This window comes from Variovorax sp. GW531-E2 (assembly GCF_059423125.1).
Genome location: NZ_JBWKXQ010000063.1, coordinates 1 through 42,295 on the forward strand (window position 1 = coordinate 1; position 42,295 = coordinate 42,295).

Below are 42,295 nucleotides of genomic sequence, written 5' to 3' on the forward strand. Positions count from 1 at the left end.
GGCGTGGGCAGGTTCATGGCAACACTCCTGGCGATGGCTGGGCGGGGCGGGCGGATCAGAGGGAATACTCGGTGAAGCGGTGCGCCTTGAAGGGCGCCGGCGCGATGCGCATCTTTCGTGCCGCCGGGTCCATGACGATGGTCGCCACGGTGGCCGACGAGGCTCCGCCGGGGCCCGCGCTCGGGCTGCGGCACACGGCGCGCGGCGCGCCGAAGCGGTCCTGCAACGCGTCGAGCACGTCCTGCTCGGTGAGCAAACCTGCCGCGCGCTTGTTGTGCAGCGCCTCGGTCACGCGGCGGTCGCGGTAGAGCGAATCGGGCGTGGTCTCCAGGCTGCGGTCGACCACGCGCGCCAGCGCGGCCGGGGTCTTGAAGTGGTTGGCGTGCACCAGGATGCCGCCTTCGGGCTGCTGCCAGAACACCTGCTCGGGGCAGGTCTCCAGGCTCACGGCCTCGCCCTCGGTGTGCGTGATGATCATGTTGTTGGAGATCGAGCGCGCGCTGCGGCACACCACACCCAGCGCGTTGGCGTACAGCGTCGACTGCAGGATGCCGCGGCGGATCAGCGCCAGCGGCACGCCCTGCTGCTTGCCGTCGTTGTCGGCCTTGATGAAGTTGCCGGTGACGGCGATGCCCGCGCTGTTGAGCCCCGCGCGTGCCAGCGTGCCGGCCTCGGCGAAGGTGAGCATGGCCGGGCCTTCGTCCGGCTGGATGCGCAGCACCACGCCGAGTTCGAGGCTCTCGACACGCCAGTCCCAGTTCTGCGCATGGATGAGCTTGCCGTCGCGCGCGGCCGAGGGCATGACGACCACGCCGGTGCAGCCGTCGGGCGGCTCGGTGGCTTCGAGCTGCTGGAAGGCGTAGAGCATTTCGCTGCGCGCGTTGAGCGCCACGATGTCCTCGGCCGGCACGCCCGCGCCTTCGCCCACGCCCTCGATCTCGCGCAGCATGCCGGCGTCGAAGGCCTCGACCAGCGGCATGAAGCGGCGCGCCAGCGCGCGCGTGCGCTCCCAGCTCAGGCCCACGCGCTCGAAGGCGGCGCGGTAGGTGCGCAGGCTCAGGTCGATGCGGTCGCCGGCGGCGCGGCCGTACTGACGCCCGCGCTGCTGCGCGTCGCCTTCGATGTCGTACAGAGGGAACGATTCGATGTCCATGGTGTGTCTTGTCTCCGGGGCTTGTCTTGTCGGTGCAGCGTGAGGTGCTCAGGCTGCCGTGTCGGTGGCTTGTGCGGTCTGCGCGATGGCGGCGCGCAGGCTGTCGATGATCTGGTCGATGTGTCGGCGCTCCAGCGTGAACGGCGGCGACAGCGCAATGGTGTCGCCCACCGAGCGCACCAGCACGCCGCTTTCGTCCAGGCAATGTTGCGCCACGGCCTGCGCATGCGTGCCGGGGCCCGAGGCCCAGCCTTGCAGCTCGATGCCGGCCAGCAGGCCGACGTTGCGCACGTCGATCACGCCCGGCAGGCCGCGCAGGCTGTGCAGGCCGTCTTCGAAGTAGGGCGACAACTCGGCGGCGCGGGCGATCAGGCCGTCTTCGGTGTAGGCGTCGAGCGTGGCCATGGCGGCGGCGCAGGCCAGCGGATGGCCCGAGTAGGTGTAGCCGTGCGACAGCTCGACCGCGCTCACGCTGCCGTGCATGAAGGCGTCGTGCACCGCTCCGCGCATGAGCACCGCGCCCATCGGCACGGCGCCGTTGGTCAGGCCCTTGGCGGTGCTGATGAGGTCGGGCGTCACGCCGAACAGGTCGGAGGCGAAGTTGCTGCCCACGCGCCCGAAGCCGGTGATGACCTCGTCGAAGATCAGCAGGATGCCGTGCTTGTCGCAAATGTCGCGCAGGCGCTTCAGGTAGCCGCGCGGCGGCGGCAGCACGCCGGTGGAGCCGGCCACGGGCTCGACGATCACGGCGGCGATGGTCGAGGCGTCGTGCAGCGAGACCAGCGCCTCGAGCGCGTCGGCCTTGTCGATGCCGTGCGGCGGCTCGCCGCGCGAGAAGGCGTTGCGCGCCAGGTCGAGCGTGTGCGGCAGGTGGTCCACGCCGTTGAGCAGCGGCCCGAAGGTGCTGCGCTGGCGCCCGATGCCACCCACCGAGATGCCGCCGAAGCCCACGCCGTGGTACGAGCGCTCGCGACCGATGAGCCGGTAGCGGCCCGCGTCGCCGCGCGCCCGGTGGTAGGCCACGGCGATCTTCAGCGCGGTGTCGACCGACTCCGAGCCCGAGTTGGTGAAGAACACGTGGTCCATGCCGGCCGGCGCCATCTGCGTGAGGCGCTGCGCCAGCGTGAAGGCGGCGGGGTGGCCGATCTGGAAGTTGGAGGCGTAGTCGAGCACGTCGATCTGCGCCTTCATCGCCGCGCTGACCCTCGGGTTGCGGTGCCCCGCGTTCACGCACCACAGGCCGGCGATGGCGTCGAGCACGCGGCGGCCGTCGGCCAGGTCGTAGTGCAGGCCCTCGCTGCCGACGATGAGGCGCGGCGCTTGCTTGAACTTGCGGTTGGGCGTGAAGGGCATCCAGAACGCGTCGAGCGAACCGGGTGGCGTTGTCAGGGTATCGGCGGAAGCCACGGTGTTTTTCTCCTTGGGAAACGACCCGTCGTCCGGGTCGGCGTGGGGCCGATCTTGAAATCCAAATTGTATTTTTGGCGTGAGATGTACATGGTTTTTTGGGGCCAAAAATACAAAGAACCCGCGATGATCGGCACCCAGCCCGTGTTTCCGGAGACCCATGGATGGCCCCGCAGCAGCAGATGCAGACGCAGATGGACAACAAGTCGGTCCCGCCGCTCACCCAGCGCGTGAGCCGCTACATCCTCGACCAGGCCCTGGCCGGCGGCTACGAGAACGGTCGCCACATGACCGAGACCGACCTCGCGGGCCGGCTTGGCATTTCGCGCACGCCGGTGCGCGCCGCGCTGCGCCTCTTGCACGAGCGTGCGCTGCTGGCGCATGTGCCCAACCGCGGCTACACGCTGGTGGCCGACCGCGAGGCGCTCGACCGCGCACGCCGCGAGATGCCGGAAGACGAGGAGAAGACGCTCTACTACCGCGTGCTGCGCGACCGCCTCGCGGGCAAGCTGCCGACGCGCGTCAACGAACTCGAGCTGGCCCAGACCTACGGCGTGCCGCGCCCGCTGCTGCGCAACGTGATGACCACGCTGCTGCAGGACGGCGTGCTGCGCGGTCGCCACTACCAGCGCTGGGAGTTCACCGAAACCCTCGACTCGGTCGAGAGCGAGCGCGAGAGCTACCGCTTTCGCCTGGTGGTCGAATGCGCGGCGCTGCGCGAGCCGGGCTTCAAGGTCGAGCACGAGCGGCTGCTGGCCTGCCGCGAACAGCAGCAGACCTTGCTCACGCACGCCTCGCGCCATTCGTGGATGGAGTTCTTCGAGGCCAACGCGCAGTTCCACGAACTGCTGGCCAGCGCCTCGGGCAACCGCTTCATCCTCGATGCGGTGAAGCAGCAGAACCGGCTGCGCCGCATCTCCGACTTGTCGGACTACCCGCTCGTGAATATCGACTTGTTGCGCAAGTCGTGTCGCGAGCATTTGCAGATCCTCGACGCGGTCGAGGAGAACAAGCTCGAAGTCGCCGCCAAGCACATGCACGCCCACCTGAGCCGTGCCAGCGACATCCTGGAGCGCCGCGTGATGGGCGACTTGGATGCGCTCGGCGAATGAGACACCGCACCCTTATGACCACCCAAGAAACGACGGCTCCCGATGCCGCGCTGGCCGACGGCTGGCGCGATGGTTTTCCCACGGCTGGCACGGCCGTGCAGCGCCCGCGTGAGCGCCCGATCTTCCAGGCGCCCGAGAACCGCTGGGCCTTCTCGCACCTGCGCGAGCTGCAGCCGACGCGCAACGTGTCGCGCGGCACCGGCCCGGTGTCGGTGCTGCCGCGCGCCGAGCGGCCGGAGCTCGACACGCTGGCCTTCACCTTGCCCGCCGACGGCTCGTGCACCGACTGGCACAGCGCGCTCACAACGATCTGCGCCGACGGTGCGGTGGTGCTGCACCGCGGGCGCATCGTGTACGAGCGCTACTTCGGCGCGCTCGACGAGCACGGGCAGCACATGGCGATGTCGGTCACCAAGTCGGTCGTCGGCACGGTCGGCGCGATGCTCGCGGCCGAGGGCGCGCTCGATGAGCATGCGCAGGTGCGGCACTACATCCCCGAGCTGGCGACGAGCGCCTTCGGCCACGCCACCGTGCGCCAGGTGATGGACATGACGACGGGCATCGACTACTCGGAGGACTACACCGACCCCGATGCCGGCGTGTGGAAGCACGCACGCGCCGGCCAGCTGTTGCCGCGTCCTGCGGGCTACGCGGGTGCCGAGGGCTACCGCCAGTTCCTGCAGACCGTGCAGGGGCAGGGCACGCACGGCGAGGCCTTTGCCTACCGCACCGTCAACACCGACGTGCTGGGCTGGCTCATCAGCCGCGTGGTGGGCCAGCCGCTGGCGCGGGTGCTGAGCGAGCGCATCTGGTCGCGCCTGGGTGCCGAGCAGGACGCGGCCTTTGCCGTGGACGGGCAGGGCGCCGAGTTCGCGGGCGGCGGCCTGTGCACCGGCCTGCGCGACCTTGCGCGGCTGGGCGAAATGATGCGGCTGGGCGGTGCTTTCAACGGCACGCAGATCGTGCCCGAGGCCGTGGTGGCCGACATCCGCCGCGGCGCCGATCCGGCGCGCTTCGCGCTCGCGGGCTACACGCGGCTGGCCGGCTGGAGCTACAGAAACATGTGGTGGGTGGCGCACGACGCGCGCCGTACTTTCACCGCACAAGGCATCCACGGCCAGGCGCTGCACATCGACCCCGAGGCCGAGATGGTGGTGGCGCGTTTCGCCTCGCACCCGCTGGCCGCCAACGCGCACCTGCCGACCTCGATGCCCGCCTTTCGCGCGCTGGCCGAGCACTTGATGCGCGGCTGATTTCCTTCGCTTCTCTTTTCTTTTTTCTTTCTTCATGCTCACCCAAGTCACGACCAACGCGAGCCTGCAGGCCCGCAAGAACGCCGCCTGCGCGCAGGGCATCGGCACGCTCACGCCGCACTTCACCGCCCGCGCCGACAACGCCGAGCTGTGGGACGTGGAAGGCCGGCGCTTTGTCGACTTTGCCAGCGGCATCGCCACGCTCGCCACCGGCCACCGCCACCCGCGCATCGTGGCCGCCGTGCGCGCGCAGCTCGACGACTTTCACCACACCTGCTTCCACGTCACGCCCTACGAGGAATACGTGGCGCTGTGCGAGCAGCTGAACCGCGTGGTGCCCGGCCCCAGCGCGAAGAAGAGTGCGCTCTTCACGACCGGCGCCGAGGCCATCGAGAACGCGATGAAGGTGGCGCGCGCTGCCACCGGCCGCAGCGGCGTGGTGGCGTTCTCGGGCGCCTTCCACGGCCGCACCTTCATGGGCATGGCGCTCACCGGCAAGGTCGCGCCGTACAAGGCGGGCTTCGGCCCGATGCCGGGCGACGTGTGGCATGTGCCGTTCCCCGCCGCGCCGCTGGGCGTGACGGTGGACGACAGCATCGCGGCGCTCGACAGGCTGTTCAAGACCGACGTCGATCCGCAGCGCGTGGCGGCGATCGTCATCGAGCTGGTGCAGGGCGAGGGCGGCTTCTACGTGGCGCCGCCCGCGCTCATGGAACACCTGCGCGCGGAGTGCGACCGCCACGGTATCCTGCTGGTCGTCGACGAAATCCAGACCGGCTTCGGGCGCACGGGCAAGCTGTTCGCGCTGGAGCACTACGGCATCGAGGCCGACCTGGTCACGACCGCCAAGAGCCTGGCCGGCGGCTTTCCGCTGTCGGCGCTCACGGGACGCGCCGAACTCATGGACGCCACGCGCGTCGGCAGCCTCGGCGGCACCTACGCGGGCAACCCGCTGGCAGTGGCCGCGGCGCTGGAGACGATGCGCGTGATCGAGGACGAAGGGCTGGTCGCCCGCGCCCGCATGCTGGGCGAACGGCTGACCGCGTGCCTGTCGGCCCTGCGCACCGAGGTGCCACGCATCTGCGACGTGCGCGGCCTGGGCGCGATGGTGGCCGTGGAGTTTCGCGATCCGCACAGCGGCGAGCCCGATGCCGAGTTCACGAAGCGCGTGCATGCGGCGGGGCTCGAGCGCGGGCTGCTGCTGCTGACCTGCGGGGTGCACGGCAACGTGGTGCGCTTCCTGTTTCCGCTCACCATTCCGGAGGCGATTTTTGAAGAAGGGCTGGGGCTGCTGGCCGAATCGATTCGGGCGGCCAACGTCTGAACGACTAACGGCGCGGCGCAATGCCGAGCGTGCGGCAGAAGTCGTAGAAGTCTTCGAGCTGCAGCGACTTGTCGAACACCGCATCGACGCCCGCCGACAGCGCGCCTTCACGCACCTCGGAGGTCGCGTGGTTCATGAACACCACGGTGCGCTGCGCGGGCGACTTGCGTTCCCTCAGGTGGTTGGCCACGGTCAGGCCGTTGCCTTGCGCAAGGAACACGTCGATCACGGCGGCGTCCCAGGCGTCGGGGTTCGCGTCGAGCCAGTCGATGGCTTCGTCGCTGCTGCTGGCGGTGGCGACGACTTCGCATCCGGAGAATTCCCTCAGTCCATCGGTCAGGGTGGTGGCGATCAGGGGGTTGTCTTCTATGAGGTAGATGCGGGTCATCGGTGCGTAGCCTGGAAATGAAATGCAACGGCTCGTCTGCGCTTGTGGCGCGGGTCTGCCGGGCCGGTCCATTGTCACGAGGCGAGGGCGGGGCGGAGTCGGACAACGCCGCCACATGGCGTCCCCCGCGCACGCGAAAGCGCTGTTTGTGCATTGCATCACTGGCGTACAAGACGCGGAGGCGGGGCGTGCCTATCTTGCGGGGCTTCTTTGACTCCGTCACGACAGGTTCTTCGATGCCGCGTTCTTCTTCGTCTTCCTTCGCTCCACCCTTCACCGCTTCGGGCCGCAGCGCGCTCGTGCAGGCGCCGCCGTGGCACTACGCCGGGTGGCTGGTCAATGTGGGCTTCTCGTTCGATGCCGCACGCGGCGCCGCGCTGGTGCCGCCGGAGGTCGGCGTGGCCACGGGCAACGGCTGCGTGCATTTCGCCGACTGGCAATCGTGCGGCGACGACGGGCGCGAAATGCTCGACCCCGTGTACGCGCAATACCGCGAGACCATCGTGGTGCTCGAGATCGAACCGGCGCGCGGCGACACGTCGCGCCGCTGCTTCTACTGCCCGCTCATCTACGTCGACCAGGATATCTCGATGCTGCGCGGCTGGCTGCAGGGCTGGCCCAAGAAGATCGGCCAGACCTGGCTCACGCGCAGCCTGCCGCTGATCCATCCGGCCGCCGCGCCGATGGCGGCCGGCAGCCGGCTTGGCGCGAGCCTCAGCGTGAAGGAGCGGCGGCTGGTGGATGCCACGGTCACGTTGTCGGGCGAGGCGAGCGGGCCACTCGGCTTCCTGGCCGCGCCCACCATCGGCGCCATCGGCTGGCCTGACCTGACGCAAGCCGGCAGCGTGGCGGTGCCGCGCTACCTGCGTGCCGACATCGTCGACCGTGTCGAAACGGGCTGGGTTCACGGCGAGGCCACGCTGCGCTTTCACGAGCACCCGGTGGAGGAGCTCGCGCTGCTCGGCCCCGTGCAGGCGACGCAGGCCAGCGCGGGCTGGATGGGCCTCACGGTGCGCGGCGCGATCGCGGTGTGAGGAGGGCGCTGCCTCCGGCGGGTGGCTGCGCTACCCTCGGCGGGCCATGACGCTTCCCGCCCCGACGACCTCGCACGTGATCGGCATGCCGCTGGCCGACGGCACGCCGGTCGAGGTGATGTTCGCGGGCGATCCCAAGGCGCACTTCGCGCTGCATTGGCATGCGGAGTGGAGCGTGGGCGCGATCGTCGAAGGCCGCTGCGAGTTCGTCTGCGCGGGCGCGCCGTGTACGGCACAGGCCGGCGAGCTGGTGCTGATGCCGCCGTTCGCGCTGCACACCGCCGGCGTGAGCGCGCAGGGCTTTCGCATGGTGATGCTGTACGTGCCGCACGCCTGGGTGGCGGCGCGAATGGGCTGGCCGGCGGATCGGCGCGGGACGCTGCGGCAGGAGGTCTGGTGCGACGAGGCGAGCGTCGATGCGCTCGCGCAGGCGGCATCGGCGAAGGACGGTGCGCGCATCGGCGCGCTGCTCGACGGCATCTTCCGCACGCAGACGACCGACCCGCTCGTGGCGGTCGCGCGGGCGACGGGGGATGCGCGCGTCGAGGCGGTGTGCGACCTGCTCGCGACCGAGGACGCCTGCCGCATCGAACCCACGTCGCTCGCCGAACGGCTCGGCGTGTCGCGCGAGCATTTCCATCGCCTGTTCCGCGCGGCGGTCGGCATGGCGCCGGCGCAGTACGCACGGCTGGCGCGCATCGCTCGCGCCAAGGTGCTGCTGCGCGAGGGCCATGCACCCGCCGAGGTGGCCGCGCAATGCGGCTTTGCCGACCAGGCGCATTTCTCGCGCTGGTTCCGCCGCTGCTTCGGCGTGACGCCGGGGAACTACCGGGCAGGCGGCTCGCCAAAAACCGGCGCGTGAGAAACTACGCCCCCGAGCGAGCGCCCCGCGTATGAACGACAAGTCCTTGAATCTGAAAGAAAAAATCATCTCCGTCGCGCCCATGATGGATTGGATGGGACCTTCAGAAAAACTGTAGGCCTATCAGTCACTTACGCTACAACGGCCTCTGGCCTGTGCCAGGAATGTGGCATTCGGGTACCGCTTGGGCCGCTTTCGACCATGTGGGCGCTGCCTCCGTCGAAGCCGACTACCTGCAGATATGGGACGCCCGTGCGATGTGGGTCAGCGAGTGCGGCCGCTATCGCTACGACCACGATCTGCACGTTTGGACTGACGCGCAAGGCGTTGTCATCCGCGCGCCGCGCCATGTGGCCTTCGTGGAGATGTGGAGCGGCTACAGCCCGCAGCGTGCATGGTCCGACATCGTGCGCGAATTCCTCGAAGCCACGATCAAGGCGAAGGCAGGGGACACGGCGCCGCTCGAAGGCTTCGTGAACGAAACCCTTGCCCAGTATTGGGAGGCTGTGGTGGAGCGCGCCGACGAGCACGCACCCTCACGTCGCGCCGAGAAATATCGTCACTTCACGGTGCCGTATGGCGGCCTCGTGCTGGTCACCGGTGTGGACGTTCAAGACAACCGCTTCGAGGTGGTGACCTGGGCCATTGGCCGCGGCGAGGAAATGTGGTGCATCGATTACAGCGTGATCTACGCGACCCCCGCCGACGAGCGCGATTGGTCGCACCTCGACACCTACCGCAAGACGATCTTTCAACATGCCAGCGGGCAGGCAATGAAGATCGAAGCGATGGCCGTGGACACCGGCGGTCACTTCACGCACCAGGCCTACAACTACTGCCGCCAGCGCGAGCGTGAACGGGTCTTTGCGGTGCGCGGCGACCCGCAGCCGTCGAAGATGGTGAAGAGCAAGGCCACCGTCCAGGACGTGAACTGGGGCGGGAAGATCATCAAGCGCGGCGTGCGCCTCTGGTACGTCGGCGCCGACACCGTCAAGGATTTGCTTTACGGCCGCCTGTGCGTCGAGAAGAAGGGCGTTGGCTTCGTTCACTTCTGCGTGGACCTGCCGCGCGAGTTCTACACGCAGTTGACCTCTGAGGCGCGCGTGCCGCAGCGCGTTGCTGGTGGCGAGGCCTACAAGTGGATGAAGTCGCCTGGCGTGCGCAATGAGGCGTTGGATTGCTCGGTCTATGCGATCTCTGCACGCACATGCTCGGTCTGCACCTATACACCGGAAAGATGTGGGAACGGCTGGAGTCCATCGTGCAGCCGGCGAACGGTGATCTGTTTCGTGTGGAACAAGCGCAAGAGGTTTCACCAGCGGACGTTCCACGCGAAACGCAATCGGTTGAGCAGCCCTCCGACCAGGCAGATGCCGAGCCGAGCACGACGAGCGCGCCGCTAGCGCCTCCCGCACCGCCAATACCGCGCCGCCGTTAGTTGCGCCCCCTAAGCCGGCTCCGCCGCGCCGAAGCGTTCAACGTCCCTCCCGTCAATCCTTCCCCGCTAGATCATGGTGAACATCACGAATCAAAACGACATCGTTCTCGACATCCTCGGGCGAGTGCAGGAAGCACTTGCCGAAGCCAAAGGCGAGCTGACGCCTGAGTTGGTGAAGGGCGTCGAGGCTGGCATCCGTGCGGACTGGGGTGGTGACCGTGTGTTCATCGCGAAGCGCCCCGGGGAGGGGCATGGCAATCGCAATAGCCGGATCTTCCGTGACTACCTTGCCGGCGAGCGCATAAAGCTGCTTTCGCGGCGCTATGAGCTTTCTGAGCGTCAGGTTCTCCGTATCGTCAAAGCGCCCGGGCGTTGAGCCGGTCCAAGACGCCTGCAACTATCGGTCGATAGTGTTGAGGCCGCGGCGAGAAGAATTAATTGCGAACTACTCAGTTGACTCGCAGCGGAAACCAAAGGCTCAAAGGATGACGGCCGATGTCATCTATGGCGCGTGGGGAAGCGTTGAGCTGGCATAAGCTGTTGCGTTAAAACAGGAATGGATTCGCGCCGCGTCGTGCTTGCTATTTGACGATTGGATCGGGAGGTGACCTGCATTCTGCGCATTGTCTGGAAACCATTGACTGGTTATAAGAAGACTGAGATATCTGTTGCATTTCCTGGGGAGCCCACCGACTTAAACTTATAGCCAAAAGCTAGGCTTTTGGCATAGACGACATCCGCCACCGGAAAAGGCTCCCACTGAGTGGCGTTTATAAGTAAGGATGCTACATTTAAGGTTGGAGACCTGATGATGCCAAGTTTTACAAGATCTTCTCGAAAATCAAGCGTTTGAACGAGCGCCAAAAATGTTGCTTGCATAGCATGCATTACTGTTCCTAGTTTGGCTTGGGCGACGTTGCCAAATCTGTCATGTTTGACGTTGTTATAGCTTTTCCACCAAGATGGATTTTTTGCCGCTTGCTGCCATGCATGCCATGGAAATGACGAATCACTTCTTTGTATATACCAAACCTTTTTGCCGTAAAACTGATCAGGGCGAAACACCTTTCGCGAGTCATTGATGTTGTAAAACGGCGCAACTCCGGCATATCGTTTTGCCCGGATCGCTGCAATTCCAAGGATGCTGTTATACCTGGCGTTATCCATTGCACTCTTGAATATGGATTCGCTTAAACTTCCACAATCCAGAAGGAGACTTGCAAGGACAGGGGAATGGACCTTTTGGTGGGCAGGAATAAATGTCACGACATTGCAAAAGGCTACAAATCTCTTTTCGATTTCCAAGAAGCTTTCGATTGCATCCAGTGCGTGATTTTGAGACATTGATTTTTCAATTGTTAAATTGCCCAGAGCGTGAGGCCGTGACGAAGTATCGTCGGCCTGAGAATGGTCCTGTTATGTTCTGTAATTGGTTTCTCTTCCGCTGACTTCAATTTGTTTGGCTGTAACCTTTGCTTGGCTTTCATGCCAAGCAGAAGTCATTTTTGCTTGATTGTCATTCCAATTTTTCTGTACATCTGATGTTTGAGAAAAATACGCGATGTCAAATTTGGTTTTCTGTTCAATGAGCGCAATATAGGCTTTTACAAGCTCCGAATTTTCTGGCAGCTCTTGGATCTTTTGTTCGAGAAAATATTTGCATTGATAGAATGCGTTGTCATTCATAATGGCCTTTGAGTTTTTGCGAAGGTAAATGGTTTGACGCCAACACGATAGTCAGGCTGTGCGTGCATTCGTTACAAACACTATAGCGAGTTTGAACGGCGAGGCCCGCTTGCTGGCGGCCCAGCCTTCATTTGCCTCCGCCGCCATTGAGATGCGGTTGGTTCGTGCGAAGCCCATTTCGGGAGTCGATTGGCGTAGATCGCTATTGCCGGGGCAGTGTTGAAGTAGCCTTGCTTTTTTCTGATCCTCGGGGATGGACTGCAGCTTCTGGCCGGCTGAGCTGAAGGGCGTGCGCCGGTTCATGCGCCATCAGACCTTGGCGCGCCGTCACAGTGCGCGTAGCGACGAGGGGAGGTGTCACCTTGCGCCTTGTCGATGTCACTTGTTGCCTTTGATAGTCCGGTCAACTCTGACCAGAGGCCCGACCGTGGCTATCGACACACCTAACACCGAACCCATCTCCTTCATCCCCGGCGATACCGTCAAATGGACGCGAGCGCTAGCGGACCATCCGGCCTCGGCCGGTTGGGCGTTGAGCTACGAACTGCTCAATGCGATGCATCGCTACGAGATTTCTGCGAACGCAGACGGCGATGCGTTTCGCGTCGTTGTTGCTGCACAGGCTACGCAGGCCTATGGCTCTGCGCGACTCGTCGATGTATTTCTGGATGGCTTCGGCGAAGGTCGGATCGGGCGCCCTGAGCTTTTTCCAGGGCCCCAGGCTTGGAGAGTTCGGCCTCTCGGTTTTTCATCCAGAGCTTCGAGGCCGGCTCGCGGTCGAAGGTTTCCGTTTCAATGTGGACGACGACGCCTTCCTCCTGAATCCGGATTCGAGCCATGTGCGCTACGCTTCCGTCCGCGCGTTTGCGTTTGGTAATGCTGCCCAAGGGGGCCCTCTCGTTGGTACATGCCGAACTTGTGGCAAGAATGTACCAGCGACACCCGAAAAATAGCGATAAACAAGATCGAATGACAGCGAATGAGATTAGCGGTAACCCCGCGCCAGTACTTGATTTTCCTCGAAAGGCCCGTGCCGCCGAAGCCATGCGCTTGTCCGTGGCCCCGATGATGGACTGGACCGACAGGCATTGCCGCGTCTTCCATCGCCTCATGACACGCCACGCGCTGCTCTACACGGAGATGGTGACCACCGGCGCGCTGATCCACGGCGACGTGCCGCGCCACCTGCGCTTTCACGAAGAAGAACATCCCGTCGCGCTGCAGCTCGGCGGCAGCGAGCCGCACGACCTCGCGCATTGCGCGAAGCTCGGCGAAGAATGGGGCTACGACGAGATCAACCTGAACTGCGGCTGCCCGAGCGAGCGCGTGCAGCGCGGCGCGTTCGGGGCCTGCCTCATGAACGAGCCGCAGCTGGTGGCCGATTGCGTGAAGGCGATGGTCGACGTGGTCGATGTGCCGGTCACGGTGAAGCACCGCATCGGCATCGACAAGATCGAGAGCTACGAGTTCGTGCGCGACTTCGTCGGTGCGGTGAGCGAGGCCGGTTGCGGCACCTTCATCGTGCATGCGCGCAACGCCTGGCTGCAGGGCCTGAGCCCGAAGCAGAACCGCGAGATTCCGCCGCTGCGCTATGCGCTGGTGCACCGCCTGAAGCACGACTTTCCGGCGCTGCAGTTTTCGATCAACGGCGGCATCGCCACCAACGCCCAGGTGCACGAGCACCTGCGGCTGCTCGACGGCGCCATGATCGGCCGCGAGGCGTACCACAACCCCTGGTGGCTGGCCGAATGGGACGCCGAGTTCTACGGCGACACCCCGCAGACGCTCACGCGCGAGGACATCGAGGCGCAGATGTGCGACTACATGGTCCGCGAGGCGGCCGAACACGGCACCAACTGGTGGTCGATCGCGCGCCACATGCTGGGCCTGCGCAACGGCCTGCCCGGCGCGCGCCGCTGGCGCCAGGTCTGGAGCGACCACCGCCTGAAGACGCGTCCGCCGCACGAAGTGATGGCGCTGGCGCACGAACCTGCCGCCCAGGCCGCCTGAATTCCGGCATCGCCGCCCCGACTTTGTAGACAGTCAACACAATTGAGCGAAGTTGACGCTTGATGGAACACAGTTTCATGACAATGCAACAACAAGTGTGAGCGAAGCACCTGTTTTTGCTCAAGAATAAGGCGGTCAGGGAAACAAGAAAAAGGTTCTGTCTTATGAGTGAAGCTGCAGGCAGCAAGGAAGAAGTCAGTGCGCTTGCCAGGGGGTTGTCGCTGCTGAAGGTCATCGGGATGGCGGCAGCGCCCGTCGGAAACCGGGAGCTGGCCGACACCACCGGCATTCCGAAGGCCACGGTGTCGCGCCTCACGGCGACGTTGGTGGGGGCGGGGTATCTGCGGCAGTCGCAAGACAGCGAGCGTTTCAGCCTGGGGCCGGTGTTGCTCGACATGAGCAGCCGCTACCTGCGCAATTTCGACCTGAGGGCGCTGGCGCGTCCCCATCTGAGCAACCTGGCCGAACTGTCGGGCGCCAGCATCCACATGGCGGTGCGCGACGACCTGGACATGCTGGTCATCGATTCGCTGCGCCCGCGCTCGGCGCTGATCAGCTCCCGCATCGACGTCGGCTCGCGCATGTCCATCGCCACCTCCGCCTCCGGCCGCGCCTACATCGGCGCCTTGCCCGGGCCCGAACAGTCGGCATTGCTGGAGCAGATCCGGCTCGAAACCGGCGAGAACTGGCACGCCATCGAGCCGCGCCTCATCGCCAGCCTCGAAGAGCACGCCCGCCTGGGCTACTGCACCTCCTTCGGCGAATGGAACCCCCAGATCCACGCCCTGGGCTTCGCACTCGAAGGCCCGCGCGGCGAACGCTACGGCGTGAGCTGCGGCGGCCCAGCCTACCTGCTGCCGAGGGAAGCCATGCTGAGCCGTGTCGCCCCGCGCATGCTGGAAATCGCCCAGCGCATCGCGACAGAGGCCGGCACCCTCACGCTAGGCTGAAAAAGGAATAGACCGCGCCCGAAGGGCGCCGGTCACCTTCGTGAGACGCCGCGGAACCGGCTTCGCCGGGCCGCAGGCGTCGCCCCCGGAAGGGGGTTGGCGAAGCGACACGAAGTGCGCGCAGCCTGGGGGAGAGCCCTATACAGCGGCTTCCAGGCCGTTGAGGAAGTGCTCGCGCATGCGCGCCATGGCCGTGGCGGCGTCGCGCGCCTCGATGGCCGCCATCACCGCGCGGTGCTCCGCCAGCGACTCGCCAATGCGCCCCGCCTTCAGCAGCGAGTTGTGGCGATTCAACTTCATCACCTTGCGCAGGTCGGCCACCATCTGGTCGCGCCACTTGTTGTTGGCAATGGCCAGCAGGCTCATGTGGAAGCGCTCGTTCACCGCAAAGAAGTGCTCGCGATCTTCCTTGCCGGGGGCGGCGGCGGCTTCCAACTCGGCGTGCAGCGCCTTCAGCTCGGCGCGCTGGGCGTCGGTGGCGCGCTCGGCCACCACCCCGGCGGCGTCGCTCTCGAGCAGCGAGAGCAGGTGGTACACGTCGGCCAGATCCTGCTCCGACACCTCGGTGACGTACGCGCCGCGGCGCACCTTCATCGTCACCAGCCCTTCGGCGGCCAGCACTTTCAGCGCCTCGCGCAGGGGCGTGCGGCTGATGCCGTATTCCTCGGCCAGCTTGAGCTCGTCGATCCAGCTGCCCGGCTCCAGCTCGCGGCGGAAGATCCGCTGGCGCAGGAGCTCGGCCACCTCTTCATAGAGGGCGCGGGGGGTCAGGGTGACGGCGGACATGGGCTGAACTGTACTTCAAAATTGCGTTTGAATTAATAATTACAGATGGGTTAGACTTGTGAACGGCTTGCAAATCCGTGCAAGCGACCTTGCGAATCCCGTCAGACCACCGCCTGGAGCGGCGCCTTCCATGAGCAGCAGCACACCCGAACCCACCTACAAGCCGGCCGACCTCGACGCCTGGGCCAAGTCCGCCGCCAAGTCGGCGCCCGGCGGCGACGTGAATGCGCTGAACTGGATCACGCCCGACGGCATCAGCGTGAAGCCGCTGTACACCGCGGCCGACCTGCAGGGTCTGAAGTACACCGACACGCTGCCCGGCTTCGAGCCCTACCTGCGCGGCCCGCAGGCCACCATGTACGCGGTGCGCCCCTGGACCATCCGCCAGTACGCCGGCTTCTCCACGGCCGAAGAGTCGAACGCGTTCTACCGCAAGGCGCTGGCCGCCGGCGGGCAGGGCGTGAGCGTGGCCTTCGACTTGGCCACCCACCGCGGCTACGACAGCGACCATCCGCGCGTGACCGGCGACGTCGGCAAGGCCGGCGTGGCGATCGATTCGGTCGAGGACATGAAGATCCTGTTCGACCAAATCCCGCTCGACAAGGTGAGCGTGTCCATGACGATGAACGGCGCCGTGCTGCCGGTGCTCGCGGGCTACGTGGTCGCGGCCGAAGAGCAGGGCGTGGCGCAAGACCAGCTCAGCGGAACCATCCAGAACGACATCCTCAAGGAGTTCATGGTCCGCAACACGTACATCTTTCCGCCGGCGCCGAGCATGCGGATCATTGGCGACATCATCGAGTACACGGCGCAGAAGATGCCCAAGTTCAACTCGATCTCGATCAGCGGCTATCACATGCAGGAAGCCGGCGCCAACCAGGCGCTGGAGCTCGCCTTCACGCTGGCCGACGGCAAGGAGTACGTGAAGACCGCGCTGGCCAAGGGCCTGGACGTCGACGGCTTTGCCGGGCGCCTGAGCTTCTTCTGGGCCATCGGCATGAACTTCTATCTGGAAGTGGCCAAGATGCGCGCGGCGCGCCTGCTGTGGTGCCGCATCATGAAGGAGTTCAACCCCAAGAACCCCAAGAGCCTGATGCTGCGCACGCACTGCCAAACGTCCGGCTGGTCGCTCACCGAGCAGGACCCGTACAACAACGTGGTGCGCACCACCATCGAGGCGATGGCCGCGGTGTTCGGCGGCACGCAGTCGCTGCACACCAACGCGCTCGACGAAGCCATTGCGCTGCCCACCGAGTTCAGCGCCCGCATCGCGCGCAACACGCAGCTCATCATCCAGGAAGAGACGCACATCACGAACGTGATCGACCCCTGGGCCGGCAGCTACATGATGGAGAAGCTCACGCAGGACATGGCCGACGCCGCCTGGACCATCATCGAAGAGGTTGAAGCCATGGGCGGCATGACCAAGGCCGTGGACAGCGGCTGGGCCAAGCTCAAGATCGAGGCCGCCGCCGCCGAGAAGCAGGCGCGCATCGACTCGGGCAAAGACGTGATCGTCGGCGTCAACAAGTACAAGCTCAAGAACGAAGACGCGATCGACAGCCTGTCGATCGACAACGTGAAGGTGCGCGAGCAGCAGGTGGCGCGCCTGCAGAGCATCCGCGCCTCGCGCGACAACGCCAAGGTGCAGGCCGCGCTGGACGCGCTCACCGATGCCGCCGAGAACAACACCGGCAACCTGTTGGCGCTGAGCATCGACGCGGTGCGCGCCCGCGCCACCGTCGGCGAGATTTCCGACGCCCTCGAAAAATCATTCGGCCGCCATCGCGCCGACACGCAGAAGGTGACCGGTGTGTACGCTGCCGCCTATGACTCGGCCGAAGGCTGGGAAAACCTCAAGACCGAGATCAACGCGTTCGCCGAAGCGCAGGGCCGCCGCCCGCGCGTGATGATTTCCAAGCTGGGACAGGACGGGCACGACCGCGGCGCGAAGGTCGTCGCCACGGCGTTCGCCGACCTGGGCTTCGACGTCGACATGGGCCCGCTGTTCCAGACGCCCGAAGAGTGCGCGCGCCAGGCCATCGAGAACGACGTGCATGCCGTGGGCGTGAGCACGCTCGCCGCCGGCCACAAGACGCTGGTGCCGGCCATCATCGAAGAGCTGCGCAAGCAAGGCGCGGACGACATCATCGTCTTCGTCGGCGGCGTGATTCCGCGCCAGGACTACGACTTCCTGTACGAAGCCGGCGTCAAGGGCATCTACGGCCCGGGCACGCCCATCCCGGCCAGCGCCAAGGACGTGCTGGAGCAGATCCGCGCGGCCGTCGCAGTCTGAGACGAAGCGACGTGGGCGATCTCTTGTCGCGGCTGTCGCTGCAGCCCGTGGATTCCAGCGATTTCGAAGACATGCTGGCCGTGCGCATCGATGCGATGCGTCCGAGCCTGGAGCGCGTCGGCCGTTTCGACCTCACGCGCTCGCGCGAGCGCCTGTCGGCCGGTTTCGTGGTGCCGTACATGCACCACATCGTGCTCGACGGTGAGCAGCGCCTGGGCTTCATCACGCTCAAGCCCGAGGACGCGGATGCGCTGCGCCTCGATCACCTGTACCTGCGCACCGGCTTCCAGGGGCGCGGCATCGGCGAATGGGCGCTGCGCTGGGCCAAGGCTCAGGCGCGCGAACAGAAGTTGGACATCAAGCTCACCGCGCTCGTGCAGAGCGACGCCAACCGCTTCTACCAGCGGCACGGCTTCGTGCTGGAAGGCGAGGAGGGTGTCGACCTGCACTACCGCTGGCGCGTGGCGTCGGAGGCCGCGTGCTGAACACCGTCGGCGCGCTCGAACGCGCGCTCGCCGATGCGCCGGGCATGGCACAGCGCCGTGCCATCGCCAAGGCGATCACGCTGCTCGAATCGACGCGCGCCGACCACCGCGCGCAGGCCGACGAACTGCTCACGGCATTGCTGCCGCGTACCGGCGCCTCGTTTCGCCTCGGCATCTCGGGCGTGCCCGGCGTGGGCAAGTCGACCTTCATCGAAACGCTGGGCCTGCTGCTGATCGGCAAGGGCCACCGCGTGGCCGTGCTCACCATCGACCCGTCGTCCACCGTGTCGGGCGGCTCCATCCTCGGCGACAAGACGCGGATGGAGCGCCTGTCGGTGCACGAGCGCGCCTACATCCGGCCCAGCCCCTCGAGCGGCACGCTCGGCGGCGTGGCCGAGAAGACGCGCGAAGCCATGCTGGTCTGCGAGGCCGCGGGCTACGACATCGTCATCGTCGAGACCGTGGGCGTGGGCCAGAGCGAAACGGCCGTGGCCGGCATGACCGACATGTTCGTGCTGCTGCAGCTGCCCAACGCGGGTGACGACCTGCAGGCGATCAAGAAGGGCGTGATGGAGCTGGCCGACCTGGTCGCCATCAACAAGGCCGACATCGACCGCGACGCCGCCACGCGCGCGCAGGCCCAGATCACTTCGGCGCTGCGCCTGTTCGGCCACCAGGGCAACCCCGACCACGCGCACGCGGTGCACGACGCCCACAGCGGCGTGGAGCGCCGCTTCTGGCTGCCCAAGGTGCTGCAGCTGAGCGCGCTCGCCGGCACCGGCGTCGACGCCTTTTGGGACGCCGTGCTCGAATTCAAGGCGCTGCAGACCGCCAACGGCAAGCTCGCCAAGCGCCGCGAAAAACAGGCCACCGCGTGGATGTGGGAACGCATCGACGCCGGGCTCAAGCAGGCGTTCCGCCAGCATGCGCAGGTGCGCGAACTGCTGCCGCAGCTCACGCAGCAGGTGGCCCAAGGCAGCCTGCCGGCCTCGACGGCGGCGCGCCAGCTGCTCGCCGCGGCCGCCATCACCGCCCGGGTGTGATACCCCGGCCCCCACAAGACTCTCCCAGCAATCCAGAACCACAGCTTCGGAAGCACACCATGCAAGAACTGATCGAACAACTCGAGAAGAAGCGCGCCCAGGCGCGACTCGGCGGCGGGCAGAAGCGCATCGACGCGCAGCACGCCAAGGGCAAGCTCACGGCGCGCGAGCGCATCGAGCTGCTGCTCGACGACGGCACGTTTGAAGAGTGGGACATGTTCGTCGAGCACCGCTCGGTCGACTTCGGCATGGCCGAGCAGAAGATCCCCGGCGACGGCGTGGTCACGGGCTACGGCATGATCAACGGCCGCCTCGTGTTCGTGTTCAGCCAGGACTTCACGGTCTTCGGCGGCGCGCTCAGCGAAGCCCACGCCGAGAAGATCTGCAAGGTGATGGACCAGGCCATGAAGGTCGGCGCACCGGTCATCGGCCTGAACGATTCGGGCGGCGCCCGCATCCAGGAAGGCGTGGCCTCGCTGGGCGGCTATGCCGACGTGTTCCAGCGCAACGTGATGGCTTCGGGCGTGGTGCCGCAGATCAGCATGATCATGGGCCCGTGCGCCGGTGGCGCCGTGTATTCGCCCGCCATGACCGACTTCATCTTCATGGTGAAGGACAGCAGCTACATGTTCGTCACCGGCCCCGAGGTGGTGAAGACCGTGACGCACGAGAGCGTGACGGCCGAAGAACTCGGCGGCGCCATCACCCACACCACGCGCAGCGGCGTGGCCGACATGGCGTTCGAGAACGACGTCGAGGCGCTGATGATGCTGCGCCGCCTGTACAACTACCTGCCGCTGAACAACCGCGAGAAGCCGCCGGTGCGCCTGGGCAACGACGGTCAGGGCGACCCGGCCGACCGGCCCGACTACTCGCTGGACACGCTGGTGCCCGACAACCCGAACAAGCCCTACGACATCAAGGAACTGATCCTGAAGGTGGTGGACGACGGCGACTTCTTCGAGCTGCAGCCCGACTACGCGAAGAACATCGTGATCGGCTTCGCGCGCATGGAAGGCCAGACGGTCGGCATCGTGGCCAACCAGCCGCTGGTGCTGGCAGGCTGCCTGGACATCAAGAGCAGCATCAAGGCGGCACGCTTCGTGCGTTTTTGCGATGCCTTCAACATCCCCGTCATCACCTTCGTCGACGTGCCCGGCTTCATGCCCGGCACCGGCCAGGAGTACGGCGGCATCATCAAGCACGGCGCCAAGCTGCTGTACGCGTATGCCGAGTGCACGGTGCCCAAGATCACCGTCATCACGCGCAAGGCCTACGGCGGCGCGTACGACGTGATGGCCTCCAAGCACCTGCGCGGCGACGTCAACCTGGCTTGGCCGCGCGCCGAGATCGCGGTGATGGGTGCCAAGGGCGCGGTGGAAATCATCTTCCGCGAAGACAAGAACGACCCCGAGAAGCTCGCCGCCCGCGAGGCCGAATACAAGGCCCGCTTCGCCAACCCGTACGTGGCCGGCGCGCGCGGCTACATCGACGACGTGATCCTGCCGCACGAGACGCGCAAGCGCATCTGCCGCTCGCTCGTGATGTTGCGCGAGAAGAAGCTCGAGAACCCGTGGCGCAAGCACGGAAACATTCCGCTCTGAGCCGCACGGAGAAAGAAGAACATGTTCAAGAAGATCCTGATTGCCAACCGCGGTGAAATCGCCTGCCGCGTGATTCAAACGGCCAAGAAGATGGGCATCCTGACCGTCGCCGTCTACTCCGACGCCGACAAGGAAGCCCGCCACGTCGAGCTGGCCGACGAGGCCGTGCACATCGGTGCCGCGCCCAGCCGTGAGAGCTACCTGCAGGCCGACCGCATCATCGCGGCCTGCAAGAAGACCGGCGCCGAGGCTGTGCACCCGGGCTACGGCTTCCTGTCGGAGAACGAAGCCTTCGCGCGCAAGGTCGAGGAAGAGGGCATTGCCTTCATCGGCCCGAAGCACTATTCGATCGCGGCCATGGGCGACAAGATCGCCTCGAAGAAGCTCGCGAACGAAGCCCAGGTCAACACCATCCCCGGCTGGAACGACGCCATCGAGACGGCCGAGCGCGCCGTCGAGATCGCCAAGGACATCGGCTACCCGGTGATGATCAAGGCCTCGGCCGGCGGCGGCGGCAAGGGCCTGCGCGTGGCCTTCAACGACAAGGAGGCCTTCGAGGGGTTCACTTCTTGCCGCAATGAAGCGCGCAATTCCTTCGGCGACGACCGCGTGTTCATCGAGAAGTTCGTCGAGGAGCCGCGCCACATCGAGATCCAGGTGCTGGGCGACTCGCACGGCAACGTCATCTACCTGAACGAGCGCGAGTGCTCCATCCAGCGCCGCCACCAGAAGGTGATCGAGGAGGCGCCGTCGCCCTTCATCACCGACGCCACGCGCAAGGCGATGGGCGAGCAGGCCGTGGCACTGGCCAAGGCCGTGAAGTACCAGAGCGCAGGCACGGTGGAGTTCGTGGTCGGCAAGGACCAGAGCTTCTACTTCCTGGAGATGAACACGCGCCTGCAGGTGGAGCACCCGGTGACGGAGTGCATCACCGGCCTGGACCTGGTCGAGCTGATGATCCGCGTGGCGGCCGGCGAGAAGCTGCCGCTGGCGCAGGCCGACGTGAAGCGCGACGGCTGGGCCATCGAGTGCCGCATCAACGCCGAAGACCCGTTCCGCAACTTCCTGCCGTCGACGGGCCGGCTGGTGAAGTTCCAGCCGCCGGCCGAGAGCATGTTCGCGAGCGACACCGGCCACCTGCACGGCGTGCGCGTGGACACCGGCGTGTACGACGGCGGCGAGATCCCGATGTACTACGACTCGATGATTGCCAAGCTCATCGTGCACGGCAAGGACCGCAACGAGGCCATCGCGCTCATGCGCGAGGCGCTCAACGGCTTCGTGATCCGCGGCATCAGCAGCAACATCCCGTTCCAGGCCGCACTGCTCGCGCACCCGAAGTTCGTGGCCGGCGATTTCAACACCGGCTTCATCGCCGAGCACTACGGCAAGGGCTTCCACGCGGAAGACGTGCCGCACGCCGATCCGGCGTTCCTGGTGGCGCTGGCCGCCTTCGTCAACCGCCGCTACCGCGCGCGCGCCTCGGGCATCAGCGGGCAGCTCGCGGGCCACGGCGTGAAGGTGGGCGAGCAGTTCGTGGTGGTCGAGCTGGGCCCCGAGGGCAAGCACGTGCACCACGCGGTGTCGGTGAGCGACTTCCAGGACAAGACCGGCGCCAGCAGCGTCACGGTGGGCGACAAGCGCTACCAGATCGAGAGCGACTTCGCGCTCGGCGCGGTGCGTGTGCAGGGCACGGCCAACGGCAAGCCCTTCACGGCGCAGGTGGAGCGCGGCGCGGGCAAGAACCCGCTGGCGCTGCGTGTGTCGCACGACGGCACGCAGATCGAGACCATGGTGCTGTCGCCGCTGGGTGCGCGCCTGCTCGAGCTGATGCCCTACAAGGCACCGCCCGACCTGAGCAAGTTCCTGATGTCGCCGATGCCCGGCCTGCTGGTCGAGGTGTCGGTGCAGCCGGGGCAGCAGGTCCAGGCCGGCGAGAAGCTGGCCGTGATCGAGGCCATGAAGATGGAAAACGTGCTGTTCGCCACGCAGGACGGCGTGGTGGGCAAGATCTCGGCGGCCAAGGGCGAATCGCTCGCCGTCGACCAAATCATTCTGGAGTTCAACTGATGGGTGCCAACGACCTGCAACAAGCGGCAATCACGCTGCACCGCCCGGCCAAGGCCGTGGCGACGCCCCAGGGCCCCTGGTCCGTGGAGGCCATCCAGGCGCTGCTCGACAAGCCTTTCATGGAACTGCTGTTCGAGGCGCAGACCGTGCACCGCCGGCATTTCCCCGAGGGCGACATCGAGCTGGCCACGCTGCTGTCGGTGAAGACCGGCGGCTGCCCCGAGAACTGCGGCTACTGCCCGCAGTCGGCCGAGTTCGACACCGGCGTGAAGGCGCAAAAGCTCATGGAGGTCGACGAGGTGGTGCGCGCCGCGCAGGCCGCCAAGGACGCCGGCGCCACGCGCTTCTGCATGGGCGCCGCCTGGCGCGCGCCCAAGGACCGCGACGTCGAGAAGGTGGCGGTGCTGGTCGAGGCCGTGAAGGGCCTGGGCCTGCAGACCTGCGCCACGCTGGGTATGCTGGAGCCGCACCACGCGCAGCAGCTCAAGGCCGCAGGCCTGGACTACTACAACCACAACCTGGACACCGCGCCCGAGTACTACACCGACGTGGTCGACACGCGCACCTACCAGGACCGCCTGGACACGCTGGCAGCCGTGCGCAGCGCCGGCATCAGCGTGTGCTGCGGCGGCATCGTGGGCATGGGCGAGCAGCCGGTGCACCGCGCCGGGCTGATCGCGCAGCTTGCCAACATGGACCCGTACCCCGAGTCGGTGCCGATCAACAGCCTGGTGCGCGTGCCCGGCACGCCGCTGGCCGACTCGGAGCCGGTCGATCCCTTCGACTTCGTGCGCATGATCGCCGTGGCGCGCATCACCATGCCGACCGCGCGCGTGCGCCTGTCGGCCGGCCGCCAGCAGATGGGCGAGGCGGTGCAGGCCCTGTGCTTCATGGCCGGCGCCAACTCGATCTTCTACGGCGACAAGCTGTTGGTCACCGGCAACCCCGACGTCGATGCCGACGTGCAGCTGCTGCGCAAGCTCGGCCTGCGCTCGCACCGCACGCAGGAGCAGGCCGAAGAAGGCGGCTGCGCATGACCACGCCGCGTCCCTTCAAGGTGCTGGGCATCCAGCAGATCGCCATCGGCGGCCCCGACAAGCTGCGCCTGCAGAAGCTGTGGGTCGACATGCTGGGGCTCGAGGTGACGGGCACCTTCCGCAGCGAGCGCGAGAACGTCGACGAAGACATCTGTTCGATGGGCAGCGGCCCGTTCAAGGTCGAGGTCGACCTGATGCAGCCGCTGGACCCCGAGAAGAAGCCGGCGGTGCACACCACGCCGCTGAACCACGTCGGCCTGTGGATCGACGACCTGCCCAAGGCCGTCGAATGGCTCACGGCGCAGGGCGTGCGCTTTGCGCCGGGCGGCATCCGCAAGGGCGCGGCCGGTTTCGACATCTGCTTTCTGCACCCCAAGGCCAACGACGAGTTCCCGATCTCGGGCGAGGGCGTGCTGGTCGAGATGGTGCAGGCGCCGCCCGAGGTGGTGACGGCCTTCAACGCGCTCGCCGCTACGCGCTGAGCGCCTTGCGCACCGGCGGCCTCACGTCGGCGCGCTGCGGCGGCAGCATCGGCTGGTGCTCGCGCGCCGGGTTCAAAATGATCGAGGTCGCGGTCTCGGTCAGGATGCAGAACTTGGCGAGCACCGCATCGAGGTGCGGCACGTCGATCACGGCGATCTCGAGGATCCAGCTGTCCTCGCCGGTCACGTTGTAGGCATTGACGCATTCGGGCGTCTCCTGCACCAGTTTCACCACGAGGTCGTAGTCGGCCCGCCCGACGCGGATGATCCCGCGAATGCCGTAGCCCAGCCGCGTGAGGTTCACGGTGGCGCGGTAGCCGGTGATGACGCCGGCGGCTTCCAGCTTTTTCACGCGCTCGGTCACGGCCGGCTGGCTCAGGTGCACGCGCCGGCCCAGCTCGGCCATGCTCAGGCGGGCGTCGGCCTGCAGCTCGGCCAGGATGCGGGTGTCGTGGGCGTCCAGCGTGGGGGTCAAGGTGAAGTCCATGGAAGTCCTTTAATTCGACGGTGCGGTGCGAGCAGAACCATGAATTTCGCATGGCTGCCGCCCAATGGCTTTCATACCATGACGGGCATTCCATACCAAGAAGAGACACCCTCGATATGTCGACACTCGCCACGCCCGCGCAGGCCGCGCCTGCCACTTCCTCCTCGCGCCCCCGGCTGACGCCGCTGCTGTGGCTGTGCCTGGCCGCCACCTGGGTGGTCTGGGGCTCGACCTACCTGGCCATCAAGTACGCGCTGATCAGCTTTCCGCCGTTCCTGCAGATGGGCTCGCGCTTCCTGGTCGCGGGCGTGCTGCTGGCGGCGTGGATGCGCTGGCGCGGCACGCCCTGGCCGACGCGCCTGCAGTGGCGCAATGCGCTGGTCGTCGGCGCGCTGATGCTCGGCGGCGGCATGGGCGGCACGGCGCTGGCCGAGGTGTCGATCGGCTCGGGGCTGGTGGTGGCGTTCATCGCCGTCATTCCGTTGCTGATTGCGCTCTTGAACCTGATCTGGGGCGTGAAGCCGGCGCGGCTCGAAGCGGCGGGCATTGCGCTGGGGCTCGTCGGCGTGCTGATGCTCACGCAGGGCAGCGGCTTCAAGGCCTCGCCCGAGGGGCTGGTCGCGATCTGCGTGGCCTGCATCTGCTGGTCGCTCGGCAGCGTGCTGAGCCAGCGCAAGCTGCCGCTGGCGCCCGGCGCGATGGGCTTCGCGAGCGAGATGCTGTGCGGCGGCGTGGTGCTGATGGTGCTGGCCGCGGTGTCGGGCGAAACGATGACCTGGCCGCCGCAGCCGGTGGCGCTGGGGGCGTGGGTCTACCTCGTGGTGTTCGGCTCGCTGATCGCGTTCAACGCCTACATGGTGCTGCTCGCGCAGGCGCCGGCCGGGCTGGCGGCGAGCTACACCTTCGTCAACCCGGTGATCGCGATGCTGCTGGGCGTGTGGATCGCCCACGAGACGGTCACGCGCTTCGAGTGGTACGCCGTGGGCGTGGTGCTGGCGGGCGTGCTGCTGTTGCTCTTCAAGCGCCCGCAGAAGGGCTGATCGAGCAGCTCAGGCCGGGCGGCGCCAGAAGGCGAGGGTGGCCGCGAGCAGCCACATGCCGACGGCGCAGCTGCGGTTGAGCACCTTGAGGCCGCGGCGCGAGAGCCAGCGCACGGCCTGCGTGCCGGCGCCGGCATAGGCCAGCATCACGCAGGTGTCGAGCGCCACGAAGATCGCGCCCAGCACCAGGTACTGCATGCCCTGCGGCTTGGCGGTGTCGATGAACTGGGGCAGGAAGGCGGCGAAGAACAGCACCGTCTTCGGGTTCGACAGCGCCACCATCAGGCTGCGCACGAGGGCGATGCGCCCGTGCGGACGGACCTCGACGGCCGACTTGGCCAGCGCCGTGCCCAGGTCGGTCGCCTCGCTGCGCCACAGCTTGATGCCGAGCCACACCAGATAGGCCACGCCCGCGACGCGGATCGCGTTGAAGAGCCATTCCGAGGCCGCGAGCAGCGAGCCCAGCCCGAGCGCCACGACCGCGATCAGCGAGACGCTGCCCAGCGAGGCGCCCGCGATGCCCCAGCTGGCGCGGCGCATGCCGCCGTCGATGCCGTTGGACAGCGCCAGCAGCATGGTCGGGCCGGGGATCACCGCCAGGGCAAGCGAGGCGACGGCGTAGATCAGCAAGGTGTCGAGGGTCATGGTTTCGTTGCTCCTTGGCGCTGTTCGGCGGCGGCGCGGGCACGCGCCAGGGCGGCTTCGACGATGGAGCGCTTGCGCGTGTCGGCGGCCTGCGGTTCGGCGGCGGCAGGCGCGGGTTCGGCCTCACGCTTCGCGGTGTCGCGATGTTGGGCGTGCAGCTTGTAGCGCTGCAGTGCGGCCTCGGCCTGAGCCTGCGACCACGCCTGCCAGCCGCTGCGGCCGGGCGTTTCGACTTCGAGCGAGATGCAATCGACCGGGCACACCGGAATGCACAGCTCGCAGCCCGTGCAGTGCGCCTCGATCACCGTGTGCATGCGCTTGTGGATGCCGATGATCGCGTCGGTCGGGCAGGCGTCGAGGCACAGCGTGCAGCCGATGCACCAGGCCTCGTCGATGACCGCCATGGCGCGTGGGCCCTCGGTGCCGAACTGCGGATCGAGCGGCCGCGCGGCGCGGCCCGTGAGCAGTGCGAGGCGCTCGATGCCCTCGGCACCGCCGGGCGGGCACTGGTTGATGTCGGCCTCGCCGTCGGCGATGGCCTGCGCGTAGCCCGCGCAATCGGGGTAGCCGCACCGTGTGCACTGCGTTTGAGGCAGTGCGTCGTTGATGCGTGCGGCCAGCCCGTTCACGGTGGGTGATGCGCGCGGCTCAGCGCGCGGCGCTGGCGCGCGGCTTCTTTGCCGCTGCGGCCGGCTTCTTGACGGCCGGCGCAGCCTTCACGGCGACCGCTTTCTTGGCGGCGACCGGCGTCTTGCGGGCCGCGGCGGTTGCCACGGCCTTCAGCTTCTGGCCCGGCTTGATGCGGTCTTCGGCCGGCAGCTCTTCGCGCGCACCGGCGCGGCGCTGGGGCTCGTCGCTGGCCGCGATGAAGTTGCGCACCTTCGGATAGACCAGATCGCGCCAGCGGCGGCCGCTGAAGATGCCGTAGTGGCCCGCGCCCTTGACCTCGTAGTGCTCGCGCTTGGCGTCGGCGATGCCGGTGCACAGGCTGTGCGCGGCCTGGGTCTGGCCCGAGCCGGAGATGTCGTCGAGTTCGCCTTCGACGGTGAGCAGGGCGGTGGCGTGGATGTCCTGCGGACGCACGCGCTCCACCTGGCCGGCGGGGCTCTTCACGTCCCAGGTGCCGTTGACCAGGTCGAAGTCCTGGAACACGGTGCGGATGGTCTCCAGGTAGTAGTCCGCGTCCATGTCGAGCACGGCGTTGTACTCGTCGTAGAACTTGCGATGGGCTTCGGCGCTGGCGTCGTCACCCTTGATCAGGTCCTTGAAGTAGTCGTAGTGGCTGCTGGCGTGGCGGTCGGGGTTCATGGCCACGAAGCCCGTGTGCTGCAGGAAGCCCGGGTAGACCTTGCGGCCCGCGCCCGGGAAGCCTTGCGGCACGCGGTAGATCACGTTGTTCTCGAACCACTCGAAGCTCTTGTTGGTCGCGAGGTTGTTCACGGCCGTGGGCGACTTGCGCGCGTCGATCGGGCCGCCCATCATGGTCATCGTGAGGGGCAGCGGCTCGCCGCGGCTGGCCATGAGCGACACGGCCGCCAGCACCGGCACGGTGGGCTGGCACACGCTCACGACGTGGCAGTTGCCGTACTCGGCCTGCAGGCGGCGGATGAACTCCTGCACGTAGTTGATGTAGTCGTCCAGGTGGAACTCGCCGTCCGACAGCGGCACCAGGCGCGCGTTCTTCCAGTCGGTGATGTAGACCTTGTGGTCCTGCAGCATGGTGCGCACGGTGTCGCGCAAGAGCGTGGCGTAGTGGCCCGACAGCGGCGCCACGATCAGCACCACGGGCTGGCTCTTGAGCGTCTTGAGGATATGCGGTTCGTCGGTGAAGCGCTTGAAGCGGCGCAGTTCGCAGAAGGGCTTGTCGAGCTCGACGGCCTCCTGGATCACGACCTCTTCGCCGTCGACCTTGACGGACTTGATGTTGAACTCGGGCTTCTCGTAGTCCTTGCCCAGCCGGTACAGCAGGTCATAGCCGGCGGCCATGCGCTGTGCCATCGGCAGTTGGCTCCAGACGGCGCCGGGGCCGTAGAGCTTGGAGGCGGCCTGGGCGAAGTCCGAAAAGGGCTCCATCAGGGAACGCTGGGCTTCGTAGAGTTGATAGAGCATCGCGGGTCTTTGAGTGGATGTTGCAGTGCAATATATCAGTGCATTTGCCGCGGCGCAGGGGGCCGAACCCTAGCTCGAAGCGGGCTGGATTCGCCTTCTGTGGCCGAATGTGAACGAATCGTCAAAAAGTCGATTCACTCACACCCGGTTGTCACCTAGATGACCTTCGCAATCGACGCGCAGACGTAGTCGATGTTCTTGCTGTTGAGCGCGGCGACGCACATGCGGCCGGTGTCGGTGCCGTACACGCCGAACTCGTTGCGCAGGCGAACCATCTGGTCCTTGCTCAGGCCCGAGTAGCTGAACATGCCGATCTGGGTGGTGATGAAGCTCATGTCTTCCTTCACGCCGGCGGCCTTCAGGCCGTCGACCAGCTTCTGGCGCATGGCCTTGATGCGCACGCGCATCTCGCCCAGTTCTTTTTCCCACAGGGCGCGCAGCTCGGGGGTGCCGAGCACCGCGGCCACCACGGCGCCGCCGTGGATCGGCGGGTTGCTGTAGTTGGTGCGGATGGCGATCTTGAGTTGCGACAGCACGCGGCCGGCTTCTTCCTTGTTCTCGCACAGCACCGACAGGGCGCCGACGCGTTCGCCGTACAGGCTGAAGCTCTTGGAGAATGAGGTCGAGACGAAGAAGGTCAGGCCGGCGTCGACGAACTTGGCGACAGCCGCGCCGTCTTCCTTCAGGCCGTAGCCGAAGCCCTGGTAGGCCATGTCGAGGAAGGGCACGAGGCCCTTGGCCTTCACGGCCGCAACAACCAGGTCCCACTGCGCGGGGGTGATGTCGTAGCCGGTCGGGTTGTGGCAGCAGGCGTGCAGCACGACGATGGTGCCGGCCGGTGCCGCGTTCAGGGCGGCCAGCATGCCGTCGAAGTTGATGCCGCGCTGGGCGGCGTCGTAGTAGGGGTAGCTTTCGACCGTGAAGCCGGCGTTGGTGAACAGCGCGCGGTGGTTTTCCCAGCTCGGGTCGCTGATCAGCACGGTGGCGTTGGGGTTGAGCTTCTTGAGGAAGTCGGCGCCGACCTTCAGGCCGCCGGTGCCGCCGATGGCCTGGATGGTGGCCACGCGGCCCGAGGTGACGGGCTCGCTCTCGGGGCCGAAGACCAGGCCCTTGACGGCGTTGTCGTAGGCCACGATGCCGTCGATCGGCAGGTAGCCGCGGGCCGAGGGGGCCTTCATCATGTTCTGCTCTGCGGCCTGCACGCACTGGAGCAGGGGCAGCTTGCCGTTGTCGTCGTAATACACGCCGACGCCGAGATTGACCTTGTGGGGGTTGGTGTCGGCTGCAAATTGCTCGTTGAGGCCGAGGATCGGGTCGCGCGGCGCCATTTCGACCGCGGTGAACATAGACATGGAAAGGTCCTTTGGGATGAAAGCTTCGCTGGCAACCGGAGGAGGCTTTATCCTTTCCGGTTGCCTTGAATTTTACCGGCGCCACGCCACCTGTCGGGAACAGCCATGCCAGAGAACACCGAAGCCATAGCAGACCTGAAGAAAGTCGACCCGATCGGGCCGGCGAAACAGGGCGAATTCATCCGCTATCCCGACTCGCCGTTCGAGCTGTTCCAGCCCTATCCGCCGGCAGGCGACCAGCCCACGGCCATCGACGGCCTGGTGGCCGGGGTGCTCGACGGCGAGGTGTACCAGACGCTGCTGGGCGTGACCGGCTCGGGCAAGACCTTCACCATGGCCAACGTGATCGCCCGGCTGGGCCGTCCGGCCATCGTGTTCGCACCCAACAAGACGCTGGCGGCGCAGCTCTACAGCGAATTCCGCGAGTTCTTCCCGAAGAACGCCGTCGAGTACTTCGTGAGCTACTACGACTACTACCAGCCCGAGGCCTACGTGCCGCAGCGCGACCTGTTCATCGAGAAGGACTCCTCGATCAACGAGCACATCGAGCAGATGCGGCTGTCGGCCACCAAGAGCGTGCTGGAGCGGCGCGACACGGTCATCGTGGCCACGGTGAGCGCCATCTACGGCATCGGCACGCCCGAGGACTACATGGAGATGCGGCTGATTGCCCGCGTGGGCGACAAGGTCGGCCAGCGCGACCTGATCTCGCGGCTCATCCGCATGCAGTACACGCGCAACGAGCAGGACTTTGCGCGCGGCACGTTCCGCGTGCGCGGCGACACCATCGACGTGTTCCCGGCCGAGCACAGCGAGCTGGCGATCCGCTTCGAGCTGTTCGACGACGAGATCGAGTCGCTGCAGCTGTTCGACCCGCTCACCGGACGCATCCGCCAGAAGGTGCCGCGCTTCACGGTGTACCCGTCGAGCCACTACGTGACGCCGCGCGACAAGGTGCTGGCGGCGGTCGAAACCATCAAGATCGAGCTGGCCGGCCGGCTCAAGGAACTCACCGGCGCAGGCAAGCTGGTCGAGGCGCAGCGGCTGGAGCAGCGCACGCGCTTCGACCTGGAAATGCTGGCCGAGATCGGCCACTGCAAGGGCATCGAGAACTACACGCGGCACCTCTCGGGCGCGGAGCCTGGCGACCCGCCGGCGACGCTCACCGACTACATGCCGAAGGACTCATTGATGTTCCTCGACGAGAGCCACCAGATGATGGGCCAGCTCAGCGCCATGTACAACGGGGACCGGGCGCGCAAGGTCACGCTGGTCGAGTACGGCTTTCGCCTGCCGAGCGCGCTGGACAACCGGCCGCTCAAGCTCGAGGAGTTCGAAAAGCGGGTGCGCCAGTGCATCTTCGTGTCGGCCACGCCCGCGCAGTACGAGAAGGACCACGCCGGCAACGTCGTCGAGCAGCTGGTGCGGCCCACCGGGCTGATCGACCCCGAGGTCGAGGTGCGTCCCGCCACGCACCAGGTGGACGACGTGCTGGGCGAGATCCGCATCCGCGTCGAGAAGAACGAACGCGTGCTGATCACCACGCTGACCAAGCGCATGGCCGAGCAGCTCACCGACTACCTGAGCGACAACGGCGTGAAGGTGCGCTACCTGCACAGCGACGTCGACACGGTCGAGCGGGTGGAAATTCTTCGCGACCTGCGACTGGGCTCGTTCGATGTGCTGGTGGGCATCAACCTGTTGCGCGAAGGACTGGACATTCCCGAGGTGTCGCTGGTCGCGATCCTCGATGCCGACAAGGAAGGCTTCCTGCGCGCCGAGCGCTCGCTGATCCAGACCATCGGCCGGGCGGCGCGCAACCTGAACGGCAAGGCCATTCTTTATGCCGACCGGATGACCGAGTCGATGAAGAAGGCCATCGGTGAAACCGAGCGCCGCCGCACCCGGCAGATTGCCCACAACGAGGCGAACGGCATCACGCCGCGCAGCATCGTGAAGCAGGTGCGCGACCTGATCGACGGCGTCTACAGCGAGAAGACCGGCAAGGAAATGGCCAAGCTCGACCTGGAACGCGCCAAGGTCGAGGACATGAGCGAGAAGGACATCGCCCGGGAAATCAAGCGGCTCGAAAAGCAGATGCTGGAGCACGCCCGCAACCTCGAGTTCGAAAAGGCGGCCCGGGTGCGCGACCAGCTGGCGCTGCTGCGCGAGCAGGCGTTCGGGGCGTCGGGCGGCGACAACATCGCCGGTTTGGCGTCCTGATTTCGGCTAGGTCATAAGTTCGCTTTCTTCAAGCGAGCCGCGCTGGGGTTTACCCGAGCAGATCTCAGGGGCTTCTGCTATACTTGACCGAAATACTCAACAACAAAGAACTTCGCGATGAAGGACCGACTCCTACCGGCTGGTTCACCAGCGTCGGGGTCGGGCAGGGCGGAGACGAAGTCACCGCGGCCCAAGGCTGTGGTGTCATTTCAACGGTAAGCACTTGAAGGAGCTTGCGATGCGTCTCACTACCAAAGGCCGTTTTGCGGTCACAGCAATGATCGATCTGGCGTTGCGTCAGAACACCGGTCCGGTCACGCTGGCTGCGATCAGCCAGCGGCAGCAGATTTCGTTGTCGTACCTCGAACAGCTGTTCGGCAAACTGCGCCGCCACGAGCTGGTCGAGTCGACCCGCGGCCCCGGCGGCGGCTACAGCCTCGGACGCAAGGCGGCGGACATCACGGTCGCCGACATCATCGTGTCCGTCGACGAGCCGATCGATGCCACGCAGTGCGGCGGCAAGGAAAACTGCCTCGGTGAGCAGGGTCGCTGCATGACGCACGAGCTCTGGGCCTCGCTGAACCAGCGCATGGTCGAGTTCCTCGACTCCGTCACGCTGCAGAAGCTGGTCGACGACCAGATCGCCAAGGGCGTGCAGATCGAGAACAAGCCGGTCGTCAAGCGCGCCATCTCGGCCCAGCCGGTGGTCAAGCCCATCCGCGTGAACGCACCGAATTCGGTCTTCGCCCTCGGCAACGTCTTCGCGAAGTCCTGACCCCGATGAGTCCGGCGATGCCTGCGGGCATCGCCCTGAGTTTGCCCTGATCCCAGAACACAACCCCCCACGCCAGCCCGAGCCAGCCATGGACGTCACTCCTCATTTTCCGATCTATCTCGATTACGGCGCCACCACGCCGGTCGACCCGCGTGTGGTCGACGCCATGATTCCCTGGTTGCGCGAACACTTCGGCAACCCGGCATCGCGCAGCCACGCCTGGGGCTGGGAAGCCGAAGAAGCGGTCGAGAAGGCGCGCGGCCAGGTGGCCGACCTGATCAACGCCGACCCGCGTGAGATCGTCTGGTCGTCGGGCGCCACCGAGTCGATCAACTTGGCGCTCAAGGGCGCGGCCCACTTCTACAAGGGCAAGGGCAAGCACCTGATCACCCTGAAGACCGAGCACAAGGCTGTGCTCGACACCATGCGCGAACTCGAGCGCCAGGGCTTCGAAGTGACCTACCTCGACGTCGAGGAAAACGGCCTCGTCGATCTCGAGAAGTTCAAGGCGGCCATCCGCCCCGACACCATCCTGGCCAGCGTGCTGTTCGTGAACAACGAAATCGGCGTGATCCAGGACGTGGTCGCGCTGGGCAACGCCTGCCGCGAAAAGGGCGTGATCTTCCACGTCGACTCGGCCCAGGCCACCGGCAAGATCGACATCGACATCACGAAGCTGCCCATCGACCTGATGAGCCTGGCTTCGCACAAGACCTATGGCCCCAAGGGCATCGGCGCGCTGTACGTGCGCCGCAAGCCGCGCATCCGCCTCGAAGCGCAGATGCACGGCGGTGGCCATGAGCGCGGCATGCGCTCGGGCACGCTGCCCACGCACCAGATCGTCGGCATGGGCGAGGCCTACCGCATCGCCAAGCTCGAGATGAAGGACGACATCGCCCATGCGGCGCGCCTGCAGAAGCGCCTGCTCGACGGCCTGAAGGATGTCGAACAGGTCTTCATCAACGGCGACCTCGAGCGCCGCGTGCCGCACAACCTGAACATGAGCTTCAACTACGTCGAAGGCGAGTCGCTGATCATGGGCATCAAGGGCCTGGCGGTGTCGTCGGGTTCGGCCTGCACCTCGGCCAGCCTGGAGCCCAGCTATGTGCTGCGCGCCCTGGGCCGCAGCGACGAGCTGGCCCACAGCAGCCTGCGCATGACCATCGGCCGTTTCACGACCGAAGAAGAAATCGACTACGCCATCTCGACCATCAAGCACAACGTCGCCAAGCTGCGCGAGCTGAGCCCCCTGTGGGAGATGTTCCAGGACGGCGTCGACATCAGCACGATCCAGTGGTCGGCCCACTGACCCAGGCCAGCCCAAGGCTCCACGATTGAACAAAGTTTGAGAGGTACACCATGGCATATTCTTCCAAGGTCATCGACCACTACGAAAATCCCCGCAACGTCGGTTCCTTCGAAAAGGGCGACGACTCGGTAGGCACCGGCATGGTCGGCGCCCCGGCTTGCGGCGACGTGATGAAGCTGCAGATCAAGGTCAACCCCGAAACCGGCGTGATCGAAGACGCGCGCTTCAAGACCTACGGCTGCGGCTCGGCCATCGCTTCCTCGTCGCTCGTGACCGAATGGGTCAAGGGCAAGACGCTCGACGAAGCGGCGGCCCTCAAGAACGCGCAAATTGCCGAAGAACTGGCGCTGCCGCCGGTCAAGATCCACTGCTCGATCCTCGCGGAAGACGCCATCAAGGCGGCCGTGAGCGACTACAAGGCCAAGCACGGCGCCAAGACCCCCGAGTCGACCGCCGAAGCTGCTGTTCACTGAGATGGCCGTCACGCTGACCGAAGCCGCTGCGCGCCACGTCACCCGCTACCTCGGCAAACGAGGCAAGGGCGTGGGCGTGCGGCTGGGCGTGAAGACCACCGGCTGCTCGGGCCTGGCCTACAAGCTCGAGTACGTCGACGAGTTCACGCCTGAAGACGTGGTGTTCGAAGACCATGGCGTGAAGGTGCTGGTCGACCCGAAGAGCCTGGCCTACATCGACGGCACGCAGCTCGACTTCGTGCGCGAAGGCCTGAACGAGGGCTTCAAGTTCATCAACCCGAACGAACGTGATCGCTGCGGCTGCGGCGAAAGTTTTCGCATCTGATGCGTCGTCGCTGACCGCGACCACAGCCGCCACCATGTCATGTGCTGGCGGTTTTTTCTTGCCATGAACCTCAACGACACCGACTTCCAACTGTTCGCCGTCCCGGCGACCTTCGCGCAGGACCGCGCCGTGCTCGACGCGCGCTGGAAGGAACTGCAGCGCGAGGCGCACCCGGACCGCTTCGCCGCGCAGGGCGCCGCGGCGCAGCGCGTGGCCATGCAGTGGTCGGTGCGCATCAACGAGGCCTACCAGCGGCTCAAGGACCCGATCCGTCGCGCGAGCTACATCTGCGAACTCAACGGCGCGCCGCTGAATGCCGAGAACAACACGGCGATGCCCGGCGCCTTTCTGATGCAGCAGATGGAATGGCGCGAAGCGCTCGACGACGCCCGCGACATCGCCGCCGTCGAGGTGCTGCAGGAGGACGTCGAAACCACGCGCGCCCGCGCACTCTCGTCACTCGACTGGCTGATCGACGAGAAGGGTGACTACCCCGGTGCCGTTCAGCAAGTGAGAGCCCTCATGTTCATTGAGCGCTTCGGCGAGGACGTCGAGAAAAAACTCGATCAGTTGGGACAATAAGCCCTTATGGCTCTTCTTCAGATTTCCGAACCCGGCCAGGCGCCTGACCCGCACCAGCGCCGCATCGCCGTGGGCATCGACTTGGGCACCACGCATTCGCTGGTGGCCTCGGTGCGCAACGGCGTGGCCGAATGCCTGCCCGACGACCAGGGCCGCGTGCTGCTGCCCTCGGCCGTGCGCTACCTGGACGGCGATCGCCGCCAGATCGGCTTCGACGCCGTGGCCGCGCGCGCGCAGGACCCCGCCAACACCATCACCTCGGTCAAGCGGCTCATGGGCCGCGGCCTGGCCGACATTGCGAACCGCGACGCCATGTCGTACCGCATCGGCGGCGACGACGGCGGCATGGTCAAGGTGCAGACCTCGGCCGGCGAGAAGTCGCCCGTCGAGATCAGCGCCGAGATCCTGGCCACGCTGCGCTACCGCGCCGAAGACACCTTCGACGACGAGCTCTACGGCGCCGTCATCACCGTGCCGGCCTACTTCGACGAAGGCCAGCGCCAGGCGACCAAGGACGCGGCGCAGCTCGCGGGCCTGAACGTGCTGCGTCTCATCAGCGAGCCGACCGCCGCAGCCATCGCCTACGGCCTGGACAACGCGAGCGAAGGCGTCTATGCGGTCTATGACCTGGGCGGCGGCACCTTCGACATCTCGATCCTGCGGCTCACGCAAGGCGTGTTCGAAGTGATCGCCACGGGTGGCGACTCGGCCCTCGGCGGCGACGACTACGACCACGCGATCGCCGACTTCGTGCTCGCGCAGACCGGCCGTCAGGCCGGCAGCGACAACGACCGCGCCGCACTGCTCGTGGCCGCGCGCGCCGCCAAGGAAGCGCTGACCGATGCCGAGTCGACCCTCTTCAGCGCCGCGCTGGCGGGCGGCAATGCCGAGTTCACGCTGACGCGCGCGCAGTTCTTCGCCGCCACGCAGGCGCTCACCGACCGCACCCTCGCGGCCGTGCGCAAGGCACTGCGCGACGCGAAGCTCAAGCCCGAAGAGTTGCAGGGCATCGTGCTCGTCGGCGGCTCCACGCGCATGCCGCAGATCCGCAGCGCAGTGGCTGCGTATTTCGGCCGCGAGCCGCTGATCAACCTGAACCCCGACGAGGTCGTGGCGCTCGGCGCCGCGATCCAGGCCAACCAGCTGGCCGGCAACAACGGCGCGGGCGAGCTGCTGCTGCTCGACGTGATCCCGCTGTCGCTCGGCATCGAGACCATGGGCGGCCTGGTCGAGCGCATCGTGCCGCGCAACCAGACCATCCCGACCGCGATGGCGCAGGACTTCACGACCTACCAGGACGGCCAGACCGCGCTGGCGCTGCACGTGGTGCAGGGCGAGCGCGACCTCGTGTCCGACTGCCGCAGCCTCGCGCGCTTCACGCTGCGCGGCATCCCGCCGATGGCGGCCGGCGCGGCGCGCATCCGCGTGACCTTCACCGTCGACGCCGACGGCCTGCTGAGCGTGAGCGCCAAGGAGCAGGGCAGCGGCGTCGAGGCCAGCGTGGCGGTCAAGCCCTCGTACGGCCTGTCGGACGACCAGATCGCGACCATGCTGCAGGAAAGCTTCTCCACCGCCCAGCAGGACATGCAGACCCGCGCGCTGGTGGAATCGCGCGTCGATGCCGACCGCATGCTGCTGGCCACGCAGAGCGCGCTCGATGCCGACGGCGATCTGCTGAGCGCCGAAGAGCGCGCCGCCATCGACGCCTCGATGGCGCAGCTGCGCGACGTTGCCAAGAGCAGCAACGAAGCCGCCGCGATCGAAGCCGCCACGAAGGCGCTGGCCAACGACACCGAAGCCTTCGCCGCCCAGCGCATGAACGCGGGCATTGCACGCGCGCTCGCGGGCCGCAAGGTCGAATCCCTGTAGACAGAACAATTTCATGCCCACGATCAAGATCTACCCGCATCCCGAGTACTGCCCGCAAGGCGCCGAGATCACCGCGCCCGCCGGCACCTCGATCTGCGAGGCGCTGCTCGACCACGACATCAACATCGAGCACGCCTGCGAGATGAGCTGCGCCTGCACCACCTGCCACGTGATCGTGCGCGCGGGCTTCGACTCGCTGAACGAAGCGGAAGAGGGCGAAGAAGATTTGCTCGACCGCGCCTGGGGCCTGGAGCCGCAATCGCGCCTGAGTTGCCAGTCGATCCTGGCGCAGGAGAATGTGACGATCGAGATTCCGAAGTACTCGATCAACCACGCCAAGGAAAACCACTGATGTCGCGCCAGATCGTTCTCGATACCGAAACCACCGGGCTCTCTGCGGAGAACGGCGACCGCATCATCGAGCTGGGCTGCGTGGAGCTGTTCGCGCGCAAGCTCACCGGCAACGACCTGCACATCTACTTCAACCCGGAGCGCGAGAGCCACGAGGACGCGCTCAAGGTCCACGGCCTGACCACCGACTTCCTGCGCGACAAGCCGAAGTTCGCCACGCTGGGCAAGGACATCATCGAGTACCTGCGCGACGCCGAGCTGATCATTCACAACGCGGCCTTCGACGTCGGCTTTCTCAACAAGGAATTCGAGCGCGCCGGCCTGCCGCCGCTCAAGACCTTCGTGAGCGAAGTGACCGACACGCTGGCCATGGCCAAGCTGGTCTACCCGGGCAAGCGCAATTCGCTCGACGCGCTGTGCGACCGCTTCGGTGTCGACCGCTCGAACCGCACCTTCCACGGCGCCAAGCTCGACGCGCAGCTGCTCGCCGACGTCTACATCAACCTCACGCGCGGGCAGGACGCGCTGCTGATCGACGTGGCCTCGAACGAGCCCGCGCAGGGCACCACGATCGTAGCCATCGACCTGAGCCAGTTCGAGCTGCCGGTGATCGCGGCGGCCGAGCATGAACTCAGCGCGCACGAGGCCGTGTTGTCGCAACTCGACAAATCCAGCGGCGGAAAAACTTTATTTCGCCAAAACGGCTGAAAAGCTATGGCATAATCTGAGGCTTCGCACAACGCGATACGTGTTCAAGACACTGAACTCAAAAGCAGTGTCTCAGGGCGGTTAGCTCAGGGGTAGAGCACAGCATTCACACTGCTGGGGTCGGAGGTTCGAAGCCTCCACCGCCCACCATTTCAGACCTACGACAGACGGCACCATCAGGTGCCGTTTTCGTTTCAGGCGGCACCTTCGGGTGCCGTTTTTGTTGGTCCCGCGCAAATCCCGATGCCATTCAGGACGGGTCTGCCGCGCTCAGAAGGAGCGGCCCTCGCGGTTGCGCCGCAGGTCGGCCTCCACCATCATCGCGCACAGCTCTTCCAGCGTCGTGCGGGGCTCCCAGCCCAGCGTCTTCCTGGCATGCGACGCATCGCCGATGAGCAGTTCCACTTCCGCGGGCCGATAGAACTTCGGGTCGATTCTCACGAGGACCTTGCCGCTCTCGCGGTCGATGGCGACCTCTTCCTGCGCCGCCCCTTCGAACCGGAGCTCATAGCCCGCGGCCCTGAACGCCATGTCGACGAAATCCCGCACGGTTTCCGTGCGGTTGGTGGCGAGCACATAGTTGTCCGGCTTGTCGGCCTGCAGCATGCGCCACATGCCATCGACGTATTCCTTCGCATAGCCCCAGTCGCGCTTGGCATCCATGTTGCCCAGCGTGAGCACATCGAGCTTGCCGAGCCTGATCTTGGCCGCCGCGTCGGTGACCTTGCGCGTCACGAATTCGCGGCCGCGCAACGGGCTCTCGTGGTTGAAGAGGATGCCGCAGCAAGCGAAGAGCCCGTAGCTCTCGCGGTAGTTCATCGTCATCCAGTGGGCGAAGAGCTTGGAGACGCCGTACGGGCTGCGGGGATAGAAGGGCGTGTCTTCCTTCTGCGGAATGGCCTGGACGTTGCCGAACATCTCCGACGTCGAGGCCTGGTAGTACCTGATGCCGCGGTCCGTCAGGCGGATCGCGTCGAGCAGGTGGAGGGTGCCCAGCCCGTTGATGTTCGTGGTGGCTTCGGGCTGGTTGAAGCTCGCGCCCACGTAGCTCTGTGCTGCCAGGTTGTAGACCTCGTCGGGCTGCGCATCGCGAATGAGCGTGATCGAACTGCCCAGGTCCGTCAGGTCGTACTCCACGAGATGAAGCTCTGGATGGTCCTGGATGCCGAGCGACTCGATGCGCCAGAAGTTCACCGAACTGGTTCGGCGGAAGGTTCCGTAGACGGTGTAGCCCTTGCTCAGCAGCAGCTCGGCCAGGTACGCCCCGTCCTGTCCGGTAATGCCAGTGACGACAGCACGTTTTTTCATGGCTTCAATGAGGTGAGAGAAAGGGAAGGGACGGGTCAGGCCGGCGCATCGACGCCACGTTCAGCCGTGGGCTGCAGGGCCGCTTGCAACGCGAGCGCCTCGCGCTTCTCGGCCGCGGGGCAGCGGCCGTAGGTGTCGTCGAAGCGCACGATGTCGTCTTCGCCGAGGTAGCTGCCGGTCTGCACCTCGATCACTTCCAGCATCGTCTTGCCTGGGTTTTCCAGCCGGTGGATGGTGCCCGAGGGCAGGTAGATCGACTCGTTCTCCCGCACCAGCAGCACTTCGCCGCCGCGCGTGGCCTTGGCCGTGCCCTTGACGACGATCCAGTGCTCGGCGCGGTGGTGGTGCATCTGCAGCGACAGCTTGCCGCCGGGCTTGACGGTCAGGTGCTTCACCTGGAAGCGCTCGCCGGTGTCGATGCTGTCGTAGGCGCCCCAGGGCCGCACCACGCGGCGATGCTCGGTGGCTTCGACCGTGCCTTCGCGCGCCAGCATGCGCACCACCTCGGCCACCTGTTCGGCGCAGTCCGCGCCCGCGACCAGCACCGCGTCCGGCGTGTCCACGATGATCAGGTCCTCGGTGCCGAGCGCCACCACGGGCCGGTGCGGCGCATGCACGAAGGTGTTGCGCGAGTTCAGCACGCTGCCCGCGCCGCTCACGCGGTTGCCCGCCTCGTCGGCCGGGTGCAGCTGGGCCACGGCGTTCCAGCTGCCCACGTCGCTCCAGGCACCCTCGAAGCGCACCACCGCGACGTCGGCGTGCTTTTCGAGCACCGCGTAGTCGATGCTGTCGCTGCGGCAGCCTTCGAAGGCCTCGCGGTCCAGGCGCACGAAGCTGCCGTCGACTGACACCGCGGCGGTCGCGCGTTCGCAGGTGGCGAGGATGTCGGGCGCATGCGTGCGCAGGGCCGCGACCAGCGTGCGCGCCTGGACCAGGAAGATGCCCGCGTTCCAGCAGTAGTTGCCCTGCAGGATCAGCGTTTGCGCCACCGCCGCCGTCGGCTTCTCGACGAAGCGCGCCACCGCGTGGCTGGGGCCATGGCCCGTGGCCCCGGCCGCCTCGATGTACCCGTAGGCCGTGCTCGGAAAGCTGGGCGCGATGCCGAAGGTGACGATCTTGCCCGCCAGGGCTGCTTCGACGCCGCTGCGCATCGTGGCCTCGAACAGCGCCACGTCGGGAATGTGGTGGTCCGCGGGCGCAAAGAGCAGCAGGTCGTCGGGCTCGGCCAGCAGCGCTGCCGCGGCCATCGCGGCGGCCGTGTTGCGGGGCACGGGCTCGAGGATCTGGCGGCCCTGCGCGTGCGCGTTCTCGATCGTCTCGCGCACCAGGAAGCGATGCTCTTCCGACGCGACGCAGGTGATCGTCCGGTTCAGCGTCGCGAGCCGTTCGAGCGTGAGGTGCAGCAGGCTCTTGTTGCCCACGATCGGTGCGAACTGCTTGGGAAAGGCCTTGCGCGACAGCGGCCACAACCGCGTGCCGCTGCCGCCGCACAGGACCACGGGATGAATGGTGGGGGTGTTCATGGTGACCAGCCTTTGTGTGTGCAGTGGGTGATGAACCGGATCGCTTCGAGGGCGTGCCGCTCAGATCAGGCCCGTGTGAACGGCGAGGTTCACCGCCTGGGCGCGCGAATGCACATGCAGCTTCTTGTAGATGCTCTTGATGTGCACGTTGACCGTCTGGCCGGTGATGCCGAGCTTGGCGCCGATCTCCGCCGAGACGTAGCCCGACGCCACGTGGCGAAGGACCTGGCTTTCGCGCGGTGTCAGCGTCGTGTCGCGCGGCGGCGATGCATCGTCGGCGGGCTGCGGCTCGCGGGGCTGGTGGTTCAGGCGGTGCAGCAGGCGCCGCGCGAGCCGCGGCGTGATGACGGCGCCGCCGTTCACCACGTGCAGCACCGCGTCGGCAAAGCTCTGCAGCCAGGCGTTCTTCAGCAGATAGCCCGTGGCGCCCAGCTCGAAGGCGCGCAGCACGTGGGCATCGTCCTCGAGCGCGGAGATCACGATGATCTCGCCGTTGCCATGGTGGCGGCGCGCCTCGGCGATCAGCTCGAAGCCCATGCCGTCGCTGAGCCGCAGGTCGACCATCAGCACATCGAACGCATGCGTGGCCAAGAGCTTGCGCCCCTCGCGGATGCTGTCGGCCTGGCCTTCGAGCTGGATGCGCAGGTCCGACAGCAACTCCTGCGCGATCACCCGGCGCATGTACTCGTCGTCGTCGATGAGCAGCACGCGCACCGGCGATTTTTCCTGGCCCGTCATGAAGTCCGGCCACAGCCTCGCGGCGGGCGCGCACACGGGGGCGGACGGGCCCGGGCGG

Annotated in this window: 41 protein-coding genes and 1 tRNA gene; 27 read left to right on the plus strand and 15 right to left on the minus strand. The window is 66.3% G+C overall.

The window, feature by feature from the left end; genetic code table 11:
* Nucleotides 1–55: 55 nt before the first annotated feature.
* Complete coding sequence (locus AC07XP_RS26520) at nucleotides 56–1,153, minus strand: C45 family autoproteolytic acyltransferase/hydrolase (RefSeq protein ID WP_495266358.1); 1,098 nt, start codon at nucleotides 1,151–1,153, stop codon at nucleotides 56–58.
* A gap of 48 nt (nucleotides 1,154–1,201) precedes the next feature.
* Nucleotides 1,202–2,560 (minus strand): omega-aminotransferase AptA, encoded by a 1,359-nt coding sequence (gene aptA / locus AC07XP_RS26525; RefSeq protein WP_495266359.1) that lies wholly within the window; start codon nucleotides 2,558–2,560, stop codon nucleotides 1,202–1,204.
* Nucleotides 2,561–2,724: 164 nt separating this feature from the next.
* On the opposite strand from aptA, the gene AC07XP_RS26530 reads away from it, so the two are divergent.
* Genes AC07XP_RS26530 through gabT form a run of 3 tightly spaced genes read left to right on the plus strand, consistent with a single transcriptional unit; the run spans nucleotide 2,725 to nucleotide 6,249 of the window.
* A complete protein-coding gene (locus AC07XP_RS26530) occupies nucleotides 2,725–3,672 on the plus strand; it encodes a GntR family transcriptional regulator (RefSeq protein ID WP_487849427.1) in 948 nt (315 codons plus the stop codon).
* A 14-nt stretch (nucleotides 3,673–3,686) separates the two neighbouring features.
* The gene (locus tag AC07XP_RS26535) at nucleotides 3,687–4,925 is read left to right on the plus strand and encodes a serine hydrolase domain-containing protein (protein WP_495266360.1); all 1,239 of its coding nucleotides are present in this window, start codon (nucleotides 3,687–3,689) and stop codon (nucleotides 4,923–4,925) included.
* Nucleotides 4,926–4,959: 34 nt separating this feature from the next.
* Nucleotides 4,960–6,249, plus strand: a complete 1,290-nt coding sequence (gene gabT / locus AC07XP_RS26540) for a 4-aminobutyrate--2-oxoglutarate transaminase (protein ID WP_495266361.1) — start codon at nucleotides 4,960–4,962, stop codon at nucleotides 6,247–6,249.
* Nucleotides 6,250–6,253: 4 nt separating this feature from the next.
* Here the strand turns inward: gabT and AC07XP_RS26545 are convergent, their stop codons facing one another.
* Nucleotides 6,254–6,637 (minus strand): response regulator, encoded by a 384-nt coding sequence (locus AC07XP_RS26545; RefSeq protein WP_062473196.1) that lies wholly within the window; start codon nucleotides 6,635–6,637, stop codon nucleotides 6,254–6,256.
* Nucleotides 6,638–6,873: 236 nt separating this feature from the next.
* Between AC07XP_RS26545 and AC07XP_RS26550 the strand changes: the two genes are divergently transcribed.
* From AC07XP_RS26550 to AC07XP_RS26565, 4 genes are all read left to right on the plus strand, one after another.
* Nucleotides 6,874–7,671, plus strand: coding sequence for an acetoacetate decarboxylase family protein (locus AC07XP_RS26550; protein WP_495266362.1), 798 nt, complete (start codon nucleotides 6,874–6,876; stop codon nucleotides 7,669–7,671).
* 46 nt (nucleotides 7,672–7,717) lie between these two features.
* A complete protein-coding gene (locus AC07XP_RS26555) occupies nucleotides 7,718–8,533 on the plus strand; it encodes a helix-turn-helix transcriptional regulator (RefSeq protein WP_495266363.1) in 816 nt (271 codons plus the stop codon).
* A 203-nt stretch (nucleotides 8,534–8,736) separates the two neighbouring features.
* The gene (locus AC07XP_RS26560; protein WP_495266364.1) at nucleotides 8,737–9,936 is read left to right on the plus strand and encodes a terminase gpA endonuclease subunit; all 1,200 of its coding nucleotides are present in this window, start codon (nucleotides 8,737–8,739) and stop codon (nucleotides 9,934–9,936) included.
* A gap of 108 nt (nucleotides 9,937–10,044) precedes the next feature.
* A complete protein-coding gene (locus tag AC07XP_RS26565) occupies nucleotides 10,045–10,347 on the plus strand; it encodes a Mor transcription activator family protein (protein ID WP_495259863.1) in 303 nt (100 codons plus the stop codon).
* 269 nt (nucleotides 10,348–10,616) lie between these two features.
* Here AC07XP_RS26565 and AC07XP_RS26570 read toward each other — a convergent pair whose 3' ends face one another.
* The 3 genes from AC07XP_RS26570 to AC07XP_RS26580 all read right to left on the minus strand — a co-directional run bounded on the left by AC07XP_RS26570 (nucleotide 10,617) and on the right by AC07XP_RS26580 (nucleotide 11,960).
* On the minus strand, nucleotides 10,617–11,315 hold the full coding sequence (locus tag AC07XP_RS26570) for a hypothetical protein (RefSeq protein ID WP_495259861.1): 699 nt from the start codon (nucleotides 11,313–11,315) through the stop codon (nucleotides 10,617–10,619).
* Nucleotides 11,316–11,387: 72 nt separating this feature from the next.
* The gene (locus AC07XP_RS26575; protein ID WP_495259860.1) at nucleotides 11,388–11,657 is read right to left on the minus strand and encodes a hypothetical protein; all 270 of its coding nucleotides are present in this window, start codon (nucleotides 11,655–11,657) and stop codon (nucleotides 11,388–11,390) included.
* 51 nt (nucleotides 11,658–11,708) lie between these two features.
* Complete coding sequence (locus AC07XP_RS26580) at nucleotides 11,709–11,960, minus strand: hypothetical protein (RefSeq protein WP_495259859.1); 252 nt, start codon at nucleotides 11,958–11,960, stop codon at nucleotides 11,709–11,711.
* Between the two features lie 741 nt (nucleotides 11,961–12,701).
* Here AC07XP_RS26580 and dusA point away from each other — a divergent pair.
* Both dusA and AC07XP_RS26590 read left to right on the plus strand, forming a co-directional pair.
* Nucleotides 12,702–13,667, plus strand: a complete 966-nt coding sequence (gene dusA, locus AC07XP_RS26585) for a tRNA dihydrouridine(20/20a) synthase DusA (protein ID WP_495266365.1) — start codon at nucleotides 12,702–12,704, stop codon at nucleotides 13,665–13,667.
* Between the two features lie 164 nt (nucleotides 13,668–13,831).
* A complete protein-coding gene (locus tag AC07XP_RS26590) occupies nucleotides 13,832–14,617 on the plus strand; it encodes an IclR family transcriptional regulator (RefSeq protein WP_062473201.1) in 786 nt (261 codons plus the stop codon).
* 138 nt (nucleotides 14,618–14,755) lie between these two features.
* Here AC07XP_RS26590 and AC07XP_RS26595 read toward each other — a convergent pair whose 3' ends face one another.
* Nucleotides 14,756–15,403, minus strand: a complete 648-nt coding sequence (locus AC07XP_RS26595) for a GntR family transcriptional regulator (RefSeq protein WP_062473203.1) — start codon at nucleotides 15,401–15,403, stop codon at nucleotides 14,756–14,758.
* A gap of 130 nt (nucleotides 15,404–15,533) precedes the next feature.
* On the opposite strand from AC07XP_RS26595, the gene scpA reads away from it, so the two are divergent.
* Genes scpA through AC07XP_RS26630 form a run of 7 tightly spaced genes read left to right on the plus strand, consistent with a single transcriptional unit; the run spans nucleotide 15,534 to nucleotide 24,420 of the window.
* Nucleotides 15,534–17,699, plus strand: a complete 2,166-nt coding sequence (scpA, locus tag AC07XP_RS26600; RefSeq protein WP_307693159.1) for a methylmalonyl-CoA mutase — start codon at nucleotides 15,534–15,536, stop codon at nucleotides 17,697–17,699.
* 11 nt (nucleotides 17,700–17,710) lie between these two features.
* A complete protein-coding gene (locus AC07XP_RS26605; protein ID WP_062473207.1) occupies nucleotides 17,711–18,184 on the plus strand; it encodes a GNAT family N-acetyltransferase in 474 nt (157 codons plus the stop codon).
* Nucleotides 18,178–19,227 carry a methylmalonyl Co-A mutase-associated GTPase MeaB gene (gene meaB / locus AC07XP_RS26610; RefSeq protein WP_307693158.1) on the plus strand — a complete coding sequence of 350 codons (1,050 nt, stop codon included), beginning with the start codon at nucleotides 18,178–18,180 and terminating at the stop codon, nucleotides 19,225–19,227. The genes AC07XP_RS26605 and meaB overlap by 7 nt, the downstream gene beginning before the upstream one ends.
* Before the next feature lie 59 nt (nucleotides 19,228–19,286).
* Nucleotides 19,287–20,831 (plus strand): acyl-CoA carboxylase subunit beta, encoded by a 1,545-nt coding sequence (locus AC07XP_RS26615; RefSeq protein WP_062473211.1) that lies wholly within the window; start codon nucleotides 19,287–19,289, stop codon nucleotides 20,829–20,831.
* Between the two features lie 21 nt (nucleotides 20,832–20,852).
* A complete protein-coding gene (accC, locus tag AC07XP_RS26620) occupies nucleotides 20,853–22,901 on the plus strand; it encodes an acetyl-CoA carboxylase biotin carboxylase subunit (RefSeq protein ID WP_495266366.1) in 2,049 nt (682 codons plus the stop codon).
* The gene (bioB, locus tag AC07XP_RS26625; protein WP_062473215.1) at nucleotides 22,901–23,938 is read left to right on the plus strand and encodes a biotin synthase BioB; all 1,038 of its coding nucleotides are present in this window, start codon (nucleotides 22,901–22,903) and stop codon (nucleotides 23,936–23,938) included. The genes accC and bioB overlap by 1 nt, the downstream gene beginning before the upstream one ends.
* Nucleotides 23,935–24,420: a VOC family protein gene (locus AC07XP_RS26630; RefSeq protein WP_056580047.1), complete on the plus strand. Its 486-nt coding sequence runs from the start codon at nucleotides 23,935–23,937 to the stop codon at nucleotides 24,418–24,420. Before bioB ends, AC07XP_RS26630 begins: the two co-directional genes overlap by 4 nt.
* Here AC07XP_RS26630 and AC07XP_RS26635 read toward each other — a convergent pair.
* Nucleotides 24,410–24,907, minus strand: coding sequence for an Lrp/AsnC family transcriptional regulator (locus AC07XP_RS26635; RefSeq protein WP_495266367.1), 498 nt, complete (start codon nucleotides 24,905–24,907; stop codon nucleotides 24,410–24,412). The two genes, AC07XP_RS26630 and AC07XP_RS26635, sit on opposite strands and share 11 nt — an antisense overlap.
* A 116-nt stretch (nucleotides 24,908–25,023) precedes the next feature.
* Here AC07XP_RS26635 and yedA point away from each other — a divergent pair, with 116 nt between their 5' ends.
* Nucleotides 25,024–25,947: a drug/metabolite exporter YedA gene (gene yedA, locus AC07XP_RS26640; RefSeq protein WP_495266368.1), complete on the plus strand. Its 924-nt coding sequence runs from the start codon at nucleotides 25,024–25,026 to the stop codon at nucleotides 25,945–25,947.
* Between the two features lie 9 nt (nucleotides 25,948–25,956).
* On the opposite strand, the gene AC07XP_RS26645 is transcribed toward yedA, so the two are convergent.
* The 4 genes from AC07XP_RS26645 to AC07XP_RS26660 all read right to left on the minus strand — a co-directional run bounded on the left by AC07XP_RS26645 (nucleotide 25,957) and on the right by AC07XP_RS26660 (nucleotide 30,053).
* On the minus strand, nucleotides 25,957–26,592 hold the full coding sequence (locus AC07XP_RS26645) for a LysE family translocator (protein ID WP_095947175.1): 636 nt from the start codon (nucleotides 26,590–26,592) through the stop codon (nucleotides 25,957–25,959).
* Nucleotides 26,589–27,221: an RnfABCDGE type electron transport complex subunit B gene (locus tag AC07XP_RS26650; protein ID WP_495266369.1), complete on the minus strand. Its 633-nt coding sequence runs from the start codon at nucleotides 27,219–27,221 to the stop codon at nucleotides 26,589–26,591. The genes AC07XP_RS26645 and AC07XP_RS26650 overlap by 4 nt, the downstream gene beginning before the upstream one ends.
* A 19-nt stretch (nucleotides 27,222–27,240) precedes the next feature.
* Nucleotides 27,241–28,701 (minus strand): polyhydroxyalkanoate depolymerase, encoded by a 1,461-nt coding sequence (locus AC07XP_RS26655; protein ID WP_495266370.1) that lies wholly within the window; start codon nucleotides 28,699–28,701, stop codon nucleotides 27,241–27,243.
* A 155-nt stretch (nucleotides 28,702–28,856) separates the two neighbouring features.
* Nucleotides 28,857–30,053, minus strand: coding sequence for an amino acid aminotransferase (locus AC07XP_RS26660; RefSeq protein WP_495266371.1), 1,197 nt, complete (start codon nucleotides 30,051–30,053; stop codon nucleotides 28,857–28,859).
* A 105-nt stretch (nucleotides 30,054–30,158) separates the two neighbouring features.
* Here AC07XP_RS26660 and uvrB point away from each other — a divergent pair, with 105 nt between their 5' ends.
* The 10 genes from uvrB to AC07XP_RS26710 all read left to right on the plus strand — a co-directional run bounded on the left by uvrB (nucleotide 30,159) and on the right by AC07XP_RS26710 (nucleotide 38,818).
* Nucleotides 30,159–32,276 carry an excinuclease ABC subunit UvrB gene (uvrB, locus tag AC07XP_RS26665; RefSeq protein ID WP_495266372.1) on the plus strand — a complete coding sequence of 706 codons (2,118 nt, stop codon included), beginning with the start codon at nucleotides 30,159–30,161 and terminating at the stop codon, nucleotides 32,274–32,276.
* A 238-nt stretch (nucleotides 32,277–32,514) separates the two neighbouring features.
* Nucleotides 32,515–33,051 (plus strand): Fe-S cluster assembly transcriptional regulator IscR, encoded by a 537-nt coding sequence (gene iscR / locus AC07XP_RS26670; RefSeq protein ID WP_056580055.1) that lies wholly within the window; start codon nucleotides 32,515–32,517, stop codon nucleotides 33,049–33,051.
* 88 nt (nucleotides 33,052–33,139) lie between these two features.
* Nucleotides 33,140–34,360 (plus strand): IscS subfamily cysteine desulfurase, encoded by a 1,221-nt coding sequence (locus AC07XP_RS26675; RefSeq protein WP_062473230.1) that lies wholly within the window; start codon nucleotides 33,140–33,142, stop codon nucleotides 34,358–34,360.
* A 50-nt stretch (nucleotides 34,361–34,410) separates the two neighbouring features.
* Complete coding sequence (gene iscU / locus AC07XP_RS26680; protein WP_062473231.1) at nucleotides 34,411–34,833, plus strand: Fe-S cluster assembly scaffold IscU; 423 nt, start codon at nucleotides 34,411–34,413, stop codon at nucleotides 34,831–34,833.
* Nucleotide 34,834: 1 nt separating this feature from the next.
* Nucleotides 34,835–35,158 carry an iron-sulfur cluster assembly protein IscA gene (gene iscA / locus AC07XP_RS26685; protein ID WP_007828190.1) on the plus strand — a complete coding sequence of 108 codons (324 nt, stop codon included), beginning with the start codon at nucleotides 34,835–34,837 and terminating at the stop codon, nucleotides 35,156–35,158.
* Nucleotides 35,159–35,221: 63 nt separating this feature from the next.
* Nucleotides 35,222–35,740 carry a Fe-S protein assembly co-chaperone HscB gene (gene hscB, locus AC07XP_RS26690; protein ID WP_062473232.1) on the plus strand — a complete coding sequence of 173 codons (519 nt, stop codon included), beginning with the start codon at nucleotides 35,222–35,224 and terminating at the stop codon, nucleotides 35,738–35,740.
* 6 nt (nucleotides 35,741–35,746) lie between these two features.
* On the plus strand, nucleotides 35,747–37,609 hold the full coding sequence (hscA, locus tag AC07XP_RS26695) for a Fe-S protein assembly chaperone HscA (RefSeq protein ID WP_495266373.1): 1,863 nt from the start codon (nucleotides 35,747–35,749) through the stop codon (nucleotides 37,607–37,609).
* A gap of 13 nt (nucleotides 37,610–37,622) precedes the next feature.
* Entirely contained in the window at nucleotides 37,623–37,961 is a 339-nt protein-coding gene (fdx, locus tag AC07XP_RS26700) for an ISC system 2Fe-2S type ferredoxin (protein ID WP_070061051.1), read from the plus strand.
* Entirely contained in the window at nucleotides 37,961–38,668 is a 708-nt protein-coding gene (dnaQ, locus tag AC07XP_RS26705) for a DNA polymerase III subunit epsilon (protein WP_495259842.1), read from the plus strand. Before fdx ends, dnaQ begins: the two co-directional genes overlap by 1 nt.
* Nucleotides 38,669–38,743: 75 nt before the next feature.
* Nucleotides 38,744–38,818, plus strand: a tRNA-Val gene (locus AC07XP_RS26710).
* Nucleotides 38,819–38,938: 120 nt separating this feature from the next.
* On the opposite strand, the gene gmd is transcribed toward AC07XP_RS26710, so the two are convergent.
* The 3 genes from gmd to AC07XP_RS26725 all read right to left on the minus strand — a co-directional run.
* The gene (gmd, locus tag AC07XP_RS26715; protein ID WP_495266374.1) at nucleotides 38,939–39,976 is read right to left on the minus strand and encodes a GDP-mannose 4,6-dehydratase; all 1,038 of its coding nucleotides are present in this window, start codon (nucleotides 39,974–39,976) and stop codon (nucleotides 38,939–38,941) included.
* 35 nt (nucleotides 39,977–40,011) lie between these two features.
* On the minus strand, nucleotides 40,012–41,499 hold the full coding sequence (locus tag AC07XP_RS26720) for a mannose-1-phosphate guanylyltransferase/mannose-6-phosphate isomerase (RefSeq protein WP_495266375.1): 1,488 nt from the start codon (nucleotides 41,497–41,499) through the stop codon (nucleotides 40,012–40,014).
* A gap of 60 nt (nucleotides 41,500–41,559) precedes the next feature.
* The coding region (locus AC07XP_RS26725; RefSeq protein WP_495266376.1) for a LuxR C-terminal-related transcriptional regulator at nucleotides 41,560–42,295 on the minus strand (736 nt) is incomplete at its 5' end.

Bases quoted from the DNA above. Each gene is read 5' to 3' on its own strand.
- AC07XP_RS26520 (WP_495266358.1), bottom strand. From the start codon at position 1,153: ATGGACATCGAATCGTTCCCTCTGTACGACATCGAAGGCGACGCGCAG.
- AC07XP_RS26530 (WP_487849427.1), top strand. From the start codon at position 2,725: ATGGCCCCGCAGCAGCAGATGCAGACGCAGATGGACAACAAGTCGGTC.
- AC07XP_RS26535 (WP_495266360.1), top strand. From the start codon at position 3,687: ATGACCACCCAAGAAACGACGGCTCCCGATGCCGCGCTGGCCGACGGC.
- gabT (WP_495266361.1), top strand. From the start codon at position 4,960: ATGCTCACCCAAGTCACGACCAACGCGAGCCTGCAGGCCCGCAAGAAC.
- AC07XP_RS26545 (WP_062473196.1), bottom strand. From the start codon at position 6,637: ATGACCCGCATCTACCTCATAGAAGACAACCCCCTGATCGCCACCACC.
- AC07XP_RS26550 (WP_495266362.1), top strand. From the start codon at position 6,874: ATGCCGCGTTCTTCTTCGTCTTCCTTCGCTCCACCCTTCACCGCTTCG.
- AC07XP_RS26555 (WP_495266363.1), top strand. From the start codon at position 7,718: ATGACGCTTCCCGCCCCGACGACCTCGCACGTGATCGGCATGCCGCTG.
- AC07XP_RS26565 (WP_495259863.1), top strand. From the start codon at position 10,045: ATGGTGAACATCACGAATCAAAACGACATCGTTCTCGACATCCTCGGG.
- AC07XP_RS26570 (WP_495259861.1), bottom strand. From the start codon at position 11,315: ATGTCTCAAAATCACGCACTGGATGCAATCGAAAGCTTCTTGGAAATC.
- AC07XP_RS26575 (WP_495259860.1), bottom strand. From the start codon at position 11,657: ATGAATGACAACGCATTCTATCAATGCAAATATTTTCTCGAACAAAAG.
- AC07XP_RS26580 (WP_495259859.1), bottom strand. From the start codon at position 11,960: ATGAACCGGCGCACGCCCTTCAGCTCAGCCGGCCAGAAGCTGCAGTCC.
- dusA (WP_495266365.1), top strand. From the start codon at position 12,702: ATGCGCTTGTCCGTGGCCCCGATGATGGACTGGACCGACAGGCATTGC.
- AC07XP_RS26590 (WP_062473201.1), top strand. From the start codon at position 13,832: ATGAGTGAAGCTGCAGGCAGCAAGGAAGAAGTCAGTGCGCTTGCCAGG.
- AC07XP_RS26595 (WP_062473203.1), bottom strand. From the start codon at position 15,403: ATGTCCGCCGTCACCCTGACCCCCCGCGCCCTCTATGAAGAGGTGGCC.
- scpA (WP_307693159.1), top strand. From the start codon at position 15,534: ATGAGCAGCAGCACACCCGAACCCACCTACAAGCCGGCCGACCTCGAC.
- AC07XP_RS26615 (WP_062473211.1), top strand. From the start codon at position 19,287: ATGCAAGAACTGATCGAACAACTCGAGAAGAAGCGCGCCCAGGCGCGA.
- accC (WP_495266366.1), top strand. From the start codon at position 20,853: ATGTTCAAGAAGATCCTGATTGCCAACCGCGGTGAAATCGCCTGCCGC.
- bioB (WP_062473215.1), top strand. From the start codon at position 22,901: ATGGGTGCCAACGACCTGCAACAAGCGGCAATCACGCTGCACCGCCCG.
- AC07XP_RS26630 (WP_056580047.1), top strand. From the start codon at position 23,935: ATGACCACGCCGCGTCCCTTCAAGGTGCTGGGCATCCAGCAGATCGCC.
- AC07XP_RS26635 (WP_495266367.1), bottom strand. From the start codon at position 24,907: ATGGACTTCACCTTGACCCCCACGCTGGACGCCCACGACACCCGCATC.
- yedA (WP_495266368.1), top strand. From the start codon at position 25,024: ATGTCGACACTCGCCACGCCCGCGCAGGCCGCGCCTGCCACTTCCTCC.
- AC07XP_RS26645 (WP_095947175.1), bottom strand. From the start codon at position 26,592: ATGACCCTCGACACCTTGCTGATCTACGCCGTCGCCTCGCTTGCCCTG.
- AC07XP_RS26655 (WP_495266370.1), bottom strand. From the start codon at position 28,701: ATGCTCTATCAACTCTACGAAGCCCAGCGTTCCCTGATGGAGCCCTTT.
- AC07XP_RS26660 (WP_495266371.1), bottom strand. From the start codon at position 30,053: ATGTCTATGTTCACCGCGGTCGAAATGGCGCCGCGCGACCCGATCCTC.
- uvrB (WP_495266372.1), top strand. From the start codon at position 30,159: ATGCCAGAGAACACCGAAGCCATAGCAGACCTGAAGAAAGTCGACCCG.
- iscR (WP_056580055.1), top strand. From the start codon at position 32,515: ATGCGTCTCACTACCAAAGGCCGTTTTGCGGTCACAGCAATGATCGAT.
- AC07XP_RS26675 (WP_062473230.1), top strand. From the start codon at position 33,140: ATGGACGTCACTCCTCATTTTCCGATCTATCTCGATTACGGCGCCACC.
- iscU (WP_062473231.1), top strand. From the start codon at position 34,411: ATGGCATATTCTTCCAAGGTCATCGACCACTACGAAAATCCCCGCAAC.
- iscA (WP_007828190.1), top strand. From the start codon at position 34,835: ATGGCCGTCACGCTGACCGAAGCCGCTGCGCGCCACGTCACCCGCTAC.
- hscB (WP_062473232.1), top strand. From the start codon at position 35,222: ATGAACCTCAACGACACCGACTTCCAACTGTTCGCCGTCCCGGCGACC.
- hscA (WP_495266373.1), top strand. From the start codon at position 35,747: ATGGCTCTTCTTCAGATTTCCGAACCCGGCCAGGCGCCTGACCCGCAC.
- fdx (WP_070061051.1), top strand. From the start codon at position 37,623: ATGCCCACGATCAAGATCTACCCGCATCCCGAGTACTGCCCGCAAGGC.
- dnaQ (WP_495259842.1), top strand. From the start codon at position 37,961: ATGTCGCGCCAGATCGTTCTCGATACCGAAACCACCGGGCTCTCTGCG.
- gmd (WP_495266374.1), bottom strand. From the start codon at position 39,976: ATGAAAAAACGTGCTGTCGTCACTGGCATTACCGGACAGGACGGGGCG.
- AC07XP_RS26720 (WP_495266375.1), bottom strand. From the start codon at position 41,499: ATGAACACCCCCACCATTCATCCCGTGGTCCTGTGCGGCGGCAGCGGC.